Raw genomic sequence first — 57671 nt, 5'->3', positions numbered from 1 at the left:
CTAAGCTGATGTGGAAACCTCTCCATATAGTCTTCAGCCGGCCTCAGCTCAATTGATTCAATAGCCTCTTTGACCCTTCGGACTTTCTCATCATATGGCAGGTGTTTTTCGTGGGCATTGATTGGTTCCATTAAAATGTCCATTATTGTCATACCAGGATTGAGAGTATCATATGGATCCTGAAAAATCATTTGCATTTTGTTTCTCAGCTTGTTTGTCTCTGAATCAGTTAATTTACATAAATCTCTTCCTTCAAAAAGGATTTCCCCGCTGGTTTCCTTCATCAGGCGCATCACCATTCGCGCTGTTGTAGTTTTTCCACAGCCGCTTTCCCCGATGATCCCTAGAATTTCCCCTTTTTTAATCTCAAAGCTAACGTTATGGACAGCGTAAACATTTTGCAATTTCCGGTTTAAAATCGATCCAGTTTTCTTCACAAACGTTTTCTTCAAGTCTCTTACTTTCAGTAAAATTGAATTATCCATTTTCCTCCTCCTCAAGAAAGCATGCGGAAAAGTGACCATTTTTTACTTCCCTGAACTCAGGTGTTTCTTTTCTGCAGCGGTCAAAGGCAAACGCACATCGAGTATGAAACCTGCAACATTGTGGGATGTTTACTAGATTAGGGACACTGCCTGGTATCGAAATCACTTCCCGATCAGGATCGGACAGGTCAGGAGTCGCTTGTAATAAAGCCTTTGAATAAGGATGTCTTGTATCATTCAATATATCCTCTGTTGATGCAAGCTCAACAATTTTCCCTGCATACATGATTGCAATTTTGTCGCAAATAGCAGTAACCATCGGCAAATCATGTGAAATTAGTATTACTGATAAATCCATCTTTCTCTGAAGGTTTTTAATTAATGCTATCACCTGTGCCTGGGTTAATACATCTAGTCCTGTCGTTGATTCGTCGGAAATTACCAGTTTGGGAGAACAAGCAAGAGACATGGCAATGGCAACGCGCTGCTTCATCCCTCCGCTGAATTCGTGGGGATAGCTTTTCCATCGGTCACCATCGATACCGACAAGCTCAAGTAGGGTCTTCGTCCGTGCCAGTGCTTCTCTTTTGCTTACTCTTTCATGGAGCAAAATGGCTTCCATAATTTGATCGCCTATTGTATAAACGGGATTTAGTGCATTCATCGCATTTTGTGGTATGACAGAAAGATCCTTCCATCTTAAAGAATCTAGTTCAGAATCGGAGGCTTTAAGCAAATCCCTACCATTTAAATGAACACTTCCAGCCACCACTTTTCCGGGAAACTCTATTAATCTTAGAATCGATTGGGCAACGGTCGTTTTCCCGCATCCCGACTCTCCAATCAGTCCAAGCATTTCTCCCTCTTCAACAGAGAATGAAACGTTTTCTACAGCACGGGCAATTCCCTTTTCGGTTTTAAAGAAAGTCGAGAGGTTCTCTACAGTTAATACAGCAGTCATATGCTAACGCCCCCTTCTCAGTCGCGGATTCATAACTTCTTCCAATGAATAGCCAGTAAAAGCAAATCCTATTACCAATGTGGTGATGAGTAAGCCAGGAGGAAGTATCCACCAGATCCATGCATCCGTCAAGAACGCTCCCCTTGCCTGGGCATAATATAAAATCGTTCCCCAGCTCTTAGTAAAAGGGTCTCCTAGACCCAAAAAGCTTAGAGAGGCTTCAATTAAAATAGAATGACTTGCTGCTAATACAAATTGGGAAAGTGCAATTGGGATAACACCAGGCAAAATATGCCGGCCTAATATGACCTTAATATTTGTGCCGATTGATTTGGCGGCTTCGACATACCCTTTTGTTTTTAGCGTTAATACCTGTGATCTTATAACCCTTGCTGGACTCGCCCAAGAAATTAAGCTTATAACCAAAATGATATTCCAAAAACTTGGACCAATAAAGGCTGCCAATAAGATCATAAGAGGCAAAAATGGGATAACAAGAACAAGGTCTACTAATCTCATTAAAAGAGAATCTACTTTTCCGCCGTAATACCCTGATATTACACCGATAAGGCATCCAAGAAGAATCGAAATAAAGGCAGCAAGGACACCAATTAATAATGAAATTCTAGTACCATACAGCAATTCACTTAAAATATCCTGTCCTACGTCATTGGTACCCAGGAGAAATTGGCTGTTAGGTTTCGTAAATGGTGTTCCCACACGTTCAGTCGGATCAAATGGTGCAAGTAAAGGAGCGAAAACAGCTATCGCCAAAAATATAATCAAAAGTCCTAATCCGACTATACCGATATTATTAGATGTAAGTACATGCCAATACTTTCTCCATTTTTTATTACCCATTTCGGCTTCCCACCTTCGGATCAAGTAAAGGATATAGTAAATCCGCCAAGAAATTGGCAATGACAACACTGAAGGTAATAATCAGGAAAGTCGCCTGAATCAGTGGGTAATCTCTGCTTAGGACTGATTCAAACATTAATCGTCCTACACCCGGGTATGCAAAGACCGTTTCTATTACAGTTGCCCCGCCCAAGGTAAACCCTAAACTAAGCATAAATACAGTAGCCACCGGAAGCAAAGCGTTTCTCATGGCATGCTTATACTTAATAACTTTTTCTTTTACGCCCTTTGCTTTGGCCATCATAATATAGTCTTCCCCAAGAACATTTAGCATCGAATATCTCATAATCATGAAGGTGCTTGTTACTGAGATTAATATAAGAGTTGTTAATGGTAATATAAGGTGTCTACTAATATCAATGAATCTATCCATACCCGAATAGTTCGACCAGGCACTTTCAGCTCCGAAAACGGGGAGCCATCCTAATTGAGCTGAAAAAATAGAAACTAAAATCATACCGACCCAGAAGGAAGGCATTGCACTTAGAAACATAAAAACTGTCAATAAATTCGCATCAGTTTTAGTCCCTCTGCGCCAGGCTGAAATGGCTCCAAACATTACTCCTAGAATGGTTGAGAGGACAAGACCGAGCCCTGTTAGAAGCATTGTCCAAGGTAAGCGCTCCATAATAATCTCCGAAATCGGTCTTTTTTGCTGATAGGAGAAACCGAATTCTCCTGTCAGAATATTTTTTATATAAGTAATGTATTGTTCAAATATGGAATCATTAAGTCCATGCTTTTCCAAGATTGCTTCTTTCTCAGCGCTGGACATTAATCCAACATCTTCACCTGCCAAAAATACGAGGGGATTGCCTGGCATTAGCCTAGGCAGAAGAAAGTTCAATGTCAGCATTAAGAAGATAACAATTGTGTATTGCAAAAGCTTGCCTGCCATAAATTTCCCCATTATTCTGCACCTCCTGCTAGTTTAGGAAAAAATCCCGTAAAAAATTTTACGGGATAGATCCTTTATTCCTTAAAAATCAAAATCATCCTTATCGTTCGACTTCTTTTTCCTTTTTAATAAGAAGAAAACTATAGCTGCTATTACGATAAGTACGCCAAAAATTAAAATCCCGTTATTATTTTCTTTTACTGAATTGCGGTCATTAGACGTTTTTTCATCAGAAGATTTACTTTCCCCACCGGAATTACTGTTATTCCCAGCAGCATCTTCACTTCTTTCCCCAGAGACAAATGACAACTTATTGATTATCCCTTTTCCTGTTTGGAAAACAAAACCATCATATTTTCCAGGGTTATAAGCATTGACGATTTCCTGATAATAGAGAGTAATAATTGGTGCTTCATCTGCTACCATTAATTGCAGATCATTAATAAGCTCTTGTCGTTCCGTCTCATCAAATGTCGTTCTTAGTTGGTCCGACAGAGCATCAAATTCTTTGTTTTTATAACCACCGATATTTACAGCACCAATTGCAGGATCTGAATAAAACAACTCGACTATCCGATCAGGGAAAAGCTGCATCGTGTTTGACCAGCCGAATACTCCCATATCAAAGTTTCTTCCCTTGCTAACATCGTAGTCAGGCCACATTAAACTAATTATGGTTGTGTCTTCCATAGCTTTTACAGAATTTTTAATGCCTATCTCATTTATAGCTTCAGAAATGAGTTCTGCTACACGGATTCTTATTGGATTGTTTGAGTGGACTAGTGTGGTGAAATTTATTTCATTACCTTTTTGGTCTTCCCTGAAACCGTCTCCATTGTTATCCTTGAAACCTGCTTCATCAAGGATTTGCTTTGCTTTTTCGGGATCGAAAGAAGTTTTCACTTCACTGTTGTAAGAAGGTGATGATGGGTGAATAAAACCTGGGCTGCCGACTTCTGCAAATCCTAAAAGCACGATATCAACTAGACTTTTTTTATCTATTGCAAGATCAATTGCCTGTCTGAAAGGCTTTTCTGTCATAGGATATTTTTCAGAATTTAGCTGGAATAATGTGGTACTGAATCCTGCTCCACGTGAAATCTTTAATGAGGGGTTAGACTCAAATTGGCTAACAAGCTCCGGAGATATATTTGATGAGATCGCATCAATTTCCCCTGATTTCAATGCATTGTAGAGTGCTGTAGTATCTTTGATGATTGGAAATATGATTTCTTGAATAGGCGGAGCTTCTTTAAAATATTCCTTGTTGGCAGTCATTTTATAATATTGGTCAGCCTTATGTTCACTTAAAATGTATGGGCCGCTGCCTATTGCATTGGTTTCACTGTCAGGCGTGGATATTTTTGACCAAATATGCTCAGGTAATATTGGTACATCTGCAAGGGGTTGAATCAAAAAGTTTGGATCAGGTTTCGAAAGAATCATAGTAAAGTCTGTTTCGTTTTCAACAGTTAATGAGGCAACGTTTTTAAGAGGGTTGGTAAATCTGGATTTAGGATATTTAATGAAATAATCTACAGTAAACTTAACATCATCAGATGTAAGCATTTCACCATCATGCCATTTTATATTATCGTTCAGCTTAAAGCTATACTCTAATCCGTTATCACTGACTTTATATTCTTTAACAAGCCAAGGGACTGGTTTATTATCTTTATCTAATTGTAAGAGAGTGTCATACAGCAGACTTACCAAGTCAAGACCTGGATAACCGGTTTGGTAAGTATAGGGGTTTAACGTGCTTTCATCACTAAGAATCCCGATTTTTAGTGATTCTACTTCTGATTTAGCGAAACTGTTTCCTGCTGAAGAAAAAACAAAAAGAGTAATTATTATAAGTGATATTAATTTTCTCATTCTCTGGCCCCCTTTTTAATTGTTATACAATTAATTCCTGTAAATGGAAGTTACCTTCTCTTCGATAGGCTTCAGCAAGAGCAAAATGTCCATGTGTTGCAAGTCCATGATAAACATGAACAGCTTTATCTAGAACTTGATGAATAGCTCTTCCTTTTTCCTGAAAGTTGGTTAATTTTGAGAATCCAGGATACAGAATTTCAGCTGCTTTCGGATCAAGCATTTCATCAAAATGCATGCCACTGAATTCTAATTGGCTATCAAGCATATCCATTGCACGTTCTTTTTTCTCCCATACTTCTGTAATGTCAACGACAGTATTAGGATGGTGCGGTGTCATGTAGTAAATAGTTGGAATCGGATGAGGTTCTAATCCTGGAAGTTCATCTAAAGCAAAATCTCTGCTCGAAAGGGCGATTGCCTCGAGAAGCAATGTCATTGCCGGACGACGGTCGGGGTCCAAATCGTGAAAGGAATGTTCGGGATCTTGGGTAATAATGATGTCAGGTTTAACCTCCCTTATAATTTTCACAATTTTCTTCTTGGATTCAACGCTCAAATCAACAGTACCATACTGGAAATTCAGGAATTTAATATCCTTTACTCCTAGTACTTCTGCTGCATTCCTAACCTGTGGTTGGCTAGTTTCCCGGCACAGCATGATGGATGCAAATGATTCTCCACCATTTAGAACGTTCTTAGCCAATGCACCTCCGCACTCTACAACTTCCATTCCATAGACCCCAAGAAACAATATTTTCTGTCCTTTTGCCATTCTATTCCCTCCTCAAATGTACTTTACCCCGCTACGGTATATTCATTGAGTAATTAAAAATAATCTTACTACCATACTAACCTTTTGTAAATACTAAATATTTAGAATTTTTTAATAATTATTCTTAAATAGAATTCTTTTTTTAAGAATGGCTTGTCTAGGAGTGACATATGATGTACCAAATAAAGGAGGTCGAAGATGAATGAACGAATTTCACTATTTTGTTTTAGGGACACTATTACTTGTGACTCTAATTTCCATCATACTTTCATACCAATATAGAACAAAGATGAAGAGTATGGCATCCATGGTTATATCTATGGCTATATCAATGAATATTGGTATAACCTCAGGGATTCTTTTTGGGTTTTTAAATCAAGGAGATTTATTCCTTTCTTCCCTTATTTCCGTATTGATTGGAATTTCGGTAGGTATTGCTGCAGGATTTGCATTTGGGATACTCCCGGTTATTGAGGGATCTATGGCTGGAATGATGGGGGGAATGATGGGTGCAATGCTTGGTGAAATGATTTCAAGACTCCAAGCAGTTTCTCTTCTAAATATATTTTTGACTATTACTGTCTCTACCTTATTCCTGTATTTGATTCTTTCCCAACAAAAAGCAACCAAAGATACTAGAGTTTTTACCAGTTGGCTTTTAAAGCCAATCTTTACATTCATTGTTTTAGTAGGATACTTTTATTTTGGCAACCAATTAAATAAAGAGTCGGTTATTTCAAAAGAATCACCAATACATGAGAACCATTCCCAAATTACTACTGATGACAAGGATGAGCAATTAAACCGAATAACTATTCAAGTTAACCCATCAAAATTTTCCTATTCTCCAAGTAAAATCAATTTGTCAAAAAACAAAAAAGTCTTACTTACCTTTACTAATCACGACTCCATAGAGCATGATATCGTGATAGTAAAAATGCCGACATTGCCTAATACCGACCAGGAAAACATCACATCACATGGTTCACATGATTCACATGGAGATGGACTACATTTACATGCTAGTCCACATGAGGAGGGAAACATTTCTTTTACTCCTACTGAAACTGGTTCATATGAGTTTTATTGTTCCCTGCCAGGGCATAGAGAGAACGGAATGGTCGGAATTATCGTAGTTGAGTAAGTAAGTTAATTCATTTTCAATTATGAATATAAGAACTTGAATCCTCACTAAATATTGATGAATACGGTTTGACCCGTTGATGCGATACCAAAATTCTTTGCGTCATCTCCTTAATTGAAATTAATAAATATGTAATTTTCTTATTGGCTGATACACTATAGGTCACTACTGTATAAAATAAAACAGCCTTCCTTGTTCTTGAAGTGAACAAGGAAGGCATAAAAGGGTTATGACTACTTATTTTTTTCGATTAATGCGGTTGAACACCATCCACAGCAACAAACCGATTCCAAGCAATATAAGGAACAGCCAAAAAGCCTGACCGAACCAGAAACGCATATGATGGTACATCATTTGCCTTCCCATCATCATCCCCATGGAAGTTGGCGGGAACCATATCATTCTGACTACGAAAAACAGGAAAAACAACCCTGTTATGGTGGAAAATGTCATTATGATGATCGGCAATAAACGCTTCATTTTTCATCACCACTATTCCATTTTATATCCAATACCCCAAACTGTCTTAACAATAGACTTATCCACTCCAGCTTTCTGCAACTTTTCACGAAGGTTTTTGATATGCGAATCCACAGTCCGGTCCTCACCCATGAATTCAATCCCCCAAATCATATCCACAAGTTGTTCTCGTGATAAGACTTTTCCCCTGTGCTCGATTAGTGCTGCGAGAATGTCGAATTCAGTCTGTGTCAGGATGATACTCAACCCTTCATACATTGCTTCCCTCGCGATGAGGTCAATTACCATCCCCTGATACTTCAAGATGTTCTCTCCAGAATTGGAATGGCCGGTCCTCCTAAGGAGTGCTTTGACCCTTACTAGCAGCTCTGCTTCATCAAAAGGTTTGACAAGGTAATCATCCGCCCCTGTTGATAAGCCAGTAACTTTGTCCTGGACAGCACCCTTAGCAGTAAGCATGATAATCGGCAAGTCAGACATTTTACGCACATGCTGTATTGTCTCCCACCCGTCCATCATAGGCATCATTACATCCAGAATCATCAGGTCGTAGTCATCCTTTCGAAGCATGTCAATTGCCTCCTGTCCGTCCTCTGCTTCCTCCACATGATAGCCTTCTTGAAGCAGATAAAGTTTAACCAGCTTTCTCATTTGTGCCTCGTCGTCAACAATCAATATTTTGTTCATTCCACTCTCTCCTTGGAAGTTTTTAAGTAGATGGTAAAAACAGTACCTTCATTCAGCTTACTGTTAACCTGAATCTGTCCACCATGGGCTTCGATAATTTGCTTCACCACATAGAGTCCAAGACCTGTTCCTCCAGTTTTCCTTCCCCTTGAACGTTCCACCCGGTAAAATCTATCCCAAATTCGGGAAAGTTCAGGCTTAGGTATTCCTTCCCCAGTATCACAGATTTCTACAACAACAAGGTCCTTTTTGGTCGAGGATCGAATGGTAATTTCGCCTTCAGTGCTGTATTTTACCGCGTTTTCAAGCAGGTTGTAGAAAACCTGCTCCATTCTCTCTTTATCTACTTTTGTTTTTGGCAGTCCGTCCTCAAGTTCAAGAGTGATCTTCAGTCCTTTTTTTACCACTTCAGGTCTGAGGTTCGTAGCTGTTTTATTAATTAGCTCATTTAGGTTGACCGGCCTTTTATCCAGTTCGAATTTCCCTACCTGAAGCTTGCTCATTTCAAACAGGTCATTAATCATGATGGATAGCCGCTGTGCCTCTTTATTTATGATTGATAAGTACTCCTCTTTTTCTTCGTCGCTATTTGCCATTCCTTTTTTCAACACATCGCTGTACCCTTTGATGTATGTCAAGGGAGTCCGAAGTTCATGGGATACTGCAGCCAGGAATTCATTCCTGCTATCTTCAAAGTATTGAAGTTGTTCACCCAACTTCTGGATAGATATGCCAAGTTGGGCTACTTCATCCTCGCCTTTGACCGGAATCGTTTGCATATACTTTCCCAATGACATTTTAGAAGTGGCTTCCTTCATTGCAAGCAATGGACTGGTCAGTTTTTTTGACAAAATACCGATAAGCCCGAAAGCCAGGAGGATAATCCCAACACTGGCTATTGTGATAAGGGCATTCATGACAAAGACGATTTCTCGGAGGATGTTTGAAGGATAGTACATGTAAACATACCCTTCTTGATCGCCAATAACAGAGACTGAGATGATATAGCGATGGTCCCTCCAATCATCTTCTAGAATATAACTGCTTTTTTTCCTGTTTTCTCCAAGATGCTTCTTCATGTCATTGTCGGGGTCTTTTGAAGCAGCGATGATATTGTTTTCGGAATCTACAATAAGCACCTCAGTTGTGACTCCTTGTTCCATTTCAACCACATGGCCAATCGTTGCCCGGTCGAAGTTTTCTTCTAAAATACGGGCGTGGTTGTTTCCACGCGTGAGGACATCCTGCTTAATATAATCAATCAAGACATTTGTGAAAACACTATAGAGGACCAAACCAAGCAGTAGAAGGAAGCAGACAAATATCCCACTGAACAAAAGGCCCAATTTAAAAGATATATTCTTCAACCTAGAAGGCATATAAAATTCTCACCCTAACTCAATAACTACTTCATTTTATTTGTATTACTCATTTAATAATAGATTAAAAAAATCAAGAAAATGTGGAGAAATCTGATAATCCTAGATTATCGGACGTCTTTCCTAATTCAAGTTGATTCAAGAATCAACTTAGACAAGTCATAAAGTATTGTTTCTTCAAGACTAAAGTTCAATGGCTAAAGCATTTTAATAATTTAGCAACTGATAACCAATTATTCTTTTTTCCACTCTCTGTTTCCTTTAAAACGATCTAGTGAGGCAGAATTGTAGCAAGAATTGAGGCAGTATTTAGAAGAACTAAAATAGAAGAAAGAACATCTTAATTATCTTATATAATGGCCTTTTATTTACAAAGGGTAACTCGAAAAATAATCACATAAAAAAGGGTGTTCAGAAAGTCTAAAATATGACTTACCTGACACCCTGTTACTTTTAAGTTGTTTTATTCAACCGGTGATAGTTCATCTTCTGTTACCCATTTATGATTTTTCACTTCTTCACCATTCGTAGTCAGTGTGAAATCAACCATGTACACTGTTGTTTGTTCAGCAGAATCAATTTCAGCAGTTACCCCGTCCATTCCCTCCATATGTTCAGCATTTATAGTAACTTCTGCTCCAGGTTTAAGTGCTTCTTCTCTGACTCCCTCTAACTCTTCATGAATCACCCATTTATGATCTTCCACTCTTTCTCCCCCGGTAGTCGGAGTATATGAAACAGTATAAACTGTTGTGTCAAATGCCCCTACAATAGTTGCTTCCGAACCTTTCATACCTGGCATATGATCGGATTCAATAATTGCTTTGCTCCCAACTTTATAAGCTGGTGAAGCCGCCTCTTTTAAACCTTCAGGAACTTCACCCGAACCGGACATATCCATATTGCCATGATCCATATCTTCCATATCTTCATCCATATTATCTTGGTTCTCTTCTGTATTGTTATTCCCCGTACTTTCATTTTTTTCTTCATTTGCATTTGCACATGCCCCTAGTAGTAATAAAAGAGAGGTCAGCAATACAAATAGCATTAATCCTTTTGTATTAATTCTTAACATTCAAGAAACTCCTCCTTTGGCATTTTAGATTATCTTACCCTGAATTAGTAATTCGACACATCAATTCCCTTAATCTTTTATTCCCCATCTGCGAACATTTATCTGAAAGTCAAAATTATTACTTAATAACTGCATAGAAGGCAATCATTTAAAAATTACTAATCTGTATGGTTTTTTCATAGGTAAGGGAAGAAACGAGAATGACTCAGTAAGTCACTCCCATTTCTTGTACTTTTTTCTAGACCTTTTCTAGCGAATAGGTTTCCATTTTCGTAAAAACAGTGTATTGCCAACTACTGAAACAGAACTGAAAGCCATAGCTCCTCCAGCGAGAATTGGGTTTAAAAGGCCGATTGCTGCAACCGGTATCAATATGACATTATACGCAAATGCCCAGAAAAGATTTTGTTTGATTTTTCTCATTGTAGATTTTGATAAGCTAATTGTATCAACTATTCCCATTAAATCACCTCGCATTAAGGTGATATCCGCAGCTTCCATAGCAACATCTGTACCTGTTCCAATGGCAATACCAACATGCGCAGCAGCTAGTGCTGGTGCATCATTGATACCATCCCCGACCATGGCTACAATTTTCCCTTCCTGCTTCAATTTTTCTACCTCGGCTGATTTGTCTTCTGGGAGAACTTCGGCAAGTACCCGATCAACCCCCACCTGATTGGCGATAGCCTCGGCTGTCAATTTATTATCGCCAGTTATCATAATAACTTCTATGCCCATGTTTTTAAGGTGTTTAATTGCTTTTGCAGATGTTTCCTTTACTGTATCAGCAACTGCGATTATACCGGCAAGGTTGTCATTAACTGCTATTAACATAGCAGTTTTCCCTTCACCTTCAAGTTTTTCCATTCGATTTAATGCAGTATCAATAACGATACTATTTTTGTGCATTAACTTTTTATTCCCTATAAATACCTTTTGATCATTTATGTCCACTTGAATTCCATGCCCTGGGATAGCATTAAAATTTTGAGCATCCTGGAGCTGAAGATTCTTCCCTTTTGCTCCATTAATAATTGCTTCTCCAAGTGGATGCTCTGAACCTTTTTCGGCAGAAGCAGCTAATTGCAATAATTCATTTTCACTGTATTCCCCAAATGTGATGATATCTGTTACATCGGGTTCTCCTTTAGTTATAGTACCGGTCTTATCCAGTACAACGGTAGTTACCCGCTGTGCTGTTTGAAGATGTTCAGCTCCTTTAATAAGGAGGCCATTTTCAGCACCTTTTCCAGTACCAACCATTACTGCAGTTGGTGTAGCCAAGCCTAATGCACAAGGACATGCAATAACCAGCACAGCAATAGTGCTGACAAGGGCAGGCGTAAATCCTGCCAGGAAATAAGTTATAGCAAAAGTACCTAATGCAATTAGTATGACAATCGGGACAAAGATTCCAGATATTTTATCGGCAAGTTTCTGAATAGGGGCTTTTGAGCCCTGAGCTTCTTCGACAAGTTTGATAATTTGAGCTAACGCAGTATCCTTTCCAACTTTGGTCGCTTTAAAGGTAAACGCCCCGTGTTTATTTACAGTTGCTCCAATAACTGTGTCGCCTTTTCCTTTTGTAACAGGCATACTTTCACCGGTAAGCATGGATTCATCAACTGTAGTATTTCCCTCGATTATTTCTCCATCTACTGGAACCTTTTCTCCTGCTCGAACAAAAATCAAGTCACCTGTTTGAACCTCTTCTAGTGGAATATCAAGTTCTTCTCCATTTCGTAGGACCTTTGCTGTTTTTGCTTGAAGTCCCATGAGCGTTTTAATTGCTTCAGATGTTTGCCCTTTTGCCCTTGTTTCAAGCAATTTCCCCAAAACAATTAAGGTCATAACAATGGCAGCTGCTTCATAATACAAAAATTGCCCTGTTCCTAATATCGTGACAATTAAACTGTAAAAATATGCGGCTGAAGTTCCCAGTACAACTAAAACTGCCATGTTTGCACTGCCCCCACGAACCGCGTTGAAGGCATCACGGTAATAATGGCCTCCTACATAGAATTGAACTGGAGTAGCAAGAAGGAATTGAACCCATGGACTCATATGAAAAAACATCCCATTTCCATATTCCATCGCAAAATCCGATATCATTTGAATTAAGAAAAACACAGAAAGGATTGCCCCTACAGTGAATTTTCTGACCTGCGTTTTGTATTCCTTTTCCCTTGCGCTACGCTCATAATCATCATTACTATCGCCTACTACCCTGGCATCGTAGCCGACTTTTTTTACAGCCGCCATTATTTGCTCGATATTTGTGTTGCCAGGAATATATTCGATAATTGCTTTTTCAGTTGCTAAATTGACAGCTGCGCTAGTAACTCCTTCAACCTTTTTCAAGCCTTTTTCAACACGAGTTGAACATGATGCACATGTCATTCCAATGATATCGAGTTGGACTTTTTCCTCCTGAACTCCATAGCCCGTCTTTTTTATTTTCGCAATGACATCATTAACAGAAGCAACAGCAGGATCATATATAACAGAAGCTTTCTCAGTAGCGAGGTTCACATTAGCCTTTTGTACACCTGGAACTTTGGCAATGTTTTTCTCGATGCGTGTCGCACACGCAGCACATGTCATTCCAGTGATACTCAATGTAACGTTTTCTTCTGAAAGATCAGTTTGAGTCTTTGCTATTGATTTCTCACCCATTTTTCTTCCTCCTTTTTAGCTGGAAATGAGGATAAATACTATATTATCAAGATTGGTTATATACCCATACAGGGTATACATGTTATTAAAAGAAAGGGTGTCGCATTAAGCACACCCTTCTTCATAATTAATTCACATCATAACCTTGATCATCAATAGTTTCCTTAATCTTATCCAGGGAAACTTCCGTTGGACTGTATTCCACATCGACTTTTCCGCTTTCAAGATAAACTTTAACATTTGAAACTCCAGGTAATTCTCCTACACTACCTTCAATCGCTTTAACACAATGTCCACACGACATACCAAGTACATTTAATGTTACCTTTTCCATTTCTAACAGCTCCTTTACTTTTTTATTAACTTATGAATTGTAACGAGTACTTCATCTAATACATCGAAATCTCCTTGCTCCAGGCGGTCCACTAAGCATCCCTTTAAATGTCCTTCTAAAAGAACTTTTGCCACGCTGTTCAAAGCAGATTGGGTTGCTGATATTTGTGTAATGACATCATCACAATAAGTGTCTCTTTCGATTAAACCTTTTATGCCACGTATTTGACCTTCTATCCGGTTTAGTCGAATCAAAAGTGAGTTTTTCACTTTATCCGAGTGATGACTTTTCCTTTCGAGCTCGTAACAATTTACTTCATCAGCAATTAAAGTATTCGTTTTTATTTCAGGTTGCATTTAGCTTCCCCCCTTCTATAACCAATTTACCATACCCCTGTACCCTATGTAAATATAAACAAATTAATTTTTAGAAAAATATGTAATTAATGTGAACGCAAAACAAGATAAGCATTGCACTTGATTTCCAGTTTGCTTTTTTGGTATTGCCTGCCTACTACCTGTGTATCTTTTTGCACATAAAAAGGGTTTATCATTTGAGTGTCATAAAGATATTTAGCAAGTTGAATACTCGATCCTGCGAACCCATTTCCCAAGCATGGTTGCCATCTAAAACCTTGGAATGTCTTCTAAAGACCTGCAGAACCGGGTTTATTGTTCTCTTCGGGGACATAAAAAAATTGAATGATTGGCACTATTACGGAGAATTTAGGAAAAGCCATCCTCTATTATTTATACTTGGATGGCTTTTAGCTTATCCTTCACTCTTTTGACAGTAAACTTCATACAATTCTATATAATTTTCACTATCAGGTTGCATTTCTATTTAAGAGATTACTTTTCTCCTGACTTCCTACTTGTACCTTCTTCAACAATTTCATCCCATGTTTTGCCACTATCGCTACTTGTATATACATTTAGTAGATCGGTTGCAAATGAGAGTTCATTTTTGTTTTCACGGTTTACGGCAATATACGAGATATTTCCTTCAAAGTTTTGGGGCATATTTAAATTACTGAAACTACTATCATTAATATTAATTTTTAAGATTCGCTTGTCTCCATTATTTGTTCCTGCAATTATTGTATCATCATCTGAAAATACAGCAGCACTCACACTTAAATCAGTTACTATCTGTTCAAACGAATCTCCATAGTTCTCAGATAAATAGAGACCCTGATCTGTACCAATAGCGAATGTTCCATTTCTGGAAGGGTGTGCCGACATTACTAAAGGAGAGCCGGATATCCCCTGCATATTCATTAAATTCCAGGTTTCTCCCTGGTTATTTGAGTAGTAAAATCCTTGTTCTTTCATTTTGGAATTAGGTTCAGATGCAAAAACATAGATTTCTTCTGTTTCGTACCCTACAGACAATGCATGGAAATCTGACTCCCCATGCAAATCAACTACATCCACCGTCTGTCCATTATCTTTGCTTTTTACAATTCCTAATGGATTTTTAAGGTTAGAACTTGGTGCTGGGTGTCCACTGCTGTAAAACCCATTTTTAACAGGAGAATACCCCATATAATCATTTTTTGGTCCTTCAGGTATTGACCATGATCCATTAGAGTATACCTTCAAACCATCATGGACTGCTGCAATTAACTTTTCTCCATCTCCTGAATAGCTAAGACCATGCAAGTCAGAAAATGTCATTTTATTTCCTCCGTTATTAGGAAGAAGAATTAAAATTACGAATAACCCTATTACTACTAGAAAGAGCCAGCCTAAGCCAAACTTTTGCTCTTTGTTTTGTTTTTTCTTTTTAGACATCGTTTCCCTCCTGAAATCTATTATCCCTTTACTTTTGTCACTACTATCCCATAAAGCTGTGCATTTTTTATGAAGCACCATATTGATATATGGTTTGACAATAATTAGTGATTTAACAAGAGGGAGATAGGCATACTTCGAAGAAGAAGTGGGTTTCGAACTTGTATTCTGTTATAAAAATAAGAATTTCATGCGTTGATAGAAATAAAGAATCTATTATAAAAATCGCCAAAACTAAAACAATCAATTCCCGTTTACTTCCTCAGCTTCCCAATAATATTCACTGAAAACTTCTGCAAATGCTTTAATAGAATGATCCAATTCAATGCTATTATTCTCTATTCCTCCAAACTCAAGCAGCATCGATTGGCTGGAAAGGTCTTGATTATATACTCCATTCCCATCATCTTTTGTCTTTACAAAAACACCTCTGCTGATTCCTGGGAATTGCTTTTCTAGCATTTTATTCAATTCTTTGGCTAAGGCAAGATTACTTTCATAGTTTTTATTTTCCCTCCCCACTATAAAAAATAATCTTGCAAACGGTTTTCCGTTGATCATTGTAGTTGTAAGCTTTTTAGGTTGGGAGTCCCTGTGAATATCTATAAGATAACTAATAGAAGATTCTTGTGCCATTACCTCTTTTACTGACTCTCTTGAAAGCGTATATGAATCATTGTAATTCCAATTTTTCTTTTTTAATTCCTCTGTAACATTGGACGTGCTGTGGCTTGCTCCAATGCCTTTTTTCATTAATTCGTCTCTTAGCTTTTTCCCCACTGCTATTATGTTTTTACTTTCATTTAAACTTACAGCTTCATTTGCGGTCTTCTTTCCAGGCAATGAGGGCAAAAAAGCTTCCCAGCTGTGGGAATGATAAATATATGCCACATCCTTTCCGGTTTTAAGGACAGGCGAAATCCCTTTTTCTTGTGAAACATTTTTTTCGCCTAGCTCCTGTTCTGCCATTTCTTTCTCTTTCAAAAGCACTTCTAACGGAGGAGCAGATTCCATTGGCATTGTGGTAAGATCTGTCCCAATTCCTGCGATAGCAATTTCGGTATTAAAGTTGAAAAAACCTGGAATTTCTCGACCGAGAAATGTTCTAGTGTCTTCTGGCCAAATATTTGTAAAAGAGAGAAATACTGCTCGGGAGATAGAGGGTGTTTCTTGTTCATTAATAACTGAGCTAAGCGATCCTATTTCAGTTGCCATGAGACTTAGGATGATATTAGTATGTACGTTTTCGCTAGTAGCTGTTATAAAGGAAGAATTTATTTTTTCTTTAAAATCAAGAAAATTAATGAAAAATATAATACTAATAATTAAGAAAAAAAACGCGAAATAAATCTTGTGAACTCTTATTAAAAATATAGTATTTTGATGTCTTTTGTTCATTCGTTCACTCCGTTCTAAAACTATCAACTTACTCGATTTATATGACCGGAAATAGAATAATAGACTAGATTTCCATGTAGATTTTTAGTGTAAGGGCTTTGCCGGCATGTCGGAATTCAGACATCTTGAAGACAAAAAAACAGACACCAAGTGTCTGTTTTTTGGGTTACTATACCATTTGTCGGCATGCTTCTGCACATTTAAAGCAAGCATCTGCACATTTTTGACAGTGTTCATGTGAATGCTTCTTGCATTCGTTTCCGCAAGCCTCGCAAATATCTGCACATAACAGGCAGATTTGTTTTACGAAAGGACTGTTTGATTGCATAGATTTGGCAGCGAAAGCACAAATGTCAGCGCATTCCCGATCCATTCTTATACAATCTGCCATCATTTTTAAGTCTTCTTCATGGAAACAAGCATCATAGCATACATTGCAAGCCTCCAAACATTCAAGGCAAGCCTGAATACACTGTTCATAAGTTTGGTTATACATAGAATCACCCTTTCTGTTTTTTCCTTTCATTTGATAGGATACCCATGCATTAAGTAAATAAACTGCATATAAAATGCATATCTCTTAAGATGCTCACAGTAACACATTTAAATAAATGAAACTGAAAATACAATCGCAAGGCATATTTTTCTAATTGAAAAAAATAAGAACTCTATTCTATTTTCCTTCAATTTTTGCTTTGGTAGACGCTTCGAATAAAAACAGCCCATTGCAGCACGAGAATAACTGTTACGGTTACTAAAAAAGGTTTTTGTACCCAATTATAACTGCCTAATCTAAAAAAGAAGAGAAAAAATGCAGTGTGCAATACTACTAGAATATAAAGTGTCCCACTTTTCTTTTGGAGGTAGTCCCAACTCCTTCCCCCTAATATTTTTATTGCATAATTATTTGATATTAAAGCAAGCAGAAATAAGTAAGCTAATCCCACAGCACCAACTAGGTTAGCGAGGGTGAAACCAGGATCAAACGAAAGCTGGCCAGTTTCTTGGTTCACGCCAATGATCAGTCTGATCGGTTCCCAGTAAAACCACCCCTGGAATAGTACATATACATGTAGTAAAGCCATGATAAAACACCAAATCCCTAACTCCCTTCTCCATGATAAAAAGCGAATAAATAGGTTATTTAATCTACTTAATGGACCGATTATAATGGTAATGAAGAGAAGAATAAGAGATACATCAGCATAAGATCTATTCCAAGCATGCATGGGACTCCATTCGGAGCGACTACTTAAGAATAGGTAGACAAGAATACTGCTTGTCAATCCAACAACCATGTGTCTGATAAATAAGTTCATTAAAGTTATTCCTTTCTAAATTAACAGTCCTATATAATGAATTAAATTGAATGAGATGCGCAATAAAATATTAGAAAAAAACGCCTTTTTCTTTAACCATAAATTTCAGACAAGAATATACACACTCTGGCACAAGCAACGAAACACAAAGAAAATTAAAAAGCCCATTTATATAGCAGGGCTTTTAACTCCCTTCCTGTTTTATCCAAATTCGCCACCTCCTATTTAAACAATCTTAACATTACTTTTTGCAGAAATTTCTAATTATTAATTGATAAAATAAAACTTTACAAAAATTTCATGGTAACTCATACCCAAATAACTATTTCTAAAAAAACGACGAATTTTCATCCATAATTTCTGCAATTATTTGTATTATGATTTCCTTAAAAAAATTTCAGGAGGTATACAGCATGAAATTAAAGTTACTTTCAATTCTCATTTTCTCCACCCTTTTTATTGCTGCCTGTTCCAGTAGCAGTATGAGTGAAATGGATCATAAAAACATGGAAGAAGAACCTAGCTCTGAAGTAAAAGAAAATTTAGAAGGTCTACAAACTGCTAACGTTACTGAAACACTTACTGGCAATGAAATAAATATTATTGCCAAAGAAGCCAAGCATCAGCTAAGTGAGGATGTTAGTGTAAAAGCACTTACTTTCAATGGTTCTGTTCCCGGCTCCCAAATTCGGGTAAAGCAAGGAGAGAAATTAAAAATAAATCTTAAAAATGAACTGAATGAACCAATCTCTATACACTGGCATGGAATTACAGTGCCAAATGAAATGGATGGCATCCCAGGTGTGACACAAAATGCAGTCCAGCCAGGTGAAAGCTTTACCTATGAATTTACCCCTGAGGATCCGGGAACTTATATGTATCATACCCATCAAAATGCTGTTGAACAAATGGATAAAGGGCTTTATGGTTCATTTATTGTAGAGCCAAATGATAAGTCTTATGATCGTGATTATACCCTTATGCTAGACGAGTGGATGAGCAAGCCAGAAGAAGCTGAATCCAGTATGGAGGGAATGGACCACGGTAATATGGATTCAGACGAGGACAGTGATAAAGAAACTGATTCTGGTGGCATGGATCACGGCGATATGGGGTCAAATGAGAATGAAAGCATGGATGGAATGGAAGAAATGGGCCACGATATGAGTGCTTACGATATCTTTACGATAAATGGCAAAAGCGGTAACAGCATTGAACCATTAAAGGTCAAAGAAGGAGAAAAGGTCAGAATTCGTCTTGTCAATGTAGGGTATATGTCTCATAAAATTCACCTGCATGGCCATGACTTTAAAGTCGCAGCAATTGACGGACAAGAACTAAATAAACCAAAAGAATTGAAGGATCAAGTAATCTCAATAGCACCCGGTGAGAGATATGACATTGAGTTTACGGCAAACAACCCTGGAGAATGGTTCATAGAGTGCCACGGAGATATGGAAGGTTCAAGTGGAATGAATACAAAAATTCAATATGAAAACTCTACTGATTCAGCTGACAAATCTAACAAGTCCGAAGATTTACCTGAATTTTCCTATATGAATTATGGCGGCTCTGAAAAGGGTGAATTTTCACTGGATCAAAAATATGATATTGAATATAAAATGGATTTAAACACAACGATGGATGGCAACGAAATGGCATATACGATTAACGGCAAAACTTTCCCAGAAACTGATAGTATAAATGTCGAGGAAGGCGATCTTGTTAAAGTAACACTGACCAACAATTCTATGATGGATGACCATCCTATGCACTTGCATGGTCACTTCTTCCAGGTTCTTAGCAAAAATGGAAAACCTGTAGAAGGTGCTCCAATCATGAAAGATACGATTAATTTAAAACCTGGTGATGAATATGTCGTTGCATTTAAAGCAGACAATCCTGGTAATTGGCTATTCCATTGTCACGATTTGCATCATGCCACTGCAGGAATGGTGAATATGGTTAAATATGATGGGTTTAAAGTAAACTTCATTCCAGATCCTGATGCAAATAATAAACCTGAATAATAACATCTTCCGTTAGAGCATTAAAATGTAGAATAAGAAACTGATTTCAAAGAGGAAGCCTACCTGGCTTCCTTTTTTACTTTCAGTCCCTTCTTCAATCGGTATATATAGCCTTTCACCAATGTGTCTTTCCGATTTCCTCCCTAGTTGGAACCTAACTAGATTTAGTCCTCGCAACTTCTTCTAAACTTACCGGAGTTGTTGATATTGGCCTCTTTCTTTACGAAAGACTGAAGTTTTCAAGCCACTTTCCGGCAGTTGAAGTCAAATTGCGTTGGCTATCAGGCTAGCCTTTTGAATCGCTTAACAGTTGCTGCCAACAGCACGATTCTTTTATACTTGTCCATTCACCTCCCCGATTAGTTTACTTGTATTTACTGTCCATTTTACTAGCTTCATGGTATACAAAGCCTCCTTTACTAAGGGGAACCCTTAATTCATTTTGATTCTATAAGTCAAATGTGTAGAAACAATCGAGTTTATGTGACGAATAATTGTATTCATTCATGCAAAAAGCCGCCCCCCAAGATGAGAGGCGCGGCATCCATCCATTACTTCATGATCGTGATCCCATTTGGGACTTCTCCAACCTGAATCGTCTGTTTTACTTCTTTCGCTTCAAGATCTATAATGCTTACCGTATCTTCGAACATATTGGTCACATACGCCGTCTTACTGTCACCGCTCAGCACCACACCATGCGCTCCTTTACCCGTTTCAATTGTGGAAACTGCTGCTTTTGATTTCAAATCTACAATCGTTATGCTATTAGAAGGATTACTCTCTGTTCCCTGATTGGCCACGTAGGCAAATTGATCATTAGCATCAAGATATACTTGAGCCGGCCCAATACCGACTCCTACCTTCTCTATGTTTCCACTTTCAAGATCAACAATTGCCAGAGCATTTTCAGCATTGAGCGTTGTTACCAATGTCTTCCCATCAGCGCTTATTCCTGTCGTGACCGGAGCGGCACCTACCTGTATTTTGCGATCTTCTTTCATCGTTTCGAGATTAATGACACTGACGGAATCTTCGCCCATGTTCGCTATATAAGCATGCTTGCTGTCGCTTGATATCCTGAAGCCATGCGGGCCTTTCCCTGTTCCTATTGTATTGACCACAGTGTAGTCTTTAGTATCAATAACGGAAACATTATTGTCCTCATTGTTTGTGACAAGGGCGTATTTTCCATCCTCTGTATACACAACATGGGCCGGATGGCTGCCGACTTCTACTTCTTTAAGTAACTCATCCGTTTCAGTATCATAAAAAAGAGCAAAACCGTTCATTTTCATATCATGTCCTCCATCATCATGTCCGTCATCTCCATGCTCTCCCATGCTCGGGACAATGGTGGCCGCAACTGATTTTCCATCAGGTGAAACCTGAATATTATGGACAACGCCTTCTGCTTGAATCGTTTTAACAACCTCATTGCTGATAGCATTTACCTTGCTTATTGTTCCCCCTTCATTGGCTGTAAAATAAAACTTGTCTACCTGAGCATTTTTTGATGCTTGTTCTGATTTTTCTTCGACTTGCTGCTTTTCCTTGGCATTCGCCTCTGTAACATCTCTGGCAGGTTCGGTACCACACCCGGCAAGAAAGATACCTGCTGCTATCACTAAACTTATCCCTCTAAAATAAGATTTTCTCATGATCTGAATTCCTCCTTAATGTGATTACACCGATAGCATAACCGGGTTCTCCTATCGGAAATGTGATGCACATCACAAAAAGAAAAATTTCAAGAAACATTTTAACAATTTCTTGAAATTCATATTTACTGCAATATTTTAATCTACAATATACAATTTCTACCGTTATAGACTTCGTAATGCATGGCTTTCATTAACGCTTGAACTCCTGATTCTCACCAATTATGATCAACTAGTTCATTAACAGAATTCATTCAAGATTATTGGAACTACCTTCATTTTTAAGGAGCTGTGGATAAGCTGAGATAATTGTATAGAAATGATCTTGATTTTAATTAGGTGTAGTTGGTTGGTTCCTAGAAATGACGCCACTTTTAAAGGTAAAAGTGTGTTTGGTTGCAAAATAATGAGCTTCAAGTATTTTAAAGACTAACTAGACAAGAACGAACCCGAAAATAGGCCTCAAATAATTGGAACATTTTTAGATATTATTTTTACTATACTACCTCTAGACTAAGGGAGATTCTATGAACACCAAAGTTTTTCTTTATGTAAAAGCCTTTTCTGACCTTGGAACCTTTATGGATTTAATCGCAATCAATGTCTTGATGTATATTGCAACGGGAAGTCCTGCCTGGCTAGCTGCTACCATGGCATTCCGGACATTGGGGGGAGTGTTGTCCAGCTTGTTTTCAGGTGTCCTTGCAGACCGTTTTGACCGCAGGAAAATCATGATTTGGACCGATATTTTCAGGGCAATCATCATCCTTAGCTTGGTTCCCTTCCCGAATCCGGTTATGATCCTGATTGTATGCTTCTTGATTGGTTTGACGAGCAGCTTTTTTTCAGTCAGCTACAGTGCGGAAATCCCGCAAATCTTCGGCCAGGATAAGATTTTGGAGACAAATGCTCTTATCTCCCGGTTGACATCGATCAGCCTGGTTTTGGGATTCATCGGTGCGGGAGTAATCACAGATTTTCTTGGTTACCAGGTTACCTTGACCATCGACGCTGCAACTTATCTGATTTCGGCAGCAGTATTAATCAAAATGAAGTGGCAATCCACTAAGCCTGCCGCTGCAGAATTAATTTCGATTGGAATCAGGCAGAAAGTTTCCCAGATTGGCAGAGATTTAAAAGAAGTATATTCTTTCATCCTTTCCGTACCGATGTTATTGTCCGTAAATGTCGTTTTCCTTGTGGGGTCTTTTGCCGGTGCCTCACATAATCTCGGTATTCCTTTACTGGCAGACTCAATTAATTCGGGTAAACAAAGCTTGATTTACGGCCTGATCTGGGGTGTCTGGGGAATTGGCTCTGTGTTAGCCACCCTGCTTTTGCCGAGAATGAAAATGATTCAGGGGAACAGCTTGTATCGTACATATTTTCTGGCAGCCATTTTTATGTCGACAGGTTTCATTATTTTTCTATCTAATATGAATCTTTGGATCGTCCTTATGTTTGCTTTCTTTACTGGAATTTTTGATGCCTGTTTTACCACTTTGCACGCAACCATCCTTCAAAAAACAGATAATTACATTAGAGGAAGGATATTTGGCGTTGGCATGCTGTTGAAATCTTTAGGGTTTGCACTCGGTTTTGTTGTTGCCCCAATCCTGCTGGACGCCCTCTCACTGGCAAAAATGGTTTGGGTCTTCCATGGAACATTGATCACTACAAGTGTATTGGTGATGATTTATTCAAGGAGCAAACAAAATAAACTTAATGAGCTAGAGCAAAGTATATAGTCTGGTGATTGAAAAGAACTCCCGGCATCGATTGACCGGGAGTTCTTTTCGTCTAGCTTTTAGTTGTAGCTGCCCCCATGAACGTCGAGGTAAAATCCTCTATAAATGAAGGGATGTCAGCCTCCATGCCAATCCAGTCTAAATCTTCTACAGGCTCCTGCTCCGGTTTAGGCCTGAAGTCTGCTATGCTCTTACCTCTTGCCCTCCCAAACAATTCTACGGTCACTCTTCTTGGCAGATATTTTACAAGATTTTTATTCACAAGAGCACTTAAGGTGATTACATCATGGAGTGGCGCTCCCTGGATGCCAGGTACATTCTTTTTATAAGCATCGAAGTAATAATCATACACAGGTTTTATCAAATCCTTAAAAGGAGACTGGCTGTTTTCGGCAAGATAATCGATTACTGCTGGTGGAATGATTGCTTTATTGGTGATGTTCAACGGATGCAAGAATACATTCCTCGCCTTTTCCAGTACTTGATTCGCGGCAATCGGATCGGCATAAAAGTTAGCCTCTGCTTCAGCTGTTACATTGCCTGGAACGAGGAATGCCCCACCCATGATATAGACAGCACTGACTGTTTGGAATGCTTCCTCACCATAAAGGATAAACGGGATTGCCAGTTCTGTTTGCCTTCCCACCCCTACGATTACCAGGTTTTCTGGGTACTGCTTGACAATTTCAAGAATCTTATCAATATCATAAACCTTAACTACTCCCATATTTTCTGGAGGCCTGATTGGACCCAGCCCTTCTGGTCCATGAATCTCAGGATAAAAAGTAGCCAGCTCACCGGATAAAGGGCCAGAAGCTCCCGCAATGATTGGAATATCCTCTCTGCCTCCCAGCTTCAATAAATAGGCAGTGTTTTTTATCGCCTGCTCTTTCGTGATATTTCCGTAGCCGGTAACAACACCCACAACATTAAGTTCCGGATGCAGCAAGGCATACATAAGTGCCAGAGAATCATCTACCCCTGAATCCGTAAACAAAAGGATATTGTACATGGCTCCCCTCCTCGTTTGTTAAAGATGTTTTGTATCCGTTTTACACCTTACATCTTTCTTCAAAAATTCCTCGAACAAAGGAACATATAAATTTGTCTATTGGTTAAATATTAGACTCATCATCAGTATATGTTTCCCTTCTTGTTCTTAATTCGTATTACATATGGTATTGATCTTATCCGGGTGTTCTTTATTGAGAAGGTAATCATAATGTACTGTTTTCATCTGCTTCTATTGCCAATTGAGAAGCAAAATCGTACAATCCATTTCGTGCGATTATTGGAGAGGAGAAAAATAAGGGTTGAAATTTAATGAAAATGAGAAGTTGAGTATCTATAACGGACTTGCTTCAACCGCTGCTACTAATATGGTGAATGGATACATCCCTTTATTTGCAATCGGTGTTTTAGGAGCCACAAACCAGCAAATCGGGTTGATCGTCTCCCTTCCTTCAATTATAGGAATGCTTGCATTGATTCCTGGGGCTATTTGGCTTAACCGAGTGCAGAGCAAAAAGAATTTTGCTGTCATTTCAACACTGCTGACCCGCTTGCTTTTCAGTTTGATTCTATTCGTTCCATTCCTTGGAAGCCCATATGCAGCCTGGGCGCTGGTTATCCTGATTGCGCTGCTTAACTTTCCTGGTGCTTTATCAGGCTTATCATGGCAATCAATGATTGGTGATTTGGTTCCAGAAAAACGCAGAGGAGACTTCTTTAGCTCCCGCAACAGACATAATACGATTGCTGCTATGGCAGTAACATTTGGCACCGGATTATTCCTTCAGCAATTTGATAAAGATAATGCGTTGCCTTACCAGGTATTATTCATTGCCGCCTTCCTGTTTGCTGTGCTCGAAATATATTATCTTATTAAACATAAGGAACCTGTAGGGAGCAAAAAAGAAAGAAATACAGAAGAGAAAAACAAGAAGCTTTCGCTCAATGTTTATAAGCATAAACCGTTTTTAGCATTCGTTATTACTGCCTTATTGTTCGGTTTTTCCTCGCAGATGGCTTGGTCCCTATTCAGTATTTACCAGATCAAAGAGGCAAATGCCACTGCATTGTGGCTTAGCCTATTTTCCGTTACAAACCAGCTGGCGCAAATCATCAGTATAAAGTGGTGGGCGAATGCTGCAGACCGACGGGGAAACAGTTTTGTTTTATTTATTGCAGCAGCAGGTATGGCTACTGCTCCTGCTTTAACGATGCTTTCAACGAATCTAGTTTACCTGACATTGATCAATCTATGGATTGGCTTGTTTGTCTCTGGAAGCAACTTGCTGTTATTCAACCAGCTCCTTAAGGCTTCCCCTGAGACTGACCGAACGAATTATATTGCCAATTATAACTTTCTGCTATCGATTGTCGGGTTTATTGCGCCACAGATGGGTGTCCTGCTCCTTAATGGATTTGGGATGAATGCCGCTATGAATTTAATCTCATTATTCCGGATGATTGCCGCCTTTTCCTTTCTGTTTGTAGCTTTGAAATTCGAACGGAAAATGATAGCGCAAACTATATAAAGATAACTTGTTTAAAGAGGCTGACTCAAAAGGTTGAATAAATTCGACCTGAGAGTCGCCTCTTTTACTTTTTATCCAATTTATGGGTTTGGATTTGATGGATTTATAAGGGAAAGAGGGATATTCCTCCCCTTAGTTACCCTAATTTTTGTTCGCTTTCCTTGTTGGCTGCCCACTTCAAAAGATTGTGTGCAGCGCAAATAAGACCCCAATCCGTGGTATTTTTGAAGAGGCCTCTTAACCCAAATCTTTTAAACCCTCGATTGTGTTTAATCTGCCCAAATACTGGCTCGACATCTATTTTTCTCTGCCTGTATCTTTGGCTTCCTTCTTCCGCAGCCAATCGTTCCCGAACTTCTTTTCGTTGTTGTTGGTTTTTCACTGAGACCTGTACGGTCTTTGTATCTTTGTCTTTGGCACAGGTTGTTTGGAATGGACAGTTCATACAATCGGTACAGCGGTACGTGCGCTTCACGGAATCGTAACCGTTGTCGGACTTTCTTTGACTCTCATACTGGAAAACCAGGCGTTTTCCGTTTGCACAAATCCATTCATCTAGCTCTTCGTCATACTCCATATTTTCAACTCGGCCAATTTGTTCCTTCCATGCCTTTGTCTGTTCCTTGTCAAAAGTATTGTATTTAATGTACGCTTCTATTTCCTGTTCTTCACAATGTGCATAGTTCTCTTCGCTTCCATAACCAGAGTCGGCAATAACGGCCTTTGGCTTCGGGCGGTTATGTTTTTCCAAAAGTTCAAGATGGGGAATCATGCATCCAGGATCTCCAGCCCGTTGATGGAGGCTGAAGTTGGTGATGAACTGATTTTCTGTTCCAATCTGAACATTATATCCAGGCTTTAACTGCCCGTTCATCATGTGGTCCTCTTTCATTCGCATAAAAGTGGCATCGGTATCCGTCTTAGAAAAGCTGTTTCTCTCTCCAAAAGTCTGTTTCTGAAGTTCATACTTCTGCTTTCGAGGTAGAAGGTCTTTTTCCAGTTGGCGCTTTGCCTTCTTTAAAGGTTTGTTTTTTGGATCCTGTTCCAGTCTCTCTTCCAGCTTTTTAATGGTTTCTTCAATTTTTGCAGAAGAGATGGGTGTCTCTTCGAGCTTTTCCTGAAAATCTTGTTCCCTTTCTGCTTCTTCATCTTCTTTGGTGATTTGTTCAATCCCAAAGACAATCTGGCGGAATTTCTCGTCCAACTTTTTATCGTATTTTTCAGTGGACTTCTTCCAAACAAAAGTATACTTGTTGGCGTTTGCCTCCAATTTGGTCCCATCCAGGAAATAGTCTTCTAGCTTCACAAGTCCTTCCTCCCGAAGGAGGTCGACTATGGAAAAGAACGTCTCATAGATGACATCTTTCATGCGTTCGGAACGGAAACGGTTGATGGTACGAAAATCAGGCTTCTGTTCGCCGGAGAGCCACATGAACATAATATTCTCTGTTAGCTGTTTCGCGATTTGTCGAGAGGAATAAATACGGTTGGCATATGCATAAAGAATGACTTTTAACATCATTTGAGGATGGTAAGGCGGCCGTCCTCCACCAGGATAAAGAGAGAGAAAGATATTGGGGTTCATCTGGTCGACGGCAAAATCAATCAATCGAACAAGGTGCTGTTGAGGAATCAAAACTTGAATGTCCATTGGAAGGGTCAATTGGTTTGTGTTATAATTTTTATACAAGAAAATCTCTCCTTTTGTATAGTTGGTTGTGGTGACTTAATTATAACAAAAGAGGTTTTTCTTGTATTTTTTTGCACAAAAAATGAATTTAGAAACCTGAGTTGATTGGAGTGGAAGGCGCGTAGACTCCTGCGGGCGCAGCTGGTCAGGTGAGACCCCGCAAGAGCGAAGCGATGAGGAGGCTCAGCGCCAGCCCCGCGGAAAGCGAAGCGCCTGGAACGGAAATCAACGGACCATTTTTACAAGTAGTCTCAAAAATAAAGAGGGTGCCCAAAAGTTTATACTTTTGGGACACCCTCTTCTTTATTTTAGAGTAGGATTTATCCTATTCGTTTTCTGGCAAAATATTGTCTGCCGTCCTTCCAGCTCATTCTCCTCAAAAAAAAGAATCTTCCAATCTCCGAATTCTTTCAGCAACTCATTCGATTCCAGCTTATATTGACTCGAAACATGCCCGTTTTCGGCACCTTTATGTTTGTAAAAAGTTTCGAAGAATAAATATCCATTATCATTGACCACATCTTTGATCAAGGGGAATAAAGAACGGTCCAGATAGTAGGTCATTATCGCTAAATCGTATGTACGGCTGGTTAAGCAGGATCTTTCATCCGTAAAATCGACTACATTCGCCGTAATATTCAAGCCTCGCTTGGCTGCCTGCTCTTTTACATACTGAACAGCCACGTCAGAAATATCGATAGCTGTCATGTTATACCCCAGTTCTGCCAGATAAAAGCTATTGCCGCCAAGACCAGAGGCAAAGTCAATAGCTGTCTTACCGTGCAAATACGCAGCCATTTTTAACAACCTTCCATTTGGCTCTGGGGGATGCTCGTTCATCAATCTTTCCATGTATTTTCGATTCCATTTATCTTTAGCATTCACTATAAATCACTGCCTTTGGAATAAAAGTTAAAATCATACCATAGTTACTTTACTCCCTATCTTATACCACAATTTTTAAAATATCATAAAATATATTGAAAGCTTCGAAGCCGCAGAGGCCCCTCCTGTCATCGAGACTTTATTGAACATTATTCTTGCCAACCCGCTTGGAGCGATGGTCGAAGGTTCCATGCTGCAGGTAGTCGCATTCTCGATCATCATTGGCTTTGGCATCGCTAGAGTCGGCGAGAAAGCCGGATTGATCAAGCTTGTCTAACAGGCTAAGTTCGGCTCCATAAACCTGGGCGATAAAAATTGTCGCAACTCCTGGCATTATAGCGGTGCCGTCCATATTGATTGCCGCACCCAGAGGCTGGCCAACTATTGACTGTCATATTGACAGCTACATTGGCTAGTATCGGAACAGCTGGTGTTCCTGGAGTGGGATTGATCATGCTGTCGATGGTATTGACATCGGTAGGCCTTCCGGTGGAAGCGATCGCTCTAGTCCTAGGGGTCGACCGTCTCCTTGATATGTGCAGAACTGCAGTGAACATCACCGGAGATGCTGCATGCGCAGTCTATGTCGCGCGCTCTGAGGGAGAAACATTGGATGACGTGGAAACGGAAGAAAACGTCACGGCATAATCCGTAAAACTGTTTGGACAGCTGCTCGATTGATAAAGAGCAGTTGTTTTTATTTTGGCTATCCGATGCCCTCCATTCAAAAGCTAATCCTTTTACAATCCAGATTAAAGGGTAGATTATATACATATGTTCTTAAACAATTCTTGAATAAATAGGATGTAATTTCATGATTTTTAAGGAGGCAAATCAGATGAAAGTTCTAGTCGTAGGTGCCAATGGGCAAATTGGAAAGCAGCTTGTCGATCTGCTTAATGAAAGCACCGAGCATGAAGCAAGAGCGATGCTGAGAAAAGCTGAACAAACGGCAGAGTTTGAAGATAAAGGTGTAGAAACTGTAATCGCCAGTCTTGAAGGTACGGTTGAGGATATCGCATCTGCCGCAAAAGGATGCGATGCGATTGTCTTTGCGGCAGGCTCGGGTGGACATACAGGTCTTGATAAAACACTTTTAGTAGATCTGGACGGTGCGGTGAAAACAATCGAAGCTGCAGAACAGGCTGGAATTGACCGATTCATCATGGTCAGTGCCCTCCAGGCAAACAACCGGGAAAACTGGGCAGAAGTCATCAAACCTTATTATGTCGCAAAGCATTATGCTGACCGGGCTTTGCTGCAGAGCGGCCTGAATTACACCATCATCAGGCCAGGCGGATTATTGAACGACCCTGGAACAGGTAAAATTGAAATTGCCGAAAATATAAAGACTGGTTCAATCCCAAGAATTGATGTAGCAAAAACCATTTTTGCATGCTTGAATGAAAAAAATACATTCAAGAAAGCTTTTGATTTAATTTCAGGAGACAATAATATTGCAGAGGCGATTAAAAGGATTTAATAGTAGGAAGTAAAAAGAGTTTACCCTGCTGGTAAACTCTTTTTACCGGTTCGTTGAAGACCCAATTTTAATTTGAATCCAACACCTGAAAGTTTATGGCCGGGAGTTGAATATTATGTTCAACAAAAATCGCTGCTACCATATGCCTTAATTTACTTTCGATCTTCTCTTTTATTTCAAAATTCACAACCGGAATTTCGATCAGGAACTCCATCGCCTTGCTATTGAAATCTATGAAACGGATATCAGGCTTTGGAGAATCAAGGATACCGTCTTCATTCTCCTTAATTTCATTAACTGCCTGTTCAAGTAGCGCCTGTACCATATGAGTATCTGTCCCAAATGCCACGCTCACCTTCACCTGGGCCATCATTTCTGCACTAGTTCTGTTCTTGATGATCTGCTCGATGAAATACTGGTTAGGAACAATCAATGTACCTTCCTTGGCAGTACGGATGATTGTAGATCTTAAGCGGATTTTTTCAACCCGTCCGACCTTATCATTAATCTGGATGATTTCCCCTACCTCAATTGGTCTTTCAAACAAGATAATGATACCCGACACAAAGTTACCAGCAACATTCCTCATGCCAAAACCAATACCAATACCAAGAACTCCAAAAACGGCCCCTATCGCTGTCAGGTTGATCCCAACACTGGTCAAACTTACAGCCAGAGCTGCAAACATCACAGTGTAATAAATGATTTGATTGAAAGTATATCCCAACCCCCTGTCTATTCCGTAGTAATCATAGACAGAGGATAGAATATACTTATTGAATAATTTAATCAGCCTGTGTGCCAATGAAACGATAAGCAATGCGATGACAATCAGAAAAATGGATACTTTCACTTCCCCGTGAGTATATAGCGGTTCAAATAACCAATCATTCTTGGAGAAAGTTAATAAGAGCAAAATGATGATTCCATAAAAAGTTACCCAATCGGCAAGCGAATCGATAATCGGCAGAGCTCTTTGGAAAGTTTTTGAATTTTTCGCAGCCGTTAGCTTAGCAGCCCTCTTGATCAGCCAGTTCCCTACAATGATGATCACTAATATAACAGCAAGTCTAACAATATCCTCGTGTGAGATGTCCCTAATAAAAGTATCTACCATGTTACCACCTGCAAATTCAATATATCAGTCTTTTCCTGTAAAATAAGCACTTTAAACTTAACAGGATTTCAAGCACTGCAGCTTGGCAACTACTAAAAAACCATATAAAAAGAGACTGCATCTGCAGCCTTTATAGTTTAATCCGCAAGGTTCAAAGCGGTATCGGCAGTATCTAGATCCACTCTGATTTGTTCTCCCATGCTATGTGGGTGGTAAAAGCCTTTTTCGATCATAAATTCCGTTATATTTTCATGGGCTTCAACAGCAGCTCTTAGCTGTTCCCGGAAAGCGTCCCTCAATTCGGGAGTAGCTGTTTCCGTAATTGCAAAAGACAGGTTCCGGATTCCTGACTTAATGGAAATCAAATAATCCGTCGCGATTACCTGGTCTGTCATTCCTGCCATACCGGCCAGATTGTGCAAAATATTAGTCATGCGCGATTCCCCTCCCTCTCTGTCAATAGCTCCTTCATCCGGTTGATATGCGCAGTTGTTGCAGTCACTTCATTCGAAAGTATTTCTTTTAACCGTAGGTCCTTAACGAGCAAGCCCATCGCTGTGGCTTTCGTCAGTGTCACACTTTTAAATGTCAGTACCTCCAGCAATTCCAGGGTTTCATGTATTCCTAAATATTTGGTCATCAGCCATCTCTCCTATTTGTAAGCTCTCCCTGTTATATTTCCATTAAAACATTCCGTTATTCTGACATTCTGTATAAACACACTCCATAATTGGAAAATTAAATACGTTCTTAATGGAGGTGATTTTATGGAGAAAGAAACACTTGCCTTCCATGAAACGATGGAAGCACACGAAATATTGAACCTTAAAGCGATTAGCGTACTAAAGTCTAAATTAATGCAGGGTCTCTGTTTTGATAATGACTTGAAGGCATTGATGGAAAAAGATGTACAACAGTCTATTTCAGCAATCGGTGAACTAAAAGAATTCTATCAAGGTGCCAGGACTAAACCAATGAAGGAAGGTGAACATTGATGGAGATGGACTATCTTGATCCCCAGGGCGCTGAACACATGCCAGAGATGGCCGATGCATCCTTTGCACTGGATTTTTTGCTCTGGCTCAAAACAGGAATACATACTTACGGTATTGCCTTGACGGAAACAGCCAATGCAGAACTTCGGAAAGCCTTATATAAACAAATGGAACAAGCGATCGACCTTCATGCTGAATTATCCGATTTAATGATGAAAAAGGGCTGGCTATATCCTCATGATGTAGGAAAGCAGGTTGAATTGGATTTGAAATCCGCGGACATGGCAGTTAGTATCGGAAAGATGAACCTGTTCCCTATTGACACGGATCGGCTTGGGATGTTCGCAACACCAGATGAATAAAGGAGGAATGACAACATGAAAGCCGTGACGTATCAAGGCAGCAAAAATATACAGGTCAAGAATGTAAAAGACCCTGAAATCAAAAACTCTGATGACATCATCATAAAAGTAACTGCTTCAGCTATTTGCGGATCTGATTTGCATCTTCTGCATCAAATGATCCCCAACCTGCCTACTGACTATGTTATTGGCCATGAACCTATGGGTGTAGTCGAAGAAGTAGGCCCTGGCGTAAACAAACTAAAGAAAGGAGACAGAGTGATCATTCCCTTCAATGTCAGCTGCGGAGAGTGCTGGTATTGTAAAAATGACATCACTTCTCAGTGTGATAATTCAAATCCACATGGTGAAATGGGCGGATTCTTTGGTTATTCAGAAACAACTGGCGGTTACGCTGGCGGCCAGGCAGAATATATGCGGGTGCCTTACGGTAACTTCACGCCTTTTAAAATACCGGAAGATTGTGAAGTAGAGGATGAGAAGCTCGTCCTGTTGGCTGATGCAGCAGCAACTGCTTTATGGAGTGTTGACCATGCCGGGGTGAAATCTGGCGACACAGTAGTGGTTTTAGGCTGCGGTCCAGTTGGTTTGCTCGCGCAAAAGTTCGCCTGGTTAAAAGGTGCAAAAAGAATCATTGCTGTTGATCATTTGAAGTATCGTTTAGATCATGCGAAAAAGACCAATAAAGTTGAAACGGTGAATATCGAGGAACACCAGAACACCGGAGAGTACCTTAAGGAAATCACAAGGGGCGGTGCTGATATTGTGATTGACTGCACCGGAATGAGCGGCAAAATGTCTCCGCTCGAGTACCTGGCAACAGGGTTGAAGTTGCATGGAGGGGCGATGGGTGGCCTTGTGATTGCCTCACAAGCTGTCCGCAAAGCAGGTACAATCCAAATCACAGGTGTTTATGGAGGCAGATATAACGCCTTTCCACTGGGTGACATCTTCCAGCGAAATGTTGACATTAAGATGGGACAAGCCCCGGTCATCCCTTATATGTCCTATCTTTATGATATTATTTCCACCGGAAAAATGGACCTGAGCGATGTCATCACCCACGTACTTCCGCTCGACCAGGCGAAACACGGCTATCAAATATTCGACACCAGGACAGACGGCTGCATCAAAGTGGTGCTCAAGCCTTAAAGTTCCCATGAAAAACGTCCCTGGATCAGGGACGTTTTTCACTTCATTTGAATAGTGGTCTTAAGGAATTCGTTTCATCGATAAATAGGAAGGCATCATACCTCTTGGCAATATTCGATGGAACATAGTTGCCCAAATGTTCGATTTCCGGGTCATAGACTACCCCAATGGCTCGATGCCCAATCACAAAGTCGAAATCCAATTCGTTTTGCTTGTTAAAAATCAAATATTTATTATGATCACCTGCTTGATGAAGTGCATCCTCCCAGCTTCCAGGCCCAGCATCCGGAACTTCCATCACTTCGACAGCTCCACCCCACTGTTGAGATGCAATCACTTTGCCATGATGGGTGCCAAAGCCGATTGCATATACCTTCTGCCCATATTTTTCCCTCAGAATCTGCCCTACGTTAATCATGCCGTCATCCGCCATATCTGTTGCCCGTGCATCTCCTATATGGGTATTATGCTCCCATACGATGGCTTTGCCACCTTCTCCGTGGGCATGCATGATTTTTTCCAAAGCGCTTACCATATGGGTATCGCGGATATTCCAATCATCTGCACCACCTTTGGCCATGGCGCGATAGTATCGTTCAGCATCAAGCATGACAAGACTGTTAACCTCTAAATTAAGGTCACCCTCATGCTCTTTTGGGTAAGTCTTCCGTTTTTTCTGCAGGTCGATAAGGACCTTGATTACTTCTTCTGTACAGTCTTCTCCATAATAAGCGGACGAAATCGCATAATTCTCACCTCGCCGCTCAAAAGGTTCAAAGCAGGAAAAAGCCTGTTTTGCTGATTCTACGTCCTCAGGTGCTATTCTTTCAAGCTGTCTGATGATTTCCTCCATCGACTCCCACAGACTGTACACATCTATGCCGTAGAAACCAACTTGTTTTTCAGCAGATTCATTGTATTCCTTCATCCAATTCACCAGCTCAAGGATTTCTTCATTTGCCCACATCCATGATGGCCAGCGGTTAAAATCTTGCAATGCCATTCGCGCATCAGTTTTGCTGAACCCTTTAATATATTGATTGACTGTAAAGCACGAAGGCCAATCACCCTCCACAGCAATAAATGAAAATCCATGATCTTCAATAAGCCTTTTGCTGATTTCAGCCCTTAGTGTATAGAATTCTGATGTTCCATGTGATGCCTCGCCAAGCAGCACATATTGTTTATTGGCTGCTGCTTCTACAATGGCACCCAAATCATCATATGTATCAAACCTTACGGAATGATTTTTTATGGATTGAATCAAATGTCCCTTTGAAGTCATGCTGCACCTCCATTTTTTAAAGTGTTTTTATTACGCATGATTGATTAGATTGAACTCGTATGCTGGCTATCCGATTTTCATTTTTCTTTTGTCTACGGATTTTTATTAATTTACCCCTTCTTGCTGTAAGAAATCTGTATTCTGGAAATTTAAAGGGATGTTAAGCTGGGAAGATGAATTGTTTTTCGGGGAGTTTGGACTTGAAAAACAAAATACACAAACAAAACCCACTCTTTTCGAATGGGTTTTGTTTGATAGAATATGATCTTTTAAGCTAAATCAACATTATGATAAACTTGCTGGACATCTTCCAAATCTTCGAGGGCGTCAACAAGCTTCTCGAATTGTTCCTGGGAATCCTCATCTAGAGTTACCTCATTTTGAGGCAGCATGGTCAATTCAGCAACTGTAAAATCAGTGATACCCGCATTACGGAAGGCTTCCTGGATTGCGTGGAATTGATCAGGTTCGCCATAAATAATGATTGAATCGTCTTCTTCAAGGATATCGCGTGCATCAACATCTGCTTCCATCAAGATTTCCAGTGCCTCATCGGCTGTCTTTCCTTCAAACCCGATTACCGCAGTTTTATCGAACATATAAGAAACGGACCCAGCTACTCCCATGTTGCCGCCATTCTTACCGAAAGCAGCGCGTACATTGGAAGCAGTACGGTTTACATTGTTCGTAAGTGCATCCACGATCACCATTGAACCATTTGGACCAAAGCCCTCGTATCGAAGCTCGTCATAGCTTTCCTCAGCTCCGCCCTTGGCTTTATCGATTGCGCGGTCAATAATTACTCTAGGTACATTATAAGTCTTGGCTCTTTCCAGGACGAATTTCAGCGCCTGGTTGGATTCTGGATTTGGTTCACCCTGTCTGGCTGCAACATAAATCTCAAGCGCGAATTTAGAATATACCCTGCTTGTATTTGCATCCTTTGACGCTTTTTTCTCTTTAATGTTGTTCCATTTACGACCCATATATTCCACTCTCTTTCGACTTAGATCAGATCGCTGCATCACTCAAATATATATCTGCTTGCGGCAGCTGCTCACAGATAATATTATACCTTAAATGGAAGATTTGTTAAGAGGTTAGTATACAAGGTTAAAAAGATTGATATTCTGCCGGCCGCCTTGTTAATAGTAAACATTGTACTTCCCTAAAATGTGAAATGATAAATGATTATTTAAAGCAGTTCTCCAGCGATCAGTTCATAGGATTTAATTCGATCCTCCGGTGAATAGGTTAACGTCAGGATCATGATTTCATCAGGGTTATACTTATGAAACAAATTCAGCAATCGGTCTTTTACCTGCTTTGGATTCCCGATGATCATTTTTCTTTTCATGTTTTCCAAAGCATCTTTTTCTTCTGCAGGAAGCTGGTATGCTTTGGCGGCTTTGACAGTAGGTACGCCGGATGAACCTTCTCCCCTTGCCTGCTGCATGTTCCAAATTAGTGAGCTCAAAGCGATTTCATCAGCCTGTTCAGCGGTTTCGGCACATATAGCAGAAACGGTTAAAATTGATTGCGGCAATTCGGTGCTTCCTTGCTTGAAAGAATCATTATAAGCCTGAAAAATGTCTTGAGGATCATTGTCGCTCATAAACAGCCCGAACGCATAAGCCATACCGTATTCAGCCGCCAGCATAGCGCTTTTTTTGCTCGTCCCAAGAAGCCAGGGCTGCGGAGGGACATCTGGCAAGGGTGCCGCCTTGATTTTAGAAAGTTCACTATCCTTAGGGTGATCGTTATGGATAAAACGAAGTAAGTCTTTCAATGATTCCGGCAGCTTCCAAACATTTTGCAGGAAGTTGTCTGACAAAGCATTGGTCACTTCCGCAGAACCTCCTGGTGCGCGGCCGATTCCAATATCGATCCTGTCCGGAAACAATGTGGCAAGCAAATTAAAAAGCTCTGCCACTTTATACGGTTTGTAGTGTGGAAGCAAGACAGCACCTGAACCTAGCCGAATTCTGCTCGTCCTTGCCCCGATATACGGCAGCATCACTTCTGGTGCAGGACAGGCTAGACCTGGTATGTCATGGTGCTCTGCCATCCAGAAACGCGTATAACCCAGATTCTCGGCAGTCTGTGCAAGCAAAACGGAGTGTTCCAGGGCCTCTCTTGCCGTCTGGCCCGCGGAGATTGGAGCCTGATCAAGTATGCTTAATCTCATGGCTTACTCCTCTACTTCCTTTAAAACTAATTTGAACGTCCCAACCTGCCCGCCTTTATATAAGTTCGTAATGGATGTTGAATATTCAATGATTTTTCCTCTAAATGCTTTATCCTCAACTGGGACCTGTACATGGAATTCTCCTGCATATAATAATGTCGTTACTTGATGGTACTCTTCACTCTTTACGGAAAATTCCACTGAGATGATATCAAACCCACTTGAAGTGTCCGAGCTGTATTTATTAATTGCGAGAGGATGCCCATCTAAAATAATCGTATCAACCAAAACGTCCACTCCTTTAACCTGCTTCATTCCATTCTATCATTTATGAATTCCATATAAAAAATACCTGCCCTAAGCGGACAGGCTGCTGTGCTCATTATATATCTGCAAGAAAGTCCTTCATCACCATAACAAGTTCTTCAGGCTGTTCATACATACTCATATGGCCTGCGTTTTGGATGACCCTCTCCTCGATCTTTTCCCTCGATACCGTAAATGTTTTTTCAGGGGGGATGATTTGGTCCTTCTCACCTGCTATCAGGAGCACGGGAAGCTTAGTCTCCTTCAACACTTGATTTCGGTCGGGCCGATTCTTCATTGCCAGCAAGGCGCTGATTAGGCCCTTCTCACTCGTCTTCAACCCGATTTTGACAGTCTCGTCGATTTTCTTTGCATTCACTTCTGTATTTTCAGGAGAAAAAAGCTTCTTAGAAAGTCCATCGATAAATGATTCTGCTCCCTCTTCCTGAATTTTCTTTGCATTGTTTTCCCTGCCTTCCTTCGCTTCCTCCGAATCTGGATTTGCCGTCGAATGCACCAAAGAAAACCCGTTTAAATATTCAGGATGGGCCTCTGCAAAGGCCAATGTGATGTATCCGCCAAGAGAATGGCCGAACATGGTTACTTTTTTCATCCCTAAATGGTCCAGTAATTCCTTAATTGTTTCTGCCATGTCTTCAATAGCATATCGATCCTTACTCATGCCTGACTCTCCATGTCCAGGCAAATCGATCGCAATGACCCTGTTTTCGTTTGCCAATTGTGGAATAATTTTATCCCAATATTTCTTGCTTCCCGCAAAACCATGTATAAGGAACATCGGTTTTCCTTTGCCTACATCATAATAGCTTATTTCACCATTCCCAATCCTTGCTCTTATTGAGTCCATAGCTATCTGCTCCTATCATTAAGTATAGTTATTATATTCCCCAGAACTCGTTTATTAATCTAGCACCTTCTTATTATAGGCTGATATTTCCACAGCTATAACGATGTATTCTCTGTTACAATTTTGAGGTTGAATAAACTCGGGAGGAACCTTTAATGAAAAAAACTTTCCTGCCTCTGTTGATTGTTTTACTCACCTTCATTGGGGGCTTTATGTCTGGAACAATATATTCAAATTCGCAAAAAATCACTACAAAAGCAAGCAGTGATCAAGCTTCACATTCAAACAAAATTCCTGGTATTAAAAAAGAACCGGAATTGAAAGATCAAGAATCCAAGGTGCTGATTGGCTATGTCCAGGATTTCAGGAATCCAGATGAAATTGATTACGATAGCCTGACACATATTATTTTTTCGTTTGCCCATCCAAACAAGGACGGCAGCATACTGCTGAACGGCAATCATGCCGTCCAAAATTTAAGGAGCATTGTCAAGAAAGCGCGAGCACATGATACAAAGGTCTTGCTGGCAGTCGGCGGCTGGTATCATATAAATGGCGGAGAGTCTTACGACTATTTCAAGGCAGCTATCTCAAACCCTGACTCAAGAAAAAAACTAGTTCACGAGCTTGTGAGTTTTACAGAGAAAGAAACGCTTCATGGAGTCGACATAGATTTTGAGCATCCACGATCACAAGAAGATGCCCGCAATCTGGCTGAATTTGCTGAGGAATTGAGTGAACAGTTGAAGCCTAAAGGGAAAGAACTATCTATTGCAGTAAACGCCAAGGTGCATAGCGTAACAGGGACAGAAATTCATTCAGTCGTATTTGAGCCTTCCATGTTCAAGTACTTTGATCATGTCAATTTGATGGCATATGATGGCCAATGGGACGGAGAGTATAACGCAGCCAATCTATCACCTTACTCTTATTCAGCTAATATAGTAGCCTACTGGACGGGGCTATTTGACAAGCAAGGGTTTTCGAGGGATAAGCTGACCCTGGGGGTGCCGCTCTATGCACAGCCAGAAGATCCTTCGATCAAACAGGTCTCATACGAAGCTCTAATTAATCATCACCCCGATAATGCGGGAAAGGATCAGGTTGAGTTGAATGGGACCACCTACCATTATAATGGCCATTCCACACTGATAAAGAAAACCGATCTTGCCCTTTCTCAAAATCTTGGCGGCATGATGCTTTGGGAAGCGGGTTTGGACGCAAAAGGGAACCATAGTGCCACAGCCTTAATCGCAGGAGAATTAAAGAAGCAGGAAGATACTCGTTACTATACGAGGAAATAAAGCGAGGGAGCCTCAAATGGCTTCCTTTTCTTTATGGTTCAGGTCCAGTAGGACACCGTTTGGTTATTGCATGAATAAGTTAGCAATAAAGAAATCTACGGTGGTGAACTGATGAATGGGATTACCTGCAATTTTATCCGGACCAATCATTAGAAGGGTCGAACCTTCTTCCGTATATATATGGATTGCATTAAGCTCCAGGGTTGAAATAGATGCTCAGATATTCGAGATCGAGTATAGTAATGACGAAGTGTATCAATATATTCCTTTACGGACATACACTGAGGCAAACATCTTCAAAGCGGGTGACAATCTATATATTTATTTGCTCAAGATTTCCCCTAATCATGTACATTTTCCTCCTCGCACTCTCCTCGGTTATGATCTTTTTTTTAAAAAAGGTCGAAAAGTGCGTACTCTAGCCAGTTATAATCTGCTGGATCCTGAAAACCCCCGATCAATCGTATACGGAAATCTGAAATATCCTTCGTTTACTATCAACCATGAAAACGATCCAGATATCTTGCTTTATGGCTCTTGCCGAAAGCCCCATGGCCAGGGAGATGACGCCCTTTTTGCAGCGGACGTACTGGTTGGAAACAAACATCTTGATCTTACAGAAAGGCCCAATGCTTTATTTTTAATGGGAGACCAGATTTATGCCGATGATGTTGCAGATCCGCTCCTTCCGATCATGACTGAACTTGGAAGGGAATTGGCAGGAGACAGCGAAAGGGATAAATTGAATGAACTAATCCCAGAAAATTTAATTTCCCGACTAGACCAGGTGAATGGAAGGCAATTCTTGATTGAACACCTCGCAAATTATACAACAAGGAAAGGTGATAACCATCTGATTGCTTTTGGTGAATATGCGGCTATGTATTTGTTCAGCTGGAGCCCGGAAATTTGGGACTATATCCATGAGAATGAGCATCTCCTTTCTTTTCAACAGTTAAAAGAAAGCGATAAAATCCACCTCAAAGTGGATCATGATAAGCGAAAAAAGGAATTATCCAGACTGGAAGCAAGGTATGAGGAGCAAATGGATAATGTCAGGGACTTTATTGTCTCACTGTCTGCAGCAAGACGCTTAATGGCAAACACGCCAACATATATGATTTTTGATGATCACGATCTAACAGATGATTGGAATATATCCCATAAGTGGACTTCTGCTGTAAGAGATTCCTCTTTAGGAAAGCATATCATCGGTAACGGGCTTGCTGCTTATTGGCTATTCCAGGGTTGGGGCAATGAGCCCGAAAACTTTGACCGTGAATTTGTAAATGAAGTTAAGGGCTTTATAGCATCATCCAGTATTGATTCAGCTGGCTATAAGACTGGTTTGAATCATCTTTGGGACTTTCATTCCTGGCATTTCGTAGCACCAACCAATCCAAAAACAGTTTTCCTAGATACAAGGACCCAACGGGAGTTCGACCTAAGACCGGAGGCAGTAAAACTAGGCAGCTTGATTGAAGAAACAACACGCACGCCGCTTTTGATCAGCGAAGCAGGCTGGGAAAATATAAGCACGAAATTGCTGCAGAGCGGCTGGAGAAGCAAAACGCCCCTGAATATTGTTTCTCCTACTCCCTTTTATGGGATGGGATTAATTGAATCCTTTCTCCACAAGTATGTATATCCCTTCAAGGTATTGGGTTTGCCTGTCCAGACTTCATTTGATTTTGATGGATGGAAATATAATGGTAAAGGCTTTCATGCTTTTATTTCGCGGGTTGCATCGTGGGATCCTGCGTACTCTGTTTTGCTATCCGGAGATGTCCACTTCTCCTCAGCCGTGAAATCGGATGTCCAGTTTCAATCCGGAGGAAAACAATCATTCTACCAATTTACAAGCAGCCCTATTCATAACGAGAGTTTTACAGGATTATGGGGAGTCTTAATGAAGTCGGTTCTTTGGCTCAACGCGCGCAAACGCCGAGAACAGTCCCTATACCGAAGCTGTGGCGAATCGTACAATCTTACTCTTGGTAAAAATGATGAAAAACTAGACGAACAGCTTTTGTGGGAAGAAAGTATCGATTATATTTCTTTTGAGGATGGCAACATTGCAGAAACAAAAAATTCAATCGGTTACCTGAAGGTCGAAAAAAGCAGACTGGAAAATACTTTGCTAATGACAGTTGATTACAGCGAAGGTCTGGAATAATTAGTTGAACGGAGAGTTATCATCTATTGTGGCTCGAAACAATCTCTACCAAATCCAACCATCACTGGTGCATTGGATTATTTTCAATATGTGATCCTCATCAAAAACTCAGAAGCATCTAAAACATACTTTGACGCAAAATAACCCAGGGCATTGTCCTGGGTTTTTTTATTAATAATATATTGGGGATCTAAATTAAGAATCAATCTCTTCAAATTCTTTAATCTTCTCCAGCTTTTCTACTAGCACCATGCATTTTTTGTCACCGATTTCATAAATATACATTTTATGGTCGTTTTCTTTAAGGAGCTTCTTGAATTGGATTTCACCAGATAAGTCATATCCATTCGCAAAGTCGGTTACTTTCTTCAGGATTTGCTCCCTGGTGGGTTCGTTAGTAGATGCTATTTTAATAGGTATGGGTATTCCTTTGATTTTAAAGGTAACAAGGATGACGCTATCCAATGGAATCAACTCCTTCCAAAAAACAATTCGACAAACTCGTTTGATTTCCTTCTATTTACAACTTTTTTACGTGAACATGATTGTGCCTATTACTAATAATACCAAAAAAAGAGAAAGGATTAACCTTTCTCCTGCTCACTACTCTTCTTCATTCAGCATTTCATCAAAAGCGGAAGAAACTTTTTCGAATTCTTCATCCGAATCGATTGCAGCTAAGTCTCCATCCACATCCACTTTTAAGAAAAAGATATCGATATCTTCATCCGTTTCCGTTTGCAGATCTTCTACGAAGCTTACTGCAGCATAGTCAGTGCCCTCTATTGTCACAGTACCGATAACCTCTACCTCTTGCTCCGCATCATTTTCATCACTTATTGTGAATGCTTCACCAACTTCAAGTTTTTCCATTGAAAGCCCTCCTGTCATTTTTAAAAATGCTTATTTTACAAGTGCTATTAACCATATTCTGTTTAAGACTAAGTTAAAATGATTGTTTTCGCCAGTTTAACGCATATTTATTTTTGTGATAAAAATGCACTTATATCTTTTTTATTATCTATAAAAACTTTTTGCCCTAGCTCCTTTAACTTTGCCATACTTGTAAAATCGTCAAACGGAACTTCTTCCGCTAACTCTGTATTAAGGCGAAAGTAATGATCTCCTAGCAAAAGCCTGCAGTGATAGGAAACAGATTCAGAGGACAAGTCCATCGCCAAATCCAATAACTTTGGCGTAACCTTTAAAGAAGGAAAATGGAACGGAAGCCACTGGCGGATTCCCCAGTGCCTTTCCTCCTGCATGGTAAAATCGATATTCTGCTGGCCCGTACCAATCGACATGATCTGGATGTCATCCAAGTCTATTTTAAAGTGGTGCAAGGCCTCAGTTACACAAACCAATGAAGGATTATTGGCCCATAATCCCCCATCTATCGAGAGATACTGGTTGTTTACATTGTTTGGCGGGAAGTAGATGGGTGCTGAACAGGAAGATAGGACGGCATCCCATACCTTTATTGATAACTCGTTTTCGGACGAGTGACCAAAGTCTGATCGATGAACATAGGGTTTTCCATGAGTTATATCAACAGCTGGGATCAACAAAGGTTTTTCGATTTCACCGAGAGATATATCCTTGAAAGCCTGCTTTAACAGACGGCGTAAATATGTGTCACTATAGACACTTTTGAAGAGACCGATTTTGGCTTTTCTTAAAAAGATCTTCTCTCCGTAAGTCTCATACCTCCCCATCACCTCTTGCATGGAAGTATTCAGGGCAGCTGAAGCAGCGATGATTGCACCTGTGCTTGTCCCTGAGATCACATCAAAAAGTTCACCAACAGGCTTTCCAAACTCTTCTTCTATGTTTTGGAGGATGGCAATCGGGAAAATGCCCCTTATTCCGCCACCGTCTATGCATAGCATTTTCATGAAATTCCCCCGGTTCATCCTTGCTGGTATCATTCTTCCCATTCCACGATAACAATATAATCAAACTCGACTAACAAAAAAGAAGAACTGCCCATTGTAAGGGCAGCTCTCCTAAAATGAAAATATTATGATACTTTTTCCTTTTCATGGTTGAAGGAATATTCTTCTTCCCAATACTCAGCATTCTTGATGCCAAGCTTTTTGGAATTGAAGACCGGATCGATGCCTTGCTTTCTTTGTTCCTCATAATCCTTCAAAGCAATCAATGCCGGCTTTGCGAGCAGGACAATGGCGATCAGGTTGAGCCACACCATCAATCCAAGGCCAGCATCACCAAGAGCCCATGCAAGTGAAGCTTCTTTCACCGCTCCGTAGAAAGTTGCTCCGAGGATGACAACTTTCAGGATGAACATTGGTACTTTGCCATTTCTTCCCCTCAGAAGATAAGCGATATTTGTCTCTGCCATATAATAGTATGCCATGATTGTTGTGAAAGCAAAGAAAAATAATGCGACAGCAACGAATTCGGCACCAAAACCAGGGAGAACCGCATCTACTGCAGCCTGAGTATATCCAGGGCCGGCTTCCACTCCCTTAAGGTTTTCCACAATGAATGCACCGTCAGCGCCAACAGTGTTGAACATTCCAGTGAACAGGATCATGAATGCTGTAGCGGAACAAACGAATAGAGTATCGATGTAAACTGAGAATGCCTGAACAAGACCTTGTTTAGCCGGGTGTGATACTTCAGCAGCAGCTGCTGCGTGAGGCCCTGTTCCCTGTCCTGCTTCATTGGAATAAATACCGCGTTTTACACCCCATGCAATCGCGCTGCCAAGAATTCCGCCAAACATGGAGTCAGCACCGAATGCACTTTTGAAGATTAAAGCGAACACCGCAGGAACTTCTGAGATATTCATTCCAATGATGATAAGAGCAACAAGGATGTATCCTACGGCCATGAATGGAACTGTATATTGGGCAACAGTTGCAATCCTTTTAACGCCTCCGAAAATGATTAAAGCCAACAGTGCAATAACGATGAATCCTGTCACTGTTTTGCTAACCCCAAAAGCGTTCTCAAGGCCAAGTGCAATCGAGTTTGACTGAATTCCTGGCATAAGCAGTGACATTGCCAGCAAGGCAGCTACGGCAAAAGCAATAGCGAACCACTTGATGCCAAGTCCTTTTTCGATGTAATACGCCGGACCGCCTCGATAAAGACCATCCTGCTTTACCTTGTAAATTTGAGCTAATGTTGATTCAACGAAGGCACTGCCAGCTCCGATGAACGCAATCGTCCACATCCAGAACACAGCCCCAGGACCACCCATGGCGATAGCAGTGGCGGTACCTGCAATGTTACCAGTTCCTACACGGCCGGATAAAGCGATAGATAAGGCCTGGAAAGATGAAACACCCGCATCGGAACTTCTTCCTTTGAACATTAGTGTAACCATGTCCTTCAATAGTCTGACTTGCAAAAAACGTGTCAGGATCGAGAAGAGCAAACCGATTCCAAGAATGATATAAATAACCGGGTTGCTCCAAAGAATCCCATTGAGCCAAGAAACAAAAGCTTCCAAATGAATCCCCCTTTACAAAATTAATTTCTTGCTATTTTGAATTATAAGATAATTCGGCCTAAAGGACAATCAAAATGTGATATTTAACAGAAACAATTTCTTGGAACTGTTTTCGAACACAATGTTGTGCTTTTTTAATGTTGTCCTGAAAGCCTGACTGTAGTTGCCTTAGGTTCGGACAGTTTTTCGCAGTTTTTCTATAAAGCTGTCTGAAGTTTACCTTTCATCCGTTAAACAAAAAAAGCGAGAGATGACAGTCCCCCGCTCGTCAATCATTTTTAATTAACACTCTTCTCCCGCATAATCGGAAGTGTGCAGCATCTAAACGATCCGCCGGATTTGATGATTTCTGTTATATCCACTTCAATGACTTCAAATCCTTTACTCCTTAGCTGTTCATTAACTCCTTTATTTACAGGCAAGCTCAAAATTTTCTTGTTTCCGATCCCCAGCACATTTGTTCCAAGTGTGAATTGTTCTTCCTCACTCACGTCAATCAAATCATATCGCGAGCCGAACATCTTAATATCTTCCTCTGTTAATGCTGGACGGTAAATTAGGGCGATTTCCGGTGAAACGACATTAAAGACACAATCAAGGTGCAAATACTCCGCTTTAAAAGGGACGGCTTTCACTTCGAAGGTCGGAAGGAGTCCTTGAAGGTGATCTGCTGCCTGTTGGTTTGTCCTGTTGCTCAAGCCAACATATACAGTGTCTTGATCGATGACTACATCCCCGCCTTCGATGTGATCACCGATTAAATTGTAGTATGACATTCCTTCATCCTCGAGCCATTGTTTCAGGACATCCTCCTCCCCCTTGCGCACATCGCTGGCCATATCCGCAACAAAAATTGTTTGGCCCAGGGTAAATCCGATATCCCTCGTAAATACTTGTTCCGGGTATTTTTTGTGGTATGGAAGCAGGATGACCTCCACCCCGTTATTTTTCAATGTGTTCACAAACTCATTATGCTGTTCCAAGGCAACTTCTATATGTATGCCTTCATCCTTGAAATGTTTCTGGGTTTCATTTATTACTTCACGAATTGTCATATACTGTGGCTGACAAAGAATGACTTTCTTAAGTACGTCATATTCATTTATGACATACCCTCTATTTTCGGGCTGCATATTTTGTTCCACCCTCATTCCTCCTTTTGACAAAATCATTATAGGTTTTCCGGATTTTACTTTAATCATTACTTTTATCAAAAAATTCCTGTCAGATATCCTGACGAACCCGCTGACTTTATTTCACCGATTCATTAAGCTTAAAAAAATGTTTCATTAATTGAGGAGATGAACATGAAAAGTCGGAATGGAATGGAATTAGCCCAATTGATTATCTTGATCGATCTTTTTCGTGATGAATTGTATGAAGAACTTTTGAAAGAACATGGAAAGCACGCTCTTGAACTGTTACGGACTGCCCAGAATGAAACTTATTAAGGAGTGATTCACTGTGTCCTTGCATTTGCGTACTGCTGTAGAAAAACTTAAAGACCATTATATCCAGCATCTAATCAAATCGAAAATGACAAATGAAAGCGAAGAAGAATTAAGAAAGCTGACATTGACTGAACTAAAGAATTTAATAAATAGGTATTAGCCAATTTACAAATCAATATTTCATGTGAGAAAATATAACATATGAAAGTAAAATGCAAAAGTGTGGTGAATGAATTGGCTGCAGACCCTTCCTCCTACAAGGAAAAGAAAGTGATTACAATTGGTATTGTCAGTGAGTTGACCGGTCTTTCAGAACGTCAGATCCGATACTATGAAGAAAGGAAATTAGTCTTTCCCGACCGGACTCCTGGCGGAAGCAGAAGATATTCATTCCTGGATGTCGAGCAATTAGTGGAGATTGCCAATAAAATTGAAGACGGAGTCCAAACTTATGAGATTAGACAGGAAATGGTACGGAAAAAGAAGCAGACGGATGAAGAAGCTCATAAGAAAATGATTCAAGGACAATTGAATGCCAGATTTGGCATCCGTAAGTATTGATCATAAAACCTTCCAGGTTGGAGGGTTTTTCTTTTTGGTAAAAACAATGTTAGGTTTTCTTACATATATGTAGAATGATTAAAAAATACATGCGAGAATACAAACTACATTCACAATTTGAAAGGGGACGAAAAAATGGATACGGTATTTTTAATGAATAGCCTATGGGTTATGATCTCCGCAGTTTTGGTTATTTTGATGATTGGAGGTTTCATCCTGCTTGAAACAGGATCAACACGAATGAAGAACGCCGGCCACATTGCCGGAAAAACAATTTTGACATTTGGGATTTCCTCAATCGTTTTCTGGGCTGTAGGCTATGGACTTATTTTTGGGGAAGGTAACTCGATTCTGGGCTTCTCGGACTTTTTCTATTCTGGCTATGATGTAGAGGGCTTAGGACTTTCAGGTGCTGTATTCTTTCTGTTCCAGCTGGCTTTCGCCGGGATATCCTTAACGATTGCTTTTGGCGGATTTGCTGAGAGAGCAAAATTGTCTGTATATCTTGTCTTTGCACTTTTATTTTCAATTTTAGTTTATCCTTTCATCGCCCATTGGATCTGGGGCGGCGGATGGCTTGCAGAGCATGGAAAACAGGATTTTGCAGGCTCTACAGTTGTCCACTTGACTGGTGCAATGGCAGCACTGGCAGCGACGATTCTTTTGAAGCCGCGTATTGGTAAATTTAATAAAGACGGTTCAGCTAATAATATCGAAGGTCACAACCAGGTCTTCACAGCATTGAGCGTTTTGTTATTATGGGTTGGCTGGTTTGGATTTAATGCAGGAAGCACCGTTTCTGTTGATGGAGCATTCTTTGGATTTGTTGCTCTCAACACGAATCTTGCGGCAGCTGCTGGTACTGTGGCAGCCATGCTCATCTCCTGGATTGTTTTAGGCAAAGCGGATGTTCCAATGATGCTGAACGGAGCACTCGCAGGTCTAGTAGCCATTACGGCATCCTGTGCTTTTGTTGATACTTGGGCATCAGTAGTCATCGGGCTTATTGCTGGCATCCTTGTTTTCTACAGTATTCGCTTCTTTGAAAGCAGAAAGATAGATGATCCTATCTTTGCGCTATCAGTACACGGTACGGCTGGTGTTTGGGGAACTCTATCAACAGGACTCTTTGCGACTCCTGAGCTAGCCACAGTCGGGAATCCAGGATTGTTTTATGGTGGCGGTTTTGAACAGCTAGGAGTTCAGGCGCTGGGAGTTGTCGCCTCAGGTGCTTTCGCTTTCATAGTATCTTTTATCATCTTATCGATTATGAAGGTAACAATGAAGGGCTTGCGGGTAACAGAAGAGGAAGAAATCATCGGCCTGGATATTAGTGAACACGGAAGCTATGGGTATCCGGAATTGGTCAATAAGGAAGCAGCAGCTGAGGTATCAATGGATGTCACCTCAAAATCCAATCCCCCTTTAAGTTCACAGCAACCATCTGTCAATTAGATTATTGAAGATCGATGTATTAAGCGGCGGCCCTCATTGTGGGCCAGCCGTCTTTTGATGAATGGAGAAAGGAGGACGTTCGAATTATGAACTTCGATGACTATTCAATTATTAATGCAATAAGAGTTAAAGGGCTGTCTGACGCAATTTTCAGCAATGAACAATTAAACCATTTCCATGACTTGATCTATGATCAAGTCATATCTGCTACAGTAAGCAAATTGTCAAAAGAATATGGGAACCCCCCTTCACCTTTCTGTTTCTTCGTCATGGGCAGTGCTGGGCGGATGGAGCAATCTATTTGGAGTGACCAGGACCACGGGCTTGTTTTCAAAACAAACAGTAATGATGCACAGGAGTACTTTTTAAAGTTAGGTAAAGAGATTTCCGAAGGATTAGAGCTGGCTGGCTATAAAAAATGTTCCGGCGCTGTTATGGCCAGCAATCCGTTGTGGTGTAAATCGCTGAAAGATTGGGAGAATCAACTTGGACTTTGGGCTGGTGAATCGACATGGGAGTCAATTCGATATTTACTTATATTTGCCGATGCCAGGACCATCTACGGCGATCATAGTCTATTAAATATCTTGAAAGAAAAAGCCTTTGCTGAAGTTAAAAGAGAACAATTGCTGTTAAGAATGCTTCATAACACAATGTTTCTTAAAAAAGGGATCGGAGTACTTGGTCAGCTGCTTGTAGAATCTCATGGCGCCTTTACTGGATCTATTAATCTAAAGGAGACAGCGTTTTTCCCCTTTGTAAATGCAGCAAGACTGTTGTCATTTTACGAAGGGATAAAAGAAACTCCGACTCTCTCCCGTATCAGCCTTTTAGCTGACGTCGTGATATCGCATCAAGATAAATCTTTGTACGGCAATACCTTCTCTGCGTTGCTTGACTATCGCCTGAAACATGGAAGTCATAGGGATTATGACTCCGGACACTACGTTAATATCAATAAACTTTCTAAAGATGAAAAGAAAGCATTAAAAGAGATGATTAAAGTGGGTGAACAATTTTATGAACATGTCGGAAAGCTGCTTTAAAGGATGTAAGTTTTTATGGGAATGAATGATATGATTCGTTTCTTTCGGCAAATGAGCGGGAAGATCGGATCGAACATCTATGCCGGAATGCCAACCCACTCAAATCCACAACAAATGTCGTTTTTAAGACAGCTGCAAAAAGAAATGAAGGAAGTAAATAGCCTTGACAGTCCGTTGGAAGAATTGCCAGTCGTAGTTTTTGACCTCGAGACAACAGGTTTTTATCCTGAAAAAGGCGACAGGATCATCTCTATAGGAGCTATAAAAGTAATTGGTTCCACAATACTTGAAAATGAGGTCTTCTATTCATTAATCAACCCTGAAATTTCAGTACCTCCTGATATCCTAAGCCTGACTTCTATCACTGAGGAAGAGCTTTTGACTGCCCCGAAAACTTCACAAGCCCTGATGGAATTTTTAAATTTCATAGGCAGCTCAGTACTTGTAGCTCACCATGCAACACATGAGCAAGCCTTTATGAAGAAATTCACAAGCAGTCATTTACGATTAAATTTTGAACACAGGGTGATTGATACTTCATTTTTGGTTAGAATATTCCAGCCCATTGTCAATCCCCTGCCTTTGGAACAAATTTGCCTTGAGTGCGGGATTGAAGTGAAAAATAGGCATCATGCATTGGGAGATTCCAAAATGGCAGCGAAGATTTGGGCATTCTATATAAAAAAAGCCCGGGAGCAAGGCTACCAGAACTTGCGGGAGGTTTATGAATACCTATCTTTAAAAAGATAAGGCTTGTTCCACGTATCCCTCCCCACCCCTCTCTTTTAATCTCCAAACATTTTATTTTGATTACCGAAAGATTCTTGTTACTATTGAATAGTATAAACGCTGGGAATAGGAAAAATGATAATCCTGGCGGTGAATATTATTCAATGAAGGAAGATGAAAAATGACCGACAACAAACGTTTAAACGATATAAAATACTCCGTGCTCGACTTGGCTCCTATTCTTGAAGGCGGCACAGCATCAGATGCACTTAGGAACACTCTTGACCTTGCCCAGAATGCGGAAAAATGGGGTTATAACCGCTATTGGTTAGCAGAGCACCATAATATGCCAGGCATCGCAAGTTCTGCTACGTCCGTTGTAATCGGCCATGTTGCAGCCGGAACAAGCTCCATCAGAGTGGGGTCGGGCGGGATTATGCTCCCTAACCATGCTCCCCTTGTCATCGCTGAACAATTCGGGACGCTTGAATCCCTATTCCCGGGCCGCATTGATCTAGGTCTCGGACGCGCTCCAGGAACTGACCAGGTGACGGCTTATGCATTAAGGCGGGAACGTCGAAGTGATGGCCAGGACTTCCCGGAGCAATTGGATGAACTTAGGGCCTATTTCAATCCGGAACTGGATTCACAATATCGCAGTGTCAGGGCGATTCCAGGTGAAGGTTTGAGTATACCAATCTGGCTATTAGGCTCAAGCGGCTACAGTGCACAGCTTGCGGGACAACTAGGTTTGCCATTTTCATTCGCCAGCCATTTCTCACCGGAAAATACATTAGGTGCATTAAAGCTTTACCGAAGGAACTTCCAGCCTTCAGATGTTTTGCAAGAGCCATACGCAATGGTGGGCGTTAACGTGATTGCTGCTGAAACGGATGAGGAAGCTGAGTTCCTGGCAACATCCATGCAGCAGCAGTTTCTGAACCTGTTCAGGAATAATCCAAGTCCATTGCTGCCGCCTGTCAAGAACTTTGGTGACCAGCTGAGCGAATATGAAAAAATGCTTCTGGATAGCCGTATCGGGTCATCAATTGTTGGAAGCCCTGAAACAATCAAAACAAAGCTGCAGCAATTCCTTGACGAAACACAGGCAGATGAAATGATCATCAATGCACAAATATTTGACCATAAAGCCAGATTGAAATCTTTCGAAATCGTTTCCGATGTTTTTAAAGGATAAAAGACTTAAGTTTCACTTTAGGAAGAGGAGAATCCGGTAAATGGATTCTTCTCTTTTACTTTAGCAGAGCCCCAATTGACCCGCTGAATTCCCCGTTTTGCAGGAAGTATGAATCCAGCCCCGACATTTGACAATAAAACTCAAGGCTATTCCGCAATGGCTTATTGCCTGTGAGCGTACTTCCTATGAAGATTACCTTCTTTGTGTTGTGTAGAGTTGCTGTCTGGAGAGTTAGAAGGGTTATCGTTTCTGCGATCATATTTAGAATTGATGCCATTTGATCGGCTGTAGAGCTTGAATTGATTTCTTCCGTTTTGGCAAAGTTGCTTGCAGTTAAGTCGCCAGGAATTGGTGGTTCTTCCGGATGATAGATATCCTTCACCAGGAGGTCCAGGTTCCCTTTGTCGCCGGTTGCAGCCAAACCGACAAGAGTTGCGAAATCGCTGGAATCAGCAAGAAGCTTTCCCATCCCCATAAAAGTTCCGCCGCCAATTCCACTGCCAAGAACCCTGCTATAGCTTTCGCCATTCATTTTAAACCAGGAAGTGCCGGTGCCAATATTGATAAGTAAGGAATTTTCGGCATTAGACAAGCCTTCCTGCATCATTAAGTAATTCGCACCATCACATGCGGCGCTAAATTCATCGACAATCTCTGCTTCCGGAAAAAATCTGGTTTTAATAATTCCGGCTCTCCCGCCTGTCAGTGAAATCATTTCATTCGGGAAAACTGTTTTCAGCCAATTTAATGTACCGTCCATTTCTGCTATCGTATGTTTGCGATAATGAAACCTGCCATCCTCCTCATAAGCAATCTTTATTAATGACCCTCCAGCATCTATGCCGACCCTATTACTCATGTAGTCTCCCCCTTTCATTTATGCTAGTTCTTATTCACTATTGTAATTGTTTCGAAAACTTGAAAGCAAAGATAATAGCGGCAGTCATTTTAACTGCCGCTATCTATTTTGGTTTATTTCCATTAGATTAGGCTGTTCAGAGAGAGATAGTCGTTTTTCCATAAGGGAGTTGGGCATCTATACTTACGCCCAACGCCCTCATTAATCGGCCTTGATAGGCACGACTTTTCCATCCTCAATTGCTGCAACGATCAGCTCACCTTCAAATCCGCCATTCTGGTCAATCTTTGGAATGACATAAACATGTTTGTCTTCTGGCAGGTTATCCAATCCGTCCTGCATGTGCTCCATGATTTTTTCGGGATCATCTACAGATCCCGCTGCTTTTATCGCTTCAGCAAAAACATACATGGCAATATAATTCAGGCCAGCCTCGGAACCTGGATCTTCATTATATTTGGCACGATAATTCTTCACGAATTCCGGAATGCCAGGACTGTCAGAATCTACTAGCGGCATAACTCCAATGGATCCATTAAGGACGTCATAGCTGCCGGTTACTTTCTTCATTTCATCAAACTTAGCTTGGTCCATGACAATGAATCCACCTTTGAAGCCTAGTTCTCTCGCTTGTTTGGCAACTTTAGCGGTTGGCTCGGACGGTCCGCCGATAAATAATACATCAGGCTTCTCCTTCAGAGCATTGGTTATGATCGTAAAGAAATCTGTATCTTTCGCGAAGTCAATAGAAGAGTTATAAACTACTTCCCCGCCTGCCTTTTCCCAGTGAGGCTGCAGCTTTTCTGCCCAGTCTTTACCGTATTGTGAAGCAGTAGGAAGGAAGGCGATTTTCTTGCCGAATTTCTCCATTGTATAATTTGTGAATGGCTCAAGGTAGCCATCATAACGAGGAGGGATCCTGACCGTTAATTTATTGCCGCCTTCAGTGACCTTAGGTTCACTAGTATAGGCACCAATAATGAATTTTTCCTGCTGGTTAAACACCTGCATTGCAGCTACCCCGCCACTGTGCGGTGTGAAAATAATCGGCGTCTTGTTCTCCTGCATCAGTCTCTTTGCATTTGCTCCGGCTTCATTCGGCAAATATTTGTCATCCAGGGAGACGACATTGAATTTATACTTCTTGCCATTTACTTCGACTCCGCCAGCATTGTTAATTTCCTCGGCTGCCATTTGGACACCGTTTAAGGTACGTTCGCCATAAAAGGCTGCCGATCCGCTTAACGGCCCTGTATATCCAATATTAATCGTTCCTTCTCCTGATTGAGCTTCAGCATCTGTTCCTCCAGTATCCGTTTTTTCAGAATTGTTGCAAGCGGCAAGGCTGAAAATCAAAGCAAACATCACACTTAAGACTAATAACAGTTTAGGCTTCTTCATTTGCTTTCCCCCTTAATTATTTTCTTAATATTCAGAACTAAAATTGTAGACCGCTTCGCAACCACCTCCCTATAGACAGAAGTTGTATTAAGCACCTATATAAGCTTTCTTAATCTCATCATTCGCGAACAGTTCGTCTGAAGTACCTTCGAGCACAACCGCCCCATTTTCAAAAACATATCCTTTATCGGCAATTTTCAAGGCTGCATTTGCATTTTGTTCTGCAAGCAGAATCGTAGTACCCTCGGTATTGATCGTTTTGATTACTTCAAACATCTGCTCAACAATCAACGGAGCGAGTCCGATGGAAGGTTCGTCGAGAAGCATCAGCTTCGGTTTTGCCATGAGTGCTCTGCCAATCGCAAGCATTTGCTGCTGGCCCCCACTCAGTGAACCAGCCATATCATCCTGCTTCTCTTCTAAAATCGGGAATAGTTCAAATACGTGTTTCATCGACTGCTTTATCCCTTTCTTGTGCTTTCTATGGACATAGGCCCCCATCTTCAAATTTTCCTCTACTGACATTGAAGGGAACAGTTTACGTCCTTCTGCACACTGGACAATGCCTGACTGGACAATTTTATCAGGAGAACGTTTGTTAAGAGATTCGCCTTCAAATTCGATAATTCCAGTTGATGCTTTGTTCAGCCCGCTGATCGTCTTGAATATGGTGCTTTTCCCAGCCCCGTTCGCCCCTAGCAAAACAACGATTTGGCCGGGATGAACTTCAAGATCTACATTATGGACAGCTGTGAAGCTTCTGTATTTTACTGAAACATCCTGCAGTTTAAGCACTGGCGCTCCCTCCCAGATAAGCCTTGATGACATTGGAGTCATTCCGTATTTCTTCGGGAGTGCCCTCTGCGATTTTCTCTCCATAGTTTAGAACCATAATTTTGTCTGCCAGTTTCATGATCATTTGCATTTTGTGCTCAATCAAACAGACAGTGATTCCGCTATCAACCATTTTCTTCATTAATTGTGCCAGCCCCTCGGTTTCATCAGGATTTACTCCGGCTGCAGGCTCATCAAGAAAAACAATTTCCGGTTCCGTCGCAAGGGCCAGCGCAAAGGCCGTCCGCTTTTTCTCTTCCTGAGTCAGGCTGCCAACCAATTTCCCGGCAACCTTTTCCAGTCCGGTAAATCGAATCACTTCGAGAGCTTTTTCACGGCATTGTTCTTCCTCTCTTTTCAACCTCTTTGATCTTAAAACAGCATCCAGCAAATTTGATTTTGTCCTTAATCTGTGGCCGACGAACACATTGTCAAGCACAGTTGACTGCTCAAATAGATTGGTAGTTTGAAAGGTGCGCGCAATTCCCAGTTCAGCTATTTTATTAGAAGGCATATTGGTGATATCCTGGCCTTTCAGAATAATGCTGCCTGAGCTCGGAGGGTGGAAGCCGCTGATTAAATTGAAAAACGTGGACTTTCCAGCACCATTAGGTCCGATGATAGCATTGATCTTCCCTTTTTCAACTGTAAAATCAACGCTGTTCACTGCTGTCAAACCGCCAAATTTCTTCGTTAAATTCTTAGTTTCAAGGAACATCCTTACCCCTCCTTCACCTGATTTTCTGCAGTTATTGCTCTTTGTGAAAACCGTTCGTCCAGCTGGGCTTGTGCAAGCTTTTTCTCCGCACGTCTTGCATTCCATCCGGCAATCGAACCTGCTATTCCTCGGGGATAAAAGATCACCAGCAGTGTAAGAATCGGACCAAAAATTAACATGCGGTAATCCTGGAGGAATTGCAGCTGCTGTGAAATCCAGACGACCAAAACAGTGCCTACGATTGGACCTGAAAGCGTGCCGATTCCGCCGATCAACAGGTAGGTCAGCAGATCAAAGGTGATGACAATGTTTCCTATATCAGGCCCTATGAAGCGGATGAAAGAGGCGTATAGAGCACCTGACAATCCTGCAAAAAAAGTTGAAAGTACGAATGCTTCAAGTTTATTTTTCATAGTGGATATACCGATGGTTTGTGCCAAATCCTCACTATTGCGAATAGCAATGTAAGTCCTTCCTGTCAGGGAATGCACAATACGGTAAACAATCAGGATGACAACCAGCAGGATAACGAGGACAAGGTAGTATTGTGATAAGGGTGTCTCAAAGGAAATCGGCCCAATGTTTGCGGGTGCCGGAATCCCGATCAGTCCTCGGACGCCTTCGGTTAAGCTGTCCCACTTATCAATGACAAGGTAAAGGATATAACCTACACAAAGCGTATAAATGGCAAAGAAGTGCTCTTTTGTCCTTAGAGCAATCAGACCAACCAAAAATCCAAGAATGCTGGTAATCATCAGGGCCAGAACAAAAGCCGTCCAGAAATTCATCTGCGCTTTTACTGTTAAAAGCCCTAAGGAATAGGCGCCAACCGCAAAGAATCCAGCATGCGCCAATGAAAGGTATCCTGTGTAGCCGGCCAATAGATTAAGCCCATAGACACCAATCATCCAGATGAAAGAGAGAGTCATAACATGGATGAAATAGTCATTTTGCGTCACAAATGGAAAGACGATGGCAAAAAGCATAAGGGTCAGAATGATATTCCGCTTATTAAAAATCTTCGCCACTAGTGTCCCCCCTTTGCAAAGAGACCTGTTGGTTTTACTGAAAGAATGACCACCAACAGGATGAAAGCGATGATATCTTTATAATCGTTTGATATATACGTTGCACCAAGGCTTTCGCTGAACCCTAAAATATAGCCGCCGATGATGGCTCCTGGAATGCTGCCCATACCGCCAAGAATGATGATGACAAACGCTTTTAAGATGACTAGCTGTCCCATGCCTGGAAAAACTAGATTGATCGGCGCAGCCAGAGAGCTGGCGATCGCCGCAAGCCCTCCGGATATCAGGAACGTCAGCATCGCGACCCGGTTCGTATTGATTCCTACAAGGTTAGCTCCGTCACGGTCTTGTGACATGGCGATTATGGAAGCCCCTGTATATGTCTTTTTCAGGAAAAGGTAAAGCAGCACCATGACAGTAATCGCTGCAATGATGATCAGTAATCTTTGCATAGTAAAGGTCAAACCGAATAACTGGATGACCTGGCCATATGGTGTAGGCATTGTTTGATAGTCCGCTCCCCAGATATACTGGGCAAAAGCTTCCAGGAACAACAGTATTCCGATAGCGGCAATTTTGTCGTGTATCGGCGGTGCGTGCCGTAATGGGTAAAATACCAATCGTTCCATCAGTACCCCAATAAGTCCGACAACAATGACAGAAACAAGGATCGCCAGCCAATAATGAAGGCCATACTGGACCATCATCATCAAGGTTATATAACCACCCATCATATAGAGGGCGCCATGGGCGAAATTCGGGATATGAAGGATACCGTAAACTAGAGTCAGCCCAAGGGCCACGAGCGCATAAACACTTCCTATGGTAAGCCCATTGAACAGCTGCTGAACCAAAATCTCCATCAAGATCCTCCTTAAAATTTGATAGACGGAATGCTCTTACCTTAC

General features: G+C 40.7%; 59 protein-coding genes and 2 pseudogenes (2 of these 61 cut by a window edge). 19 read left to right on the top strand and 42 right to left on the bottom strand.

Features of this window, described 5'->3' with window-relative positions:
- The 6 genes from RH061_RS11890 to RH061_RS11865 form a co-directional block, all read right to left on the bottom strand.
- Positions 1 to 485 carry the 5' end (the start) of an ABC transporter ATP-binding protein gene (locus RH061_RS11890; protein ID WP_311070427.1) on the bottom strand. The gene continues 520 nt to the left of window position 1, outside the view, so 485 of the gene's 1005 nt are visible here — the first part of the coding sequence; the start codon lies at positions 483 to 485; its stop codon lies beyond the left edge, outside the window.
- Positions 478 to 1446: an ABC transporter ATP-binding protein gene (locus tag RH061_RS11885; protein ID WP_311070426.1), complete on the bottom strand. Its 969-nt coding sequence runs from the start codon at positions 1444 to 1446 to the stop codon at positions 478 to 480. Before RH061_RS11885 ends, RH061_RS11890 begins: the two co-directional genes overlap by 8 nt.
- Positions 1447 to 1449: 3 nt before the next feature.
- A complete protein-coding gene (locus tag RH061_RS11880) occupies positions 1450 to 2307 on the bottom strand; it encodes an ABC transporter permease (RefSeq protein WP_311070425.1) in 858 nt (285 codons plus the stop codon).
- The gene (locus RH061_RS11875; protein ID WP_311070424.1) at positions 2300 to 3277 is read right to left on the bottom strand and encodes an ABC transporter permease; all 978 of its coding nucleotides are present in this window, start codon (positions 3275 to 3277) and stop codon (positions 2300 to 2302) included. The genes RH061_RS11880 and RH061_RS11875 overlap by 8 nt, the downstream gene beginning before the upstream one ends.
- Positions 3278 to 3346: 69 nt before the next feature.
- Entirely contained in the window at positions 3347 to 5143 is a 1797-nt protein-coding gene (locus RH061_RS11870; protein WP_311070423.1) for an ABC transporter substrate-binding protein, read from the bottom strand.
- Between the two features lie 22 nt (positions 5144 to 5165).
- Positions 5166 to 5918: a PIG-L deacetylase family protein gene (locus RH061_RS11865; protein ID WP_214904563.1), complete on the bottom strand. Its 753-nt coding sequence runs from the start codon at positions 5916 to 5918 to the stop codon at positions 5166 to 5168.
- Positions 5919 to 6120: 202 nt separating this feature from the next.
- Between RH061_RS11865 and RH061_RS11860 the strand changes: the two genes are divergently transcribed.
- A complete protein-coding gene (locus RH061_RS11860; RefSeq protein WP_286182730.1) occupies positions 6121 to 7062 on the top strand; it encodes a plastocyanin/azurin family copper-binding protein in 942 nt (313 codons plus the stop codon).
- 237 nt (positions 7063 to 7299) lie between these two features.
- On the opposite strand, the gene RH061_RS11855 is transcribed toward RH061_RS11860, so the two are convergent.
- From RH061_RS11855 to RH061_RS11805, 11 genes are all read right to left on the bottom strand, one after another.
- Positions 7300 to 7542, bottom strand: coding sequence for a hypothetical protein (locus RH061_RS11855; protein WP_214904561.1), 243 nt, complete (start codon positions 7540 to 7542; stop codon positions 7300 to 7302).
- Between the two features lie 12 nt (positions 7543 to 7554).
- Entirely contained in the window at positions 7555 to 8229 is a 675-nt protein-coding gene (locus RH061_RS11850) for a response regulator transcription factor (RefSeq protein WP_311070422.1), read from the bottom strand.
- Positions 8226 to 9608 (bottom strand): sensor histidine kinase, encoded by a 1383-nt coding sequence (locus RH061_RS11845; RefSeq protein WP_311070421.1) that lies wholly within the window; start codon positions 9606 to 9608, stop codon positions 8226 to 8228. The genes RH061_RS11850 and RH061_RS11845 overlap by 4 nt, the downstream gene beginning before the upstream one ends.
- Before the next feature lie 463 nt (positions 9609 to 10071).
- Positions 10072 to 10686, bottom strand: a complete 615-nt coding sequence (locus RH061_RS11840) for a YdhK family protein (protein ID WP_214904554.1) — start codon at positions 10684 to 10686, stop codon at positions 10072 to 10074.
- A gap of 249 nt (positions 10687 to 10935) precedes the next feature.
- Positions 10936 to 13365, bottom strand: a complete 2430-nt coding sequence (locus RH061_RS11835; RefSeq protein ID WP_192472097.1) for a heavy metal translocating P-type ATPase — start codon at positions 13363 to 13365, stop codon at positions 10936 to 10938.
- 127 nt (positions 13366 to 13492) lie between these two features.
- Positions 13493 to 13699, bottom strand: a complete 207-nt coding sequence (gene copZ, locus RH061_RS11830) for a copper chaperone CopZ (RefSeq protein WP_192472096.1) — start codon at positions 13697 to 13699, stop codon at positions 13493 to 13495.
- A 14-nt stretch (positions 13700 to 13713) separates the two neighbouring features.
- Complete coding sequence (locus tag RH061_RS11825) at positions 13714 to 14055, bottom strand: metal-sensitive transcriptional regulator (protein WP_311070420.1); 342 nt, start codon at positions 14053 to 14055, stop codon at positions 13714 to 13716.
- Positions 14056 to 14550: 495 nt separating this feature from the next.
- Positions 14551 to 15495 carry a F510_1955 family glycosylhydrolase gene (locus tag RH061_RS11820; RefSeq protein WP_311070419.1) on the bottom strand — a complete coding sequence of 315 codons (945 nt, stop codon included), beginning with the start codon at positions 15493 to 15495 and terminating at the stop codon, positions 14551 to 14553.
- Between the two features lie 243 nt (positions 15496 to 15738).
- Positions 15739 to 16893: a stage II sporulation protein P gene (gene spoIIP, locus RH061_RS11815; RefSeq protein ID WP_311070418.1), complete on the bottom strand. Its 1155-nt coding sequence runs from the start codon at positions 16891 to 16893 to the stop codon at positions 15739 to 15741.
- A gap of 169 nt (positions 16894 to 17062) precedes the next feature.
- A complete protein-coding gene (locus tag RH061_RS11810) occupies positions 17063 to 17389 on the bottom strand; it encodes a four-helix bundle copper-binding protein (protein WP_214904546.1) in 327 nt (108 codons plus the stop codon).
- Positions 17390 to 17576: 187 nt separating this feature from the next.
- Positions 17577 to 18122, bottom strand: coding sequence for a ferric reductase-like transmembrane domain-containing protein (locus RH061_RS11805; protein WP_251618377.1), 546 nt, complete (start codon positions 18120 to 18122; stop codon positions 17577 to 17579).
- Positions 18123 to 18625: 503 nt separating this feature from the next.
- Between RH061_RS11805 and RH061_RS11800 the strand changes: the two genes are divergently transcribed.
- A complete protein-coding gene (locus RH061_RS11800) occupies positions 18626 to 20242 on the top strand; it encodes a multicopper oxidase family protein (RefSeq protein ID WP_311070417.1) in 1617 nt (538 codons plus the stop codon).
- Positions 20243 to 20793: 551 nt separating this feature from the next.
- Here the strand turns inward: RH061_RS11800 and RH061_RS11795 are convergent.
- The gene (locus RH061_RS11795; RefSeq protein WP_311070416.1) at positions 20794 to 21903 is read right to left on the bottom strand and encodes a YncE family protein; all 1110 of its coding nucleotides are present in this window, start codon (positions 21901 to 21903) and stop codon (positions 20794 to 20796) included.
- A 527-nt stretch (positions 21904 to 22430) separates the two neighbouring features.
- On the opposite strand from RH061_RS11795, the gene RH061_RS11790 reads away from it, so the two are divergent.
- Positions 22431 to 23651, top strand: a complete 1221-nt coding sequence (locus tag RH061_RS11790; protein ID WP_311070415.1) for an MFS transporter — start codon at positions 22431 to 22433, stop codon at positions 23649 to 23651.
- Between the two features lie 52 nt (positions 23652 to 23703).
- Here the strand turns inward: RH061_RS11790 and RH061_RS11785 are convergent, their stop codons facing one another.
- Entirely contained in the window at positions 23704 to 24663 is a 960-nt protein-coding gene (locus tag RH061_RS11785; protein ID WP_311070414.1) for a nucleoside hydrolase, read from the bottom strand.
- A 301-nt stretch (positions 24664 to 24964) separates the two neighbouring features.
- On the opposite strand from RH061_RS11785, the gene RH061_RS11780 reads away from it, so the two are divergent.
- Entirely contained in the window at positions 24965 to 26191 is a 1227-nt protein-coding gene (locus tag RH061_RS11780; protein ID WP_311070413.1) for an MFS transporter, read from the top strand.
- Positions 26192 to 26327: 136 nt separating this feature from the next.
- Here RH061_RS11780 and RH061_RS11775 read toward each other — a convergent pair whose 3' ends face one another.
- Both RH061_RS11775 and RH061_RS11770 read right to left on the bottom strand, forming a co-directional pair.
- Positions 26328 to 27881 (bottom strand): IS1182 family transposase, encoded by a 1554-nt coding sequence (locus tag RH061_RS11775; RefSeq protein ID WP_311070412.1) that lies wholly within the window; start codon positions 27879 to 27881, stop codon positions 26328 to 26330.
- A 303-nt stretch (positions 27882 to 28184) separates the two neighbouring features.
- Entirely contained in the window at positions 28185 to 28766 is a 582-nt protein-coding gene (locus RH061_RS11770; RefSeq protein WP_311070411.1) for a class I SAM-dependent methyltransferase, read from the bottom strand.
- Between the two features lie 142 nt (positions 28767 to 28908).
- Between RH061_RS11770 and RH061_RS11765 the strand changes: the two genes are divergently transcribed.
- Positions 28909 to 29043, top strand: coding sequence for a cation:dicarboxylate symporter family transporter (locus RH061_RS11765; protein ID WP_311070410.1), 135 nt, complete (start codon positions 28909 to 28911; stop codon positions 29041 to 29043).
- On the opposite strand, the pseudogene RH061_RS11760 reads toward RH061_RS11765, so the two are convergent.
- A pseudogene (locus tag RH061_RS11760) lies at positions 29032 to 29142 on the bottom strand (cation:dicarboxylate symporter family transporter); the annotation flags it as partial. The gene RH061_RS11765 and the pseudogene RH061_RS11760 overlap by 12 nt on opposite strands.
- Before the next feature lie 2 nt (positions 29143 to 29144).
- Here RH061_RS11760 and RH061_RS11755 point away from each other — a divergent pair.
- Positions 29145 to 29414, top strand: a pseudogene (locus RH061_RS11755) (dicarboxylate/amino acid:cation symporter); the annotation flags it as partial.
- Positions 29415 to 29604: 190 nt separating this feature from the next.
- Complete coding sequence (locus tag RH061_RS11750) at positions 29605 to 30249, top strand: SDR family oxidoreductase (RefSeq protein WP_311070408.1); 645 nt, start codon at positions 29605 to 29607, stop codon at positions 30247 to 30249.
- 67 nt (positions 30250 to 30316) lie between these two features.
- On the opposite strand, the gene RH061_RS11745 is transcribed toward RH061_RS11750, so the two are convergent.
- The 3 genes from RH061_RS11745 to RH061_RS11735 form a co-directional block, all read right to left on the bottom strand.
- Positions 30317 to 31366: a mechanosensitive ion channel family protein gene (locus tag RH061_RS11745; RefSeq protein WP_311070406.1), complete on the bottom strand. Its 1050-nt coding sequence runs from the start codon at positions 31364 to 31366 to the stop codon at positions 30317 to 30319.
- Positions 31367 to 31503: 137 nt separating this feature from the next.
- Positions 31504 to 31800: a spore coat protein gene (locus tag RH061_RS11740; RefSeq protein WP_311070404.1), complete on the bottom strand. Its 297-nt coding sequence runs from the start codon at positions 31798 to 31800 to the stop codon at positions 31504 to 31506.
- Positions 31797 to 32006 (bottom strand): hypothetical protein, encoded by a 210-nt coding sequence (locus RH061_RS11735; RefSeq protein ID WP_311070403.1) that lies wholly within the window; start codon positions 32004 to 32006, stop codon positions 31797 to 31799. Before RH061_RS11735 ends, RH061_RS11740 begins: the two co-directional genes overlap by 4 nt.
- Before the next feature lie 127 nt (positions 32007 to 32133).
- Here RH061_RS11735 and RH061_RS11730 point away from each other — a divergent pair, with 127 nt between their 5' ends.
- The 3 genes from RH061_RS11730 to RH061_RS11720 are packed head-to-tail and all read left to right on the top strand — an operon-like array spanning position 32134 to position 33875.
- Positions 32134 to 32361: a spore coat protein gene (locus RH061_RS11730; protein WP_311070401.1), complete on the top strand. Its 228-nt coding sequence runs from the start codon at positions 32134 to 32136 to the stop codon at positions 32359 to 32361.
- The gene (locus RH061_RS11725; RefSeq protein ID WP_311070399.1) at positions 32361 to 32723 is read left to right on the top strand and encodes a spore coat protein; all 363 of its coding nucleotides are present in this window, start codon (positions 32361 to 32363) and stop codon (positions 32721 to 32723) included. The genes RH061_RS11730 and RH061_RS11725 overlap by 1 nt, the downstream gene beginning before the upstream one ends.
- 15 nt (positions 32724 to 32738) lie before the next feature.
- Positions 32739 to 33875 (top strand): zinc-dependent alcohol dehydrogenase, encoded by a 1137-nt coding sequence (locus tag RH061_RS11720; protein ID WP_311070398.1) that lies wholly within the window; start codon positions 32739 to 32741, stop codon positions 33873 to 33875.
- 43 nt (positions 33876 to 33918) lie between these two features.
- On the opposite strand, the gene RH061_RS11715 is transcribed toward RH061_RS11720, so the two are convergent.
- From RH061_RS11715 to RH061_RS11695, 5 genes are all read right to left on the bottom strand, one after another.
- Entirely contained in the window at positions 33919 to 35160 is a 1242-nt protein-coding gene (locus tag RH061_RS11715; protein ID WP_311070396.1) for an erythromycin esterase family protein, read from the bottom strand.
- 269 nt (positions 35161 to 35429) lie between these two features.
- Positions 35430 to 36146 carry a YebC/PmpR family DNA-binding transcriptional regulator gene (locus RH061_RS11710; protein ID WP_311070394.1) on the bottom strand — a complete coding sequence of 239 codons (717 nt, stop codon included), beginning with the start codon at positions 36144 to 36146 and terminating at the stop codon, positions 35430 to 35432.
- Between the two features lie 209 nt (positions 36147 to 36355).
- Positions 36356 to 37348, bottom strand: coding sequence for an LLM class flavin-dependent oxidoreductase (locus RH061_RS11705; protein WP_311070392.1), 993 nt, complete (start codon positions 37346 to 37348; stop codon positions 36356 to 36358).
- A gap of 3 nt (positions 37349 to 37351) precedes the next feature.
- Positions 37352 to 37636, bottom strand: coding sequence for a DUF3219 family protein (locus tag RH061_RS11700; RefSeq protein WP_396654806.1), 285 nt, complete (start codon positions 37634 to 37636; stop codon positions 37352 to 37354).
- Positions 37637 to 37730: 94 nt separating this feature from the next.
- Positions 37731 to 38522 (bottom strand): alpha/beta fold hydrolase, encoded by a 792-nt coding sequence (locus RH061_RS11695; protein ID WP_311070391.1) that lies wholly within the window; start codon positions 38520 to 38522, stop codon positions 37731 to 37733.
- 155 nt (positions 38523 to 38677) lie between these two features.
- Between RH061_RS11695 and RH061_RS11690 the strand changes: the two genes are divergently transcribed.
- A complete protein-coding gene (locus RH061_RS11690) occupies positions 38678 to 39826 on the top strand; it encodes a glycoside hydrolase family 18 protein (protein WP_311070389.1) in 1149 nt (382 codons plus the stop codon).
- 115 nt (positions 39827 to 39941) lie between these two features.
- The gene (locus RH061_RS11685; protein ID WP_311070388.1) at positions 39942 to 42002 is read left to right on the top strand and encodes a metallophosphoesterase family protein; all 2061 of its coding nucleotides are present in this window, start codon (positions 39942 to 39944) and stop codon (positions 42000 to 42002) included.
- Positions 42003 to 42197: 195 nt separating this feature from the next.
- Here RH061_RS11685 and RH061_RS11680 read toward each other — a convergent pair whose 3' ends face one another.
- From RH061_RS11680 to RH061_RS11660, 5 genes are all read right to left on the bottom strand, one after another.
- On the bottom strand, positions 42198 to 42467 hold the full coding sequence (locus RH061_RS11680) for a hypothetical protein (RefSeq protein ID WP_311070387.1): 270 nt from the start codon (positions 42465 to 42467) through the stop codon (positions 42198 to 42200).
- A gap of 138 nt (positions 42468 to 42605) precedes the next feature.
- Positions 42606 to 42875, bottom strand: a complete 270-nt coding sequence (locus RH061_RS11675) for a DUF1292 domain-containing protein (protein ID WP_311070386.1) — start codon at positions 42873 to 42875, stop codon at positions 42606 to 42608.
- Between the two features lie 107 nt (positions 42876 to 42982).
- Positions 42983 to 43897: a CBASS cGAMP-activated phospholipase gene (locus RH061_RS11670; RefSeq protein WP_311070384.1), complete on the bottom strand. Its 915-nt coding sequence runs from the start codon at positions 43895 to 43897 to the stop codon at positions 42983 to 42985.
- A 125-nt stretch (positions 43898 to 44022) separates the two neighbouring features.
- Positions 44023 to 45483: an alanine/glycine:cation symporter family protein gene (locus RH061_RS11665; RefSeq protein ID WP_311070383.1), complete on the bottom strand. Its 1461-nt coding sequence runs from the start codon at positions 45481 to 45483 to the stop codon at positions 44023 to 44025.
- Positions 45484 to 45761: 278 nt separating this feature from the next.
- Positions 45762 to 46616 carry a dimethylarginine dimethylaminohydrolase family protein gene (locus tag RH061_RS11660; RefSeq protein ID WP_311076378.1) on the bottom strand — a complete coding sequence of 285 codons (855 nt, stop codon included), beginning with the start codon at positions 46614 to 46616 and terminating at the stop codon, positions 45762 to 45764.
- A 174-nt stretch (positions 46617 to 46790) separates the two neighbouring features.
- Here RH061_RS11660 and RH061_RS11655 point away from each other — a divergent pair, with 174 nt between their 5' ends.
- The 7 genes from RH061_RS11655 to RH061_RS11625 all read left to right on the top strand — a co-directional run bounded on the left by RH061_RS11655 (position 46791) and on the right by RH061_RS11625 (position 51923).
- Complete coding sequence (locus RH061_RS11655) at positions 46791 to 46934, top strand: hypothetical protein (protein WP_311070382.1); 144 nt, start codon at positions 46791 to 46793, stop codon at positions 46932 to 46934.
- 13 nt (positions 46935 to 46947) lie between these two features.
- Positions 46948 to 47094: a Fur-regulated basic protein FbpA gene (gene fbpA / locus RH061_RS11650; RefSeq protein ID WP_214903308.1), complete on the top strand. Its 147-nt coding sequence runs from the start codon at positions 46948 to 46950 to the stop codon at positions 47092 to 47094.
- A gap of 41 nt (positions 47095 to 47135) precedes the next feature.
- Complete coding sequence (locus RH061_RS11645; protein WP_311070380.1) at positions 47136 to 47495, top strand: MerR family DNA-binding transcriptional regulator; 360 nt, start codon at positions 47136 to 47138, stop codon at positions 47493 to 47495.
- A 135-nt stretch (positions 47496 to 47630) separates the two neighbouring features.
- Positions 47631 to 48950, top strand: a complete 1320-nt coding sequence (locus RH061_RS11640; protein ID WP_311070379.1) for an ammonium transporter — start codon at positions 47631 to 47633, stop codon at positions 48948 to 48950.
- Positions 48951 to 49036: 86 nt separating this feature from the next.
- A complete protein-coding gene (locus RH061_RS11635; protein WP_311070378.1) occupies positions 49037 to 49996 on the top strand; it encodes a DUF294 nucleotidyltransferase-like domain-containing protein in 960 nt (319 codons plus the stop codon).
- Between the two features lie 15 nt (positions 49997 to 50011).
- Entirely contained in the window at positions 50012 to 50746 is a 735-nt protein-coding gene (locus tag RH061_RS11630; RefSeq protein ID WP_311070376.1) for an exonuclease domain-containing protein, read from the top strand.
- 160 nt (positions 50747 to 50906) lie between these two features.
- The gene (locus RH061_RS11625; protein WP_311070375.1) at positions 50907 to 51923 is read left to right on the top strand and encodes an LLM class flavin-dependent oxidoreductase; all 1017 of its coding nucleotides are present in this window, start codon (positions 50907 to 50909) and stop codon (positions 51921 to 51923) included.
- A gap of 55 nt (positions 51924 to 51978) precedes the next feature.
- On the opposite strand, the gene coaW is transcribed toward RH061_RS11625, so the two are convergent.
- The 7 genes from coaW to RH061_RS11590 all read right to left on the bottom strand — a co-directional run.
- Entirely contained in the window at positions 51979 to 52782 is an 804-nt protein-coding gene (gene coaW, locus RH061_RS11620) for a type II pantothenate kinase (RefSeq protein ID WP_311070373.1), read from the bottom strand.
- Positions 52783 to 52983: 201 nt separating this feature from the next.
- Positions 52984 to 54183, bottom strand: a complete 1200-nt coding sequence (locus tag RH061_RS11615) for an ABC transporter substrate-binding protein (protein ID WP_311070371.1) — start codon at positions 54181 to 54183, stop codon at positions 52984 to 52986.
- A gap of 87 nt (positions 54184 to 54270) precedes the next feature.
- The gene (locus RH061_RS11610) at positions 54271 to 54978 is read right to left on the bottom strand and encodes an ABC transporter ATP-binding protein (RefSeq protein WP_311070369.1); all 708 of its coding nucleotides are present in this window, start codon (positions 54976 to 54978) and stop codon (positions 54271 to 54273) included.
- Positions 54971 to 55735, bottom strand: coding sequence for an ABC transporter ATP-binding protein (locus RH061_RS11605; RefSeq protein ID WP_311076217.1), 765 nt, complete (start codon positions 55733 to 55735; stop codon positions 54971 to 54973). Before RH061_RS11605 ends, RH061_RS11610 begins: the two co-directional genes overlap by 8 nt.
- A gap of 2 nt (positions 55736 to 55737) precedes the next feature.
- A complete protein-coding gene (locus RH061_RS11600; RefSeq protein WP_396654877.1) occupies positions 55738 to 56763 on the bottom strand; it encodes a branched-chain amino acid ABC transporter permease in 1026 nt (341 codons plus the stop codon).
- Entirely contained in the window at positions 56763 to 57626 is an 864-nt protein-coding gene (locus RH061_RS11595) for a branched-chain amino acid ABC transporter permease (protein WP_311076215.1), read from the bottom strand. The genes RH061_RS11600 and RH061_RS11595 overlap by 1 nt, the downstream gene beginning before the upstream one ends.
- Positions 57627 to 57662: 36 nt before the next feature.
- Positions 57663 to 57671 carry the 3' portion of a long-chain fatty acid--CoA ligase gene (locus RH061_RS11590; protein ID WP_311076375.1) on the bottom strand. 1668 nt of this gene lie beyond the right edge of the window, so 9 of the gene's 1677 nt are visible here — the last part of the coding sequence; its start codon lies beyond the right edge, outside the window — the gene reads right to left on this strand; the stop codon is at positions 57663 to 57665.

The organism is Mesobacillus jeotgali, assembly GCF_031759225.1.
Classification (GTDB): domain Bacteria; phylum Bacillota; class Bacilli; order Bacillales; family Cytobacillaceae; genus Mesobacillus; species Mesobacillus jeotgali_B.
The sequence above is the reverse complement of the archived record's forward strand: the minus strand, read 5'-3'. Positions and strand labels throughout refer to the sequence as shown.

Excerpts from the sequence above, each read along its gene's own strand:
- RH061_RS11695 (WP_311070391.1), bottom strand. The coding sequence starts at position 38,522 with ATGGACTCAATAAGAGCAAGGATTGGGAATGGTGAAATAAGCTATTAT.
- RH061_RS11710 (WP_311070394.1), bottom strand. The coding sequence starts at position 36,146 with ATGGGTCGTAAATGGAACAACATTAAAGAGAAAAAAGCGTCAAAGGAT.
- RH061_RS11850 (WP_311070422.1), bottom strand. The coding sequence starts at position 8,229 with ATGAACAAAATATTGATTGTTGACGACGAGGCACAAATGAGAAAGCTG.
- RH061_RS11805 (WP_251618377.1), bottom strand. The coding sequence starts at position 18,122 with ATGCATGCTTGGAATAGATCTTATGCTGATGTATCTCTTATTCTTCTC.
- RH061_RS11715 (WP_311070396.1), bottom strand. The coding sequence starts at position 35,160 with ATGACTTCAAAGGGACATTTGATTCAATCCATAAAAAATCATTCCGTA.
- RH061_RS11810 (WP_214904546.1), bottom strand. The coding sequence starts at position 17,389 with ATGTATAACCAAACTTATGAACAGTGTATTCAGGCTTGCCTTGAATGT.
- RH061_RS11670 (WP_311070384.1), bottom strand. The coding sequence starts at position 43,897 with ATGAAAATGCTATGCATAGACGGTGGCGGAATAAGGGGCATTTTCCCG.
- RH061_RS11635 (WP_311070378.1), top strand. The coding sequence starts at position 49,037 with ATGAACTTCGATGACTATTCAATTATTAATGCAATAAGAGTTAAAGGG.
- RH061_RS11840 (WP_214904554.1), bottom strand. The coding sequence starts at position 10,686 with ATGTTAAGAATTAATACAAAAGGATTAATGCTATTTGTATTGCTGACC.
- coaW (WP_311070373.1), bottom strand. The coding sequence starts at position 52,782 with ATGAGTAATAGGGTCGGCATAGATGCTGGAGGGTCATTAATAAAGATT.
- RH061_RS11870 (WP_311070423.1), bottom strand. The coding sequence starts at position 5,143 with ATGAGAAAATTAATATCACTTATAATAATTACTCTTTTTGTTTTTTCT.
- RH061_RS11730 (WP_311070401.1), top strand. The coding sequence starts at position 32,134 with ATGGAGAAAGAAACACTTGCCTTCCATGAAACGATGGAAGCACACGAA.
- copZ (WP_192472096.1), bottom strand. The coding sequence starts at position 13,699 with ATGGAAAAGGTAACATTAAATGTACTTGGTATGTCGTGTGGACATTGT.
- RH061_RS11725 (WP_311070399.1), top strand. The coding sequence starts at position 32,361 with ATGGAGATGGACTATCTTGATCCCCAGGGCGCTGAACACATGCCAGAG.
- RH061_RS11645 (WP_311070380.1), top strand. The coding sequence starts at position 47,136 with ATGAAAGTAAAATGCAAAAGTGTGGTGAATGAATTGGCTGCAGACCCT.
- RH061_RS11820 (WP_311070419.1), bottom strand. The coding sequence starts at position 15,495 with ATGTCTAAAAAGAAAAAACAAAACAAAGAGCAAAAGTTTGGCTTAGGC.
- RH061_RS11625 (WP_311070375.1), top strand. The coding sequence starts at position 50,907 with ATGACCGACAACAAACGTTTAAACGATATAAAATACTCCGTGCTCGAC.
- RH061_RS11740 (WP_311070404.1), bottom strand. The coding sequence starts at position 31,800 with ATGACTAATATTTTGCACAATCTGGCCGGTATGGCAGGAATGACAGAC.
- RH061_RS11785 (WP_311070414.1), bottom strand. The coding sequence starts at position 24,663 with ATGTACAATATCCTTTTGTTTACGGATTCAGGGGTAGATGATTCTCTG.
- RH061_RS11720 (WP_311070398.1), top strand. The coding sequence starts at position 32,739 with ATGAAAGCCGTGACGTATCAAGGCAGCAAAAATATACAGGTCAAGAAT.
- RH061_RS11835 (WP_192472097.1), bottom strand. The coding sequence starts at position 13,365 with ATGGGTGAGAAATCAATAGCAAAGACTCAAACTGATCTTTCAGAAGAA.
- RH061_RS11885 (WP_311070426.1), bottom strand. The coding sequence starts at position 1,446 with ATGACTGCTGTATTAACTGTAGAGAACCTCTCGACTTTCTTTAAAACC.
- RH061_RS11655 (WP_311070382.1), top strand. The coding sequence starts at position 46,791 with ATGAAAAGTCGGAATGGAATGGAATTAGCCCAATTGATTATCTTGATC.
- RH061_RS11875 (WP_311070424.1), bottom strand. The coding sequence starts at position 3,277 with ATGGGGAAATTTATGGCAGGCAAGCTTTTGCAATACACAATTGTTATC.
- RH061_RS11845 (WP_311070421.1), bottom strand. The coding sequence starts at position 9,608 with ATGCCTTCTAGGTTGAAGAATATATCTTTTAAATTGGGCCTTTTGTTC.
- RH061_RS11630 (WP_311070376.1), top strand. The coding sequence starts at position 50,012 with ATGGGAATGAATGATATGATTCGTTTCTTTCGGCAAATGAGCGGGAAG.
- RH061_RS11800 (WP_311070417.1), top strand. The coding sequence starts at position 18,626 with ATGAAATTAAAGTTACTTTCAATTCTCATTTTCTCCACCCTTTTTATT.
- RH061_RS11790 (WP_311070415.1), top strand. The coding sequence starts at position 22,431 with ATGAACACCAAAGTTTTTCTTTATGTAAAAGCCTTTTCTGACCTTGGA.
- RH061_RS11865 (WP_214904563.1), bottom strand. The coding sequence starts at position 5,918 with ATGGCAAAAGGACAGAAAATATTGTTTCTTGGGGTCTATGGAATGGAA.
- RH061_RS11825 (WP_311070420.1), bottom strand. The coding sequence starts at position 14,055 with ATGCAACCTGAAATAAAAACGAATACTTTAATTGCTGATGAAGTAAAT.
- RH061_RS11855 (WP_214904561.1), bottom strand. The coding sequence starts at position 7,542 with ATGAAGCGTTTATTGCCGATCATCATAATGACATTTTCCACCATAACA.
- spoIIP (WP_311070418.1), bottom strand. The coding sequence starts at position 16,893 with ATGAACAAAAGACATCAAAATACTATATTTTTAATAAGAGTTCACAAG.
- RH061_RS11675 (WP_311070386.1), bottom strand. The coding sequence starts at position 42,875 with ATGGAAAAACTTGAAGTTGGTGAAGCATTCACAATAAGTGATGAAAAT.
- RH061_RS11660 (WP_311076378.1), bottom strand. The coding sequence starts at position 46,616 with ATGCAGCCCGAAAATAGAGGGTATGTCATAAATGAATATGACGTACTT.
- RH061_RS11690 (WP_311070389.1), top strand. The coding sequence starts at position 38,678 with ATGAAAAAAACTTTCCTGCCTCTGTTGATTGTTTTACTCACCTTCATT.
- RH061_RS11745 (WP_311070406.1), bottom strand. The coding sequence starts at position 31,366 with ATGGTAGATACTTTTATTAGGGACATCTCACACGAGGATATTGTTAGA.
- RH061_RS11615 (WP_311070371.1), bottom strand. The coding sequence starts at position 54,183 with ATGAAGAAGCCTAAACTGTTATTAGTCTTAAGTGTGATGTTTGCTTTG.
- RH061_RS11860 (WP_286182730.1), top strand. The coding sequence starts at position 6,121 with ATGAACGAATTTCACTATTTTGTTTTAGGGACACTATTACTTGTGACT.
- RH061_RS11705 (WP_311070392.1), bottom strand. The coding sequence starts at position 37,348 with ATGAGATTAAGCATACTTGATCAGGCTCCAATCTCCGCGGGCCAGACG.
- RH061_RS11640 (WP_311070379.1), top strand. The coding sequence starts at position 47,631 with ATGGATACGGTATTTTTAATGAATAGCCTATGGGTTATGATCTCCGCA.
- RH061_RS11880 (WP_311070425.1), bottom strand. The coding sequence starts at position 2,307 with ATGGGTAATAAAAAATGGAGAAAGTATTGGCATGTACTTACATCTAAT.
- RH061_RS11595 (WP_311076215.1), bottom strand. The coding sequence starts at position 57,626 with ATGGAGATTTTGGTTCAGCAGCTGTTCAATGGGCTTACCATAGGAAGT.
- RH061_RS11735 (WP_311070403.1), bottom strand. The coding sequence starts at position 32,006 with ATGACCAAATATTTAGGAATACATGAAACCCTGGAATTGCTGGAGGTA.
- RH061_RS11605 (WP_311076217.1), bottom strand. The coding sequence starts at position 55,735 with ATGTTCCTTGAAACTAAGAATTTAACGAAGAAATTTGGCGGTTTGACA.
- RH061_RS11795 (WP_311070416.1), bottom strand. The coding sequence starts at position 21,903 with ATGAGAAAATCTTATTTTAGAGGGATAAGTTTAGTGATAGCAGCAGGT.
- RH061_RS11750 (WP_311070408.1), top strand. The coding sequence starts at position 29,605 with ATGAAAGTTCTAGTCGTAGGTGCCAATGGGCAAATTGGAAAGCAGCTT.
- RH061_RS11685 (WP_311070388.1), top strand. The coding sequence starts at position 39,942 with ATGGGATTACCTGCAATTTTATCCGGACCAATCATTAGAAGGGTCGAA.